The organism is Roseovarius sp. YIN77 (assembly GCF_057219155.1).
On the sequence record NZ_JBXVVI010000021.1, the window covers coordinates 1 to 49,059 of the forward strand.

Annotated in this window: 49 protein-coding genes, 1 tRNA gene, 1 pseudogene and 1 riboswitch; of the genes and pseudogenes, 26 read left to right on the plus strand and 25 right to left on the minus strand. The window is 56.1% G+C overall.

The features are described from left to right. Positions 1-163 precede the first annotated feature (163 nt). Positions 164-760 carry a TetR/AcrR family transcriptional regulator gene (locus AC2D8P_RS14415; protein WP_484703500.1) on the minus strand — a complete coding sequence of 199 codons (597 nt, stop codon included), beginning with the start codon at positions 758-760 and terminating at the stop codon, positions 164-166. Positions 761-854: 94 nt separating this feature from the next. Between AC2D8P_RS14415 and AC2D8P_RS14420 the strand changes: the two genes are divergently transcribed. Both AC2D8P_RS14420 and AC2D8P_RS14425 read left to right on the plus strand, forming a co-directional pair. Continuing rightward, a complete protein-coding gene (locus AC2D8P_RS14420; protein WP_484703501.1) occupies positions 855-1,523 on the plus strand; it encodes a hypothetical protein in 669 nt (222 codons plus the stop codon). Positions 1,524-1,537: 14 nt separating this feature from the next. Continuing rightward, positions 1,538-3,037 (plus strand): M20/M25/M40 family metallo-hydrolase, encoded by a 1,500-nt coding sequence (locus AC2D8P_RS14425; protein WP_484703502.1) that lies wholly within the window; start codon positions 1,538-1,540, stop codon positions 3,035-3,037. A 2,056-nt stretch (positions 3,038-5,093) separates the two neighbouring features. On the opposite strand, the gene AC2D8P_RS14430 is transcribed toward AC2D8P_RS14425, so the two are convergent. The 7 genes from AC2D8P_RS14430 to trxA form a co-directional block, all read right to left on the minus strand. After that, positions 5,094-5,170: transfer RNA gene (locus tag AC2D8P_RS14430), tRNA-Pro, on the minus strand. 46 nt (positions 5,171-5,216) lie between these two features. Then, positions 5,217-6,182, minus strand: coding sequence for a DMT family transporter (locus tag AC2D8P_RS14435; protein ID WP_484703503.1), 966 nt, complete (start codon positions 6,180-6,182; stop codon positions 5,217-5,219). A gap of 106 nt (positions 6,183-6,288) precedes the next feature. Beyond that, the gene (leuB, locus tag AC2D8P_RS14440; RefSeq protein WP_484703504.1) at positions 6,289-7,395 is read right to left on the minus strand and encodes a 3-isopropylmalate dehydrogenase; all 1,107 of its coding nucleotides are present in this window, start codon (positions 7,393-7,395) and stop codon (positions 6,289-6,291) included. A gap of 86 nt (positions 7,396-7,481) precedes the next feature. After that, positions 7,482-8,522 (minus strand): endonuclease/exonuclease/phosphatase family protein, encoded by a 1,041-nt coding sequence (locus AC2D8P_RS14445; protein WP_484703505.1) that lies wholly within the window; start codon positions 8,520-8,522, stop codon positions 7,482-7,484. 134 nt (positions 8,523-8,656) lie between these two features. After that, positions 8,657-8,842, minus strand: a complete 186-nt coding sequence (locus AC2D8P_RS14450; protein ID WP_484703506.1) for a Trm112 family protein — start codon at positions 8,840-8,842, stop codon at positions 8,657-8,659. Continuing rightward, complete coding sequence (locus AC2D8P_RS14455; RefSeq protein WP_484703507.1) at positions 8,839-9,474, minus strand: LON peptidase substrate-binding domain-containing protein; 636 nt, start codon at positions 9,472-9,474, stop codon at positions 8,839-8,841. Before AC2D8P_RS14455 ends, AC2D8P_RS14450 begins: the two co-directional genes overlap by 4 nt. Before the next feature lie 26 nt (positions 9,475-9,500). After that, entirely contained in the window at positions 9,501-10,409 is a 909-nt protein-coding gene (trxA, locus tag AC2D8P_RS14460; protein WP_484703508.1) for a thioredoxin, read from the minus strand. A 170-nt stretch (positions 10,410-10,579) separates the two neighbouring features. Here trxA and AC2D8P_RS14465 point away from each other — a divergent pair, with 170 nt between their 5' ends. Together AC2D8P_RS14465 and AC2D8P_RS14470 are read left to right on the plus strand one after the other, a co-directional pair. Continuing rightward, on the plus strand, positions 10,580-11,374 hold the full coding sequence (locus AC2D8P_RS14465; protein WP_484703509.1) for a DUF2793 domain-containing protein: 795 nt from the start codon (positions 10,580-10,582) through the stop codon (positions 11,372-11,374). 118 nt (positions 11,375-11,492) lie between these two features. Next, entirely contained in the window at positions 11,493-11,858 is a 366-nt protein-coding gene (locus AC2D8P_RS14470; RefSeq protein ID WP_484703510.1) for a DUF3775 domain-containing protein, read from the plus strand. Positions 11,859-11,973: 115 nt separating this feature from the next. Here AC2D8P_RS14470 and AC2D8P_RS14475 read toward each other — a convergent pair whose 3' ends face one another. From AC2D8P_RS14475 to AC2D8P_RS14495, 5 genes are all read right to left on the minus strand, one after another. Then, positions 11,974-12,204, minus strand: coding sequence for a WGR domain-containing protein (locus AC2D8P_RS14475; protein ID WP_484703511.1), 231 nt, complete (start codon positions 12,202-12,204; stop codon positions 11,974-11,976). Between the two features lie 94 nt (positions 12,205-12,298). Continuing rightward, positions 12,299-12,595 (minus strand): hypothetical protein, encoded by a 297-nt coding sequence (locus tag AC2D8P_RS14480; protein ID WP_484703512.1) that lies wholly within the window; start codon positions 12,593-12,595, stop codon positions 12,299-12,301. A gap of 112 nt (positions 12,596-12,707) precedes the next feature. Beyond that, on the minus strand, positions 12,708-13,061 hold the full coding sequence (locus AC2D8P_RS14485) for a YigZ family protein (RefSeq protein WP_484703513.1): 354 nt from the start codon (positions 13,059-13,061) through the stop codon (positions 12,708-12,710). Between the two features lie 23 nt (positions 13,062-13,084). Continuing rightward, a complete protein-coding gene (locus AC2D8P_RS14490) occupies positions 13,085-13,336 on the minus strand; it encodes a DUF6455 family protein (protein WP_484703514.1) in 252 nt (83 codons plus the stop codon). Between the two features lie 71 nt (positions 13,337-13,407). Next, the gene (locus AC2D8P_RS14495) at positions 13,408-14,115 is read right to left on the minus strand and encodes a M48 family metallopeptidase (protein ID WP_484703515.1); all 708 of its coding nucleotides are present in this window, start codon (positions 14,113-14,115) and stop codon (positions 13,408-13,410) included. Positions 14,116-14,210: 95 nt separating this feature from the next. On the opposite strand from AC2D8P_RS14495, the gene AC2D8P_RS14500 reads away from it, so the two are divergent. From AC2D8P_RS14500 to cueR, 3 genes are all read left to right on the plus strand, one after another. Continuing rightward, positions 14,211-14,450 carry a hypothetical protein gene (locus AC2D8P_RS14500; protein ID WP_484703516.1) on the plus strand — a complete coding sequence of 80 codons (240 nt, stop codon included), beginning with the start codon at positions 14,211-14,213 and terminating at the stop codon, positions 14,448-14,450. Positions 14,451-14,611: 161 nt separating this feature from the next. Further along, positions 14,612-16,852, plus strand: a complete 2,241-nt coding sequence (locus AC2D8P_RS14505) for a heavy metal translocating P-type ATPase (protein ID WP_484703517.1) — start codon at positions 14,612-14,614, stop codon at positions 16,850-16,852. Next, positions 16,849-17,238, plus strand: coding sequence for a Cu(I)-responsive transcriptional regulator (gene cueR / locus AC2D8P_RS14510; RefSeq protein ID WP_484703518.1), 390 nt, complete (start codon positions 16,849-16,851; stop codon positions 17,236-17,238). Before AC2D8P_RS14505 ends, cueR begins: the two co-directional genes overlap by 4 nt. Before the next feature lie 60 nt (positions 17,239-17,298). On the opposite strand, the gene AC2D8P_RS14515 is transcribed toward cueR, so the two are convergent. After that, on the minus strand, positions 17,299-18,165 hold the full coding sequence (locus AC2D8P_RS14515) for a branched-chain amino acid aminotransferase (protein ID WP_484703519.1): 867 nt from the start codon (positions 18,163-18,165) through the stop codon (positions 17,299-17,301). Between the two features lie 176 nt (positions 18,166-18,341). Between AC2D8P_RS14515 and AC2D8P_RS14520 the strand changes: the two genes are divergently transcribed. From AC2D8P_RS14520 to AC2D8P_RS14540, 5 genes are all read left to right on the plus strand, one after another. Further along, a complete protein-coding gene (locus AC2D8P_RS14520) occupies positions 18,342-18,842 on the plus strand; it encodes a MarR family winged helix-turn-helix transcriptional regulator (RefSeq protein WP_484703520.1) in 501 nt (166 codons plus the stop codon). Beyond that, complete coding sequence (locus tag AC2D8P_RS14525; protein WP_484703521.1) at positions 18,839-19,558, plus strand: response regulator; 720 nt, start codon at positions 18,839-18,841, stop codon at positions 19,556-19,558. The genes AC2D8P_RS14520 and AC2D8P_RS14525 overlap by 4 nt, the downstream gene beginning before the upstream one ends. Before the next feature lie 62 nt (positions 19,559-19,620). Continuing rightward, positions 19,621-19,817, plus strand: a riboswitch (cobalamin riboswitch). A gap of 40 nt (positions 19,818-19,857) precedes the next feature. Further along, a complete protein-coding gene (locus AC2D8P_RS14530; RefSeq protein ID WP_484703522.1) occupies positions 19,858-20,028 on the plus strand; it encodes a CbtB domain-containing protein in 171 nt (56 codons plus the stop codon). A 3-nt stretch (positions 20,029-20,031) separates the two neighbouring features. After that, positions 20,032-20,715 (plus strand): CbtA family protein, encoded by a 684-nt coding sequence (locus tag AC2D8P_RS14535; RefSeq protein ID WP_484703523.1) that lies wholly within the window; start codon positions 20,032-20,034, stop codon positions 20,713-20,715. A 58-nt stretch (positions 20,716-20,773) separates the two neighbouring features. Next, entirely contained in the window at positions 20,774-21,301 is a 528-nt protein-coding gene (locus tag AC2D8P_RS14540) for a hypothetical protein (RefSeq protein WP_484703524.1), read from the plus strand. On the opposite strand, the gene AC2D8P_RS14545 is transcribed toward AC2D8P_RS14540, so the two are convergent. Beyond that, positions 21,295-21,612 carry a hypothetical protein gene (locus AC2D8P_RS14545; protein ID WP_484703525.1) on the minus strand — a complete coding sequence of 106 codons (318 nt, stop codon included), beginning with the start codon at positions 21,610-21,612 and terminating at the stop codon, positions 21,295-21,297. The two genes, AC2D8P_RS14540 and AC2D8P_RS14545, sit on opposite strands and share 7 nt — an antisense overlap. A 156-nt stretch (positions 21,613-21,768) precedes the next feature. Here AC2D8P_RS14545 and AC2D8P_RS14550 point away from each other — a divergent pair, with 156 nt between their 5' ends. Both AC2D8P_RS14550 and AC2D8P_RS14555 read left to right on the plus strand, forming a co-directional pair. Beyond that, positions 21,769-22,311 (plus strand): NADPH-dependent FMN reductase, encoded by a 543-nt coding sequence (locus AC2D8P_RS14550; protein WP_484703526.1) that lies wholly within the window; start codon positions 21,769-21,771, stop codon positions 22,309-22,311. Further along, positions 22,308-23,144, plus strand: coding sequence for an HTD2 family dehydratase (locus AC2D8P_RS14555; RefSeq protein WP_484703527.1), 837 nt, complete (start codon positions 22,308-22,310; stop codon positions 23,142-23,144). Before AC2D8P_RS14550 ends, AC2D8P_RS14555 begins: the two co-directional genes overlap by 4 nt. On the opposite strand, the gene AC2D8P_RS14560 is transcribed toward AC2D8P_RS14555, so the two are convergent. Next, a complete protein-coding gene (locus AC2D8P_RS14560) occupies positions 23,139-24,179 on the minus strand; it encodes an NAD(P)/FAD-dependent oxidoreductase (RefSeq protein WP_484703528.1) in 1,041 nt (346 codons plus the stop codon). The two genes, AC2D8P_RS14555 and AC2D8P_RS14560, sit on opposite strands and share 6 nt — an antisense overlap. Before the next feature lie 52 nt (positions 24,180-24,231). Between AC2D8P_RS14560 and mnmC2 the strand changes: the two genes are divergently transcribed. Together mnmC2 and AC2D8P_RS14570 are read left to right on the plus strand one after the other, a co-directional pair. Then, positions 24,232-24,915 (plus strand): tRNA (5-methylaminomethyl-2-thiouridine)(34)-methyltransferase MnmC2, encoded by a 684-nt coding sequence (gene mnmC2 / locus AC2D8P_RS14565; protein ID WP_484703529.1) that lies wholly within the window; start codon positions 24,232-24,234, stop codon positions 24,913-24,915. After that, positions 24,912-25,805 (plus strand): DMT family transporter, encoded by an 894-nt coding sequence (locus tag AC2D8P_RS14570; RefSeq protein WP_484703530.1) that lies wholly within the window; start codon positions 24,912-24,914, stop codon positions 25,803-25,805. The genes mnmC2 and AC2D8P_RS14570 overlap by 4 nt, the downstream gene beginning before the upstream one ends. Here AC2D8P_RS14570 and AC2D8P_RS14575 read toward each other — a convergent pair. Then, on the minus strand, positions 25,785-27,725 hold the full coding sequence (locus tag AC2D8P_RS14575; protein ID WP_484703531.1) for a lytic transglycosylase domain-containing protein: 1,941 nt from the start codon (positions 27,723-27,725) through the stop codon (positions 25,785-25,787). The two genes, AC2D8P_RS14570 and AC2D8P_RS14575, sit on opposite strands and share 21 nt — an antisense overlap. Before the next feature lie 167 nt (positions 27,726-27,892). Between AC2D8P_RS14575 and dapA the strand changes: the two genes are divergently transcribed. The 5 genes from dapA (at position 27,893) to AC2D8P_RS14600 (ending at position 33,216) form a co-directional block, all read left to right on the plus strand. Further along, positions 27,893-28,768 carry a 4-hydroxy-tetrahydrodipicolinate synthase gene (gene dapA, locus AC2D8P_RS14580; RefSeq protein ID WP_484703532.1) on the plus strand — a complete coding sequence of 292 codons (876 nt, stop codon included), beginning with the start codon at positions 27,893-27,895 and terminating at the stop codon, positions 28,766-28,768. Positions 28,769-28,910: 142 nt separating this feature from the next. Then, a complete protein-coding gene (locus tag AC2D8P_RS14585) occupies positions 28,911-29,573 on the plus strand; it encodes a CDP-alcohol phosphatidyltransferase family protein (protein WP_484703533.1) in 663 nt (220 codons plus the stop codon). Further along, a complete protein-coding gene (locus tag AC2D8P_RS14590) occupies positions 29,573-30,778 on the plus strand; it encodes an ABC transporter substrate-binding protein (RefSeq protein WP_484703534.1) in 1,206 nt (401 codons plus the stop codon). The genes AC2D8P_RS14585 and AC2D8P_RS14590 overlap by 1 nt, the downstream gene beginning before the upstream one ends. Before the next feature lie 82 nt (positions 30,779-30,860). After that, on the plus strand, positions 30,861-32,576 hold the full coding sequence (locus AC2D8P_RS14595; protein WP_484703535.1) for an ABC transporter permease: 1,716 nt from the start codon (positions 30,861-30,863) through the stop codon (positions 32,574-32,576). Beyond that, positions 32,569-33,216: an ATP-binding cassette domain-containing protein gene (locus AC2D8P_RS14600; protein WP_484703536.1), complete on the plus strand. Its 648-nt coding sequence runs from the start codon at positions 32,569-32,571 to the stop codon at positions 33,214-33,216. Before AC2D8P_RS14595 ends, AC2D8P_RS14600 begins: the two co-directional genes overlap by 8 nt. Position 33,217: 1 nt before the next feature. On the opposite strand, the gene AC2D8P_RS14605 is transcribed toward AC2D8P_RS14600, so the two are convergent. The 3 genes and pseudogenes from AC2D8P_RS14605 to AC2D8P_RS14615 all read right to left on the minus strand — a co-directional run bounded on the left by AC2D8P_RS14605 (position 33,218) and on the right by AC2D8P_RS14615 (position 37,515). Continuing rightward, positions 33,218-35,110, minus strand: a complete 1,893-nt coding sequence (locus AC2D8P_RS14605) for a monovalent cation:proton antiporter-2 (CPA2) family protein (protein ID WP_484703537.1) — start codon at positions 35,108-35,110, stop codon at positions 33,218-33,220. Between the two features lie 7 nt (positions 35,111-35,117). Continuing rightward, a pseudogene (locus AC2D8P_RS14610) lies at positions 35,118-35,300 on the minus strand (Lrp/AsnC ligand binding domain-containing protein); the annotation flags it as partial. Between the two features lie 214 nt (positions 35,301-35,514). Next, positions 35,515-37,515 carry a hypothetical protein gene (locus AC2D8P_RS14615; RefSeq protein WP_484703538.1) on the minus strand — a complete coding sequence of 667 codons (2,001 nt, stop codon included), beginning with the start codon at positions 37,513-37,515 and terminating at the stop codon, positions 35,515-35,517. Between the two features lie 150 nt (positions 37,516-37,665). On the opposite strand from AC2D8P_RS14615, the gene AC2D8P_RS14620 reads away from it, so the two are divergent. Continuing rightward, the gene (locus tag AC2D8P_RS14620; RefSeq protein ID WP_484703539.1) at positions 37,666-38,370 is read left to right on the plus strand and encodes an SIMPL domain-containing protein; all 705 of its coding nucleotides are present in this window, start codon (positions 37,666-37,668) and stop codon (positions 38,368-38,370) included. 28 nt (positions 38,371-38,398) lie between these two features. Here AC2D8P_RS14620 and AC2D8P_RS14625 read toward each other — a convergent pair whose 3' ends face one another. Next, positions 38,399-39,328, minus strand: coding sequence for an ornithine cyclodeaminase family protein (locus AC2D8P_RS14625; RefSeq protein ID WP_484703540.1), 930 nt, complete (start codon positions 39,326-39,328; stop codon positions 38,399-38,401). A gap of 151 nt (positions 39,329-39,479) precedes the next feature. After that, entirely contained in the window at positions 39,480-40,745 is a 1,266-nt protein-coding gene (glyA, locus tag AC2D8P_RS14630) for a serine hydroxymethyltransferase (RefSeq protein WP_484703541.1), read from the minus strand. A gap of 106 nt (positions 40,746-40,851) precedes the next feature. On the opposite strand from glyA, the gene AC2D8P_RS14635 reads away from it, so the two are divergent. Both AC2D8P_RS14635 and AC2D8P_RS14640 read left to right on the plus strand, forming a co-directional pair. Beyond that, complete coding sequence (locus tag AC2D8P_RS14635; protein ID WP_484703542.1) at positions 40,852-41,745, plus strand: LysR family transcriptional regulator; 894 nt, start codon at positions 40,852-40,854, stop codon at positions 41,743-41,745. Positions 41,746-41,848: 103 nt separating this feature from the next. Beyond that, complete coding sequence (locus AC2D8P_RS14640; protein WP_484703543.1) at positions 41,849-42,829, plus strand: hypothetical protein; 981 nt, start codon at positions 41,849-41,851, stop codon at positions 42,827-42,829. A gap of 4 nt (positions 42,830-42,833) precedes the next feature. Here the strand turns inward: AC2D8P_RS14640 and AC2D8P_RS14645 are convergent, their stop codons facing one another. Continuing rightward, on the minus strand, positions 42,834-43,178 hold the full coding sequence (locus AC2D8P_RS14645) for a hypothetical protein (RefSeq protein ID WP_484703544.1): 345 nt from the start codon (positions 43,176-43,178) through the stop codon (positions 42,834-42,836). Positions 43,179-43,262: 84 nt separating this feature from the next. Between AC2D8P_RS14645 and AC2D8P_RS14650 the strand changes: the two genes are divergently transcribed. Then, positions 43,263-44,555 (plus strand): O-acetylhomoserine aminocarboxypropyltransferase/cysteine synthase family protein, encoded by a 1,293-nt coding sequence (locus tag AC2D8P_RS14650; RefSeq protein WP_484703545.1) that lies wholly within the window; start codon positions 43,263-43,265, stop codon positions 44,553-44,555. 284 nt (positions 44,556-44,839) lie between these two features. Here AC2D8P_RS14650 and AC2D8P_RS14655 read toward each other — a convergent pair whose 3' ends face one another. Then, on the minus strand, positions 44,840-46,672 hold the full coding sequence (locus tag AC2D8P_RS14655) for a BCCT family transporter (RefSeq protein WP_484703548.1): 1,833 nt from the start codon (positions 46,670-46,672) through the stop codon (positions 44,840-44,842). Between AC2D8P_RS14655 and AC2D8P_RS14660 the strand changes: the two genes are divergently transcribed. Beyond that, entirely contained in the window at positions 46,635-47,597 is a 963-nt protein-coding gene (locus AC2D8P_RS14660; RefSeq protein WP_484703546.1) for a helix-turn-helix transcriptional regulator, read from the plus strand. The two genes, AC2D8P_RS14655 and AC2D8P_RS14660, sit on opposite strands and share 38 nt — an antisense overlap. Positions 47,598-48,000: 403 nt before the next feature. Here AC2D8P_RS14660 and AC2D8P_RS14665 read toward each other — a convergent pair whose 3' ends face one another. Next, positions 48,001-48,852, minus strand: a complete 852-nt coding sequence (locus AC2D8P_RS14665; RefSeq protein ID WP_484703547.1) for a Rossmann-like and DUF2520 domain-containing protein — start codon at positions 48,850-48,852, stop codon at positions 48,001-48,003. Positions 48,853-49,059 lie beyond the last annotated feature (207 nt).

A 49,059-nucleotide genomic window follows, 5' to 3' on the forward strand; every position in this document is an offset into this window, starting at 1 on the left:
AACTCAGCGCCGTCGCACGGCAGCTTAACGAGCGGCCACGAAAAACCTTGCAATACAAGACGCCGGCAGAGAAGTTCGAGCAGTGTGTTGCGGCGATCCGTTGAATCCGCACCCGCAAAGCAGACATTGGCACCCTTCGCAGCGAATGGCTGTTTCACTTCCTTCACACAGCATTCTTACGCATTGCGAGATACATATCGACAACCGTTGAGACCATCCCTGCCACTGTGGTTCCAGCCGGATAGCGACTGGCATCACCGAGAGCATGCACTCCATACAGGCATGACCACAGCACCCGTGCGTCGTGCGCTTGTTGCGCCTTATCTTCTGGGCGGTAAAGCGGTTCAGTAGCGTCACAGATTAATTGAAAGACCTTCTGAATCTCGGCTAGGTAGACCTCACTAGGTTGATGGCCAACAGGAAATGGATAAGCAACCACTGCTCGCCATAGTTCGGTGTTTTCCTCCACAAATTGGCAATACCGTTCTGCCAGAGCCAACAATGCCTCTCCCGGTTCGTCTGGGATTGGCTCACTGACACAGGTTTCGTAAAGCCGTCGTGCTGTGTCTGTATTGATATGCTCGACGATGTCATTGAGATCATTAAAGGCATTGTAGAGTGTGCCGACGGCGTAACCGATACGGGAAGCAACAGGTCGAGCCCGGATTCCACCAATCCCTTCTTCACGAATCAGATTACGACCCGCTTCAAGGATCATCGCCTTGATTTGCTCGGCGCTGTGATCATTTCTTCTCGGCAAATCAACCTCCTAGATGGTTAGTTACACACTTATATTGAACATTGTTCAGTTTCAATATATATTTAATTGAACAATGTTCATTATGGAGATTGATATGCCAATTGCTGGTACAGGTCTCGCCTTCATCATTCTCGCGGGGATATCTTTTGCAGTATCTGTCAGGGCTGAACTGAAGAAGTGCGAACGGCCAAATCTATTATTTAGCCGACCATCAAACTGGTCTCCCTACTCCGGTGAACCTACGAGCGGCACAGTAGCTTCCGAATATGCTTATGAGGGAGAACCTTGGATTACCCAGGCAAATGTGCACGCCTTTCTGTTAAACGGAGTTACCCTCTGCGGCCTATTCTTCCTTCTCTTTCCCGGCGGTCTTTGGGGCCACCCTCTTGAGGCTTGGACATCAACCCACCCCGCCGTGGCTGGAGTAATTGCCTTTTGCTTGTTCCTGTTTGCACTTGCTCTTGGCGCAAAGCGGCAGGTGTTCATCGCGCTGATGAATAATGTTCTTGCCATTCAGGCGACTCGAGAGGACGGAGAACAGTTCCTGTTGTTCGTCGGCGATGTCCCGAACGAACGCTGGAAGTACTCGGGAATCTATCGTGCTGGCACTTGGGCTCTCGTTGCAGTTGCGACGGTGGTTTCCGCAACGTTGATTTCAATGCTTCTAGCACCTCATGTCGGCTTGGACAGCAAGTACATATTTTGGCTCGCTCTTGGGCTCAGGTGGGGCGTTTCCTCGCTACCAGCTCGCATTTGGATATAGGTAGGGAGGCTGACATGAGGTCGTTTTCAATAGTTTTAGGTCTTATAATCGCTGCAAGTGTCGCGCTGTCAGTATTCAATGCGTTTACGTTTGGTCGGCCACAGCCAATCAACGAAAACACCGGCTCTTTGATTAAAGTCGACAATAATCAGGCAGCAGTCCTACTCGCAGAGGCAATCGCCATTCCCACGGTGTCCTACTCGGTTGATACGAAGCCAGAGCGGGATGTTTTCCTGAAGTCCCACGAGTTTCTCCGGCAGAACTTTCCGCTCGTCCATGAACACATGGAGGTCGAAACCGTTGGAGAGCTCAGCCTTTTGTTCACATGGAAAGGTAGCACTGAGCTTGAAAAGCCAATCTTGTTCTCGGCCCATATGGACGTCGTTCCCGTTGAAGAGGGCACACTGGCTGACTGGCAGTATCCGCCCTTCGCCGGTACGATTACGGATGGGTTCGTCTGGGGGCGCGGTGCGCTAGACATGAAGAACTCGCTCGTCGCCTACATGTCCGCGGCGGAAACTCTCCTTGGGAACGACTTCAAGCCATCCCGCCCCATCTACTTCGCTTTCACACATGATGAGGAGATCGGAGCTCAGGCGGCAAAAGCTATAGCAGCTGTGCTTGGCGACCGAGGCGTGGAACTGGAGTTCACGCTCGATGAAGGCCTTGTTATTACAAACGGGATGGTCCCAGGGATCGCGCAGCCTGTTGCCCTCATAGGAACGGCGGAGAAGGGCTGTGTTACACTTGAAATCGTCGGGCGAGACAAAGGCGGACATAGCTCAGCACCGCATAGAAACACATTGAATGAACGTCTGGCACGGGCGCTGACAGCTGTAATGGATGCGCCCTTTGAGGCTGACCTGAACGCGCCGTCTGAACAGCTCTTTGAGTATGTTGGCCAAGAGCTTTCCTTCACGAACCGTTTGGTGCTGGCAAACCGCTGGTTCACCGAGCCACTTCTTCTCAGCCGACTAGAGCGGTCGGCCACAACCAACGCGCTGATCCGAACAACTGTGGCACCGACAATTATGGAATCGGGCTTTAAGACAAATGCCTTACCCCAGACCGGCCGCGTGGTTCTGAACATCCGGATATTGCCGGGCGAGACCTATGAAGGTGTTCGCCAACGCATCATTAATATTGTTGAGGACGCAACCCTAGAGGTTCGGATAACGGCGAATGAGCCCTCTGATCCCTCCCCTGTATCGGATGCACACTCAAGGTCATTTGAACAGGTGCGGACGGCACTTCACGAGGTAATTCCGGACGTTCTTTCGGCGCCTGCATTGCTCATTGGGCGGACGGACAGCCGCCGATATGCCGAAATCGCTGATCAGAGTTACCGCTTTCTGCCTAGCAGGCTCGAGACAGACGACCTAGCGCGGATTCACGGCACCAACGAGCGTATCGCCATCACTAACTTCGTCGAGATCATCCAGTTCTACGCAAGGCTCATCAAGATTGCGGCACCGCATGACCAACGTAAGCTGAGGAGATCTCGACCGTTATAACCTCGGAGACCATGCTTACTTCTCTCCTAGTTTTTGGCGAAGTTCCGAATTCGCTTGGGGATGCACGTCTTCACTTTCCAAAAATCGCTCAACAGTGAAATTTTTCTCTCCGCTGTCGCTGCTCAAGTTGGGAGCAACGTGCGATCATGAATGTGTTACCTCCAATCGGCCATCTTCATACGTTGTCAAGCAATACCAATCTTCGTAGTTATTCATTGGTCCTTTAATTCTCTCGTAAAACTGCTCGGTGGTCATGATTGAAGTCCTTTTAGTTATCTCGACACATCAAATAGGTTAACTGCCGATCAACCACCAGATGTACTTGCAATATTTTTTCAACGAAGAAATTTTGCGCTAAGCATGGGTCGTGGCGTTGGGGATAGGCGAGCTTTGTGGTTTAGGTGCCATCTGCCGAAAGTCGGTATTTTCCACGCATTTAGAGTTGGTCTCGAAGTCTCATCGTGGCTGCCAGAAATTTTCAGCATTATTTTTACACCAGGATTGATTTGAAGTGTTTCTGAGCTACTAAAAATACATGGATAAGTAGCAAGCTAAGTTCATGATAAGCTCTTGACCACATTACTCATGTCCCAATGAAAACGAAGAACAGCAAAGGACATTCAAGCTCATAGAGCAAGCATAAGTTGATAACTTCGCGAGTTGAATATTCTGGCCAGATTGGAGGGGTATTTTGGCTTGGGTGATTTAGGTGTGTTTAGGTAGATTGAATCGGCTTGATAGTGTTTAGGCCGGGAGACAAGCTGAAGAAGAGCTTGCTCAGGGTTTCAACCGTATTCTTGTAGATCGGTTGAAAGACGTCTGGGACCGTGATCGTAAAGATGGTCTCACAGATGAATTCGTGAATTGGAGTTCCCCCGGTTTGATGGACACTTTTTCATCGATGAAGGAGAATGTTTTTCATGCCGAGAACGAGGAACCCGTACCCTGCGGAATTCAGGGATGGAGAGACTCGGTTATCGACCGGGGCAATCCGCCGCGAAGAAGCTGAGGCAGCTCTCGCAGAATACCTGAATGAAAAGCTGAGACCACGAGGCCGAATCGATCCCCAAGATCTGAGCATCTCGACGGTCTTGGCGATTTACGCTGAAGAGCACGCTGCTCACGTCACTGATCCAGTAAGAATCTCGTACGCAATTGAGGCTCTTGATCGTTTTTGGCAAGATCAGCCTGTTTCATCGGTTAGTGGACAGAGCTGTCGGTCCTATGCGGCTTCTCGGTATACGAAGGCTGGGCAATTGGCGGGCGATGGCACCATACGTCGCGAGCTTGGCGTTCTGCAGAGTGCTCTTAACTATTGTCACGCTGAGGGTTATCTAACTTTAGCGCCTCGGGTGACTTTGCCCGCAAAGCCTGCCCCAAAAGAACGCTGGTTGACCCGAATAGAGGCCGCCTGGCTTCTTAAGGCTGCAAGGGCACTTGATGCGAGAGGGCGTCATCTGCAGGATTTTATTTTGCACGCTCTCTATACGGGATCGAGACGCGAAACCATCCTTGCCATGCACATCGATACACCGTCAATTTCGGGGGGTCATGTTGATATGTCCACGGGCGTTCTGTATCGAAATCCACAAGGCAGGGCGGCAACCAAAAAACGTCAAAACCCGACCCGTCTGCCCCAGCGTTACCTGTCGCATCTCCGAAGACAAGCGAGAAACGGGCGGCGATATGTAGTGGAGGATTACCAAGGTCGAAGAGTTGGCTCGATAAAACGATCCTGGGCTACGGCAAGAACTCTCGCGTCTGAATTGGCTGCAAAAAAGGGGATCGTTATCGACCTCTCAGATGTAACACCCCACACTCTCAAGCACACAGCTATCACTTGGGCTCTACAGAAAGGGTCTACGACGTGGGATGTCGCGGGATACTTCTCGACCACAATCGATACCATCGAGAAGGCTTACGGGCACCATTCTCCCGACCATCAAAAAACTGCGGTGGATGCGATGAATCGGAGCAAATAAGCCTGAAACGGAAGCGAAAAAGGAGCGAGAATAGTTATTTCAAGAAAACGTTTCGGCTAACTACTTGAAAATATTGGTCGGAGTGAGAGGATTCGAACCTCCGGCCCCTGCCTCCCGAAGACAGTGCTCTACCAGGCTGAGCTACACTCCGACCGATGGGCGCGGGGTACTATTTTGTGTGCGCTTTGGCAAGACCCTCATGTGTCGGGATCATCGCGTTTCAGGGCGGCGCCGACGCGCCATCCGGTGGCCAGACCGATCCGGGTGCGGGTTTGAAGAACGGGCTTGTTTTCCGATGTGACACCAGAGGATTCACGCCTGAGGATGTAAAGGCCGCTCAGCACAATGATTGCGGTGCCGACATAGGTGTTGGTGGTCGGATATTCCCCAAACAGCGCGACGCCAAACAGGGTCGCCCAGATGATCTGTGAATATTGCATCGGCGCCACCAGGATCGCATCGGCGCGTCGATAGGCTGCTATTAGGCAGGACATGGCCAGCAGCACCAGAAAGGCCACGACAATCAGGGCGCCAAAATCCTTCAGCGGTAGGGGTTGATACACAAAGGGCAAAACCGCCCCCATCAACACGAAATTGGTGATCATCGGATAGAGGATCATCACCACGCTGCGTTCCTCATGCCCGATTTTGCGTACCACGATAGAGTTTAGGGCACCGGCTATGGCGCTGCACAGCGCGGCGGCATGGCCAAGGCCAAACTCCACCGATCCCGGTTGCAGGACCACGAGCACTCCGATCAATCCGACCACCACGGCCAGACCGCGGCGCAATCTGACGGTTTCCCCTAAGATGGGAACAGCAAGGATGGTGATCAGCAACGGGGCGGCGAATAGTATGGCGTAAACATCGGCCAGGGGCAGTACGGAGAACGCATAAAACGCGCCCAGTGCCGCCAGGGCCCCAGAGACACTGCGCAGCAAAACCCACCACGGATGTTTTGGGCGCAACGTCCCCGGTTCCTGATCGCCGATCATGATCACGCTGATCAGGGGGAAGCTGAACAGCGCACTGAAAAACACGATCTGAAAGGCCGAATAGGTGCCGCCCAGCGATTTGATGATCACATCATGGGTCGAAAAGATCGCAAAAGCCAAAAGCCCAAAGGCAGCGCCTTGTAGATTTGACGGGTTTGCGCGTGACATGGGTAAAATCCGTTATCGCTAACGTTTCCATAATCCGGCGACAGGGAATGGGCAATATAAAAGCGCCGGGAAGTTTCGCCCTGCGCTTTTTCGAATGTTGTGTGAATTACAGGCTTGCGTTCAACGCAGCGATGATCGCATCGCCCATTTCTGATGTGGATGCCACTTTGCCACCATCTGCCTGCATCAAGTCGGCAGTGCGGATGCCCTGGGCCAGAACGGCCTCTACCGCGGCTTCCAGACGATCGGCCTCTGCGCCCTGGTCAAAGGAATAGCGCAGCGCCATGGCAAAGCTCAGGACACAGGCACTGGGGTTGGCCTTGCCTTGCCCGGCGATGTCCGGGGCAGAGCCATGGACAGGTTCATACAGCGCCTTGGGCCGGCCATTGTCCATCGGGGCACCCAGGCTGGCCGATGGCAACATGCCAAGGCTGCCAGTCAGCATGGCGGCGCAATCGGACAACAGATCGCCAAACAGGTTGTCGGTCAGGATCACGTCAAACTGTTTAGGGGCACGCACCAGCTGCATGGCGCCGTTATCGGCATACATGTGGGACAGTTCGACATCGGGGTATTCGGCGGCGTGAATCTCGCACACGACCTCGCGCCACAACACGCCTGATTCCATCACATTGGCTTTTTCCATCGAACAGACCTTGTTCGAACGGCGCCGCGCCAGTTCAAAGGCCGAACGGGCCACGCGCGCAATCTCGCTTTCGGTGTAGCGCTGGGTGTTGATGCCGACGCGCTCATTGCCCTCGCTGAAAATCCCGCGCGGCTCCCCGAAATAGGAACCGGACGTCAGCTCGCGCACGATCATGATGTCCAGACCAGACACGATTTCATGTTTGAGAGAGGAGAAATCCGCCAGCGCGTCAAAACACTGGGCCGGGCGCAGGTTGGCGTACAGGTCCATTTCCTTGCGGATACGCAACAGGCCACGTTCCGGTTTCAGGCTGAAATCCAGATTGTCATAGGCGGGTCCGCCAACAGCGCCCAGCAACACGGCATCGACGGCTTGCGCCTTTTCCATGGTGCTGTCGGCCAATGGCACGCCATATTCGTCATAGGCAGCGCCACCGATCAGGTCTTCCTCGATATCGAAGTTCAGGCCGCGTTTGTCGCCGAACCAACCAATGATCTTGCGTACTTCGGCCATGACCTCGCGGCCAATGCCATCACCGGGAAGGATAAGAAGGGAGGGGTTCGCCATGGGTCTGTGTTCCTTGTCTCTCGGACCATATCTGTCAGGTTTGAGACCGCCTAACGGGTTCCGCGACGGGGGTCAAGAAACAGGGCTTAATCCGGGGCGGGAAGTGTCACATCAACCCAGACCAGCCGGTGACGAGAGGCTGTTTCCATCGTCTGTGCCAGTGCACCGCTTGTGGGCCAGAAAACACCGGCATCAGTTACGCTGAGGGTTCTGTCAGGCAGGATATAGCTGACGCGCAAATTTCCCGGATCCCCGGGGGTATCCGGCCAATCGGCCGTGTCCAGCGCTGGGTTGCCGGAATGCCCCGAATTCACCCCCCCCTGAACCTGTGTTGCCGCGGTCCCCCCGTCGCTTTGGGGTTTTGGGTCTTGCAGGCGGGGATGGTCCAACAGCGCCTGAACCGCGCCATTCCATCCGTCGCCGTCAACCAGATCGATATTTGCCGTGCCAATCACGATGACAGGGGCGGCAGGTGGTGTGGCGGGCAAGAGGCCATCCAGATAATCGGCCCAGAATAGTGCCTCCAACCCACCACGCTGGCCATTGCGATCCTCGGGCCCGTCAAAGGCCGGTGTCGATCCATGCCATGCCAGCAGGTGCAGAACTGCACCGCCGGGCAGGTGAACCGGCACATCCCAATGGGCGACTGACGCAAGGCGCCAAAAATCATACCGACGCAATACCGACGCTGCACCGACGTGTCGCAGCGTCGGAATTTCGGCGATCAGCAGGTCCGAAAAGTCGCGAACCTGATCCGCAACAAACGGCAGTTTCGACACGATCGCCATGCCGTTCTGGCCCGAAAATTCGCCGTAACCCTGCGCATCCTGCGCGTCCCCCAACCAGCCATTTCCGTTCAGATCGTAACCTGTTTGCAGGCCCGTATTTGGCCGCAGGGCAAAGCGGTGCGGGTAGGGGGCGCCTCGGTCTGACAAAAGCTGCGCCAGCGCGCCAAGAGCATGCAATTCATGATCAAAATCAATGCGCTGCAAAACGATGATATCCGGGGCGACATGCGCAATCACATCCGCCACTGCCGCCGCCTGTTCATCTCCGCGACGGATGTCGCGCAACAGCAGGCCCGGGCCGTCCCGGTTCAATTCGGTGTTGTAGGTGGCGACACGCAATGTCTGCGCTAATACCTGTGATGGTAGTGCGAAAAAAACTAATGTAAAACAAATAGATATAAGGATTCTGATGTGGGGCGCATTCATCCCGGCAGGGTGCGCCATGCATGGTTAACAGATGGTTAAAGACAGCGTTAGTCTTCGATTTTGCGCGCCTCATCCGGCAACATCACCGGGATACCGCCCCGGATCGGAAAGGCCAGTTTCGCCCTGTCGGATATAAGTTCCTGTTTTTCAGCATCATAGCGTAACCCGGTATGCGTTACAGGGCAGATCAGTGCCTCTAACATTTTGGGGTCAAAGGGTTTTTCGGTCGTCATTGCATCACATCCCCATTGCTGCCGCTGTGCAGGGCATATTCCATCAACGTCACCAACGTTTCGCGCCGGTCGGCCAATGTCGGCGCTTCCAGCAAGGCTTGCTTGTCCTCAAACTGAAACGGGCACATCATTGATAGCGAGTTGATCAAAATCTCATCGCCAGCCTCTTTCAGGCTGTCCCAATCCGTCGACAGTTCATTGGCACTTAAATAGCGGCGTAGCAAAGCCAAGAATTTTTGGCGCTGAAACTTGGTGTCCTGTACACTGCGCGCCAGATCAGAATGAAAGTCAGTCCAGGAAACGCGTGCCCGGCGATAAGCTGTAAACCCATCAATTTCCTCGATAATTTTGAACCTGGATATCCCTGTCAGGGTGATCATATAGCGCCCGTCATCGGTTTCCGCGAATGAACTGACGCGCCCTGCGCTGCCGATTGCATGCAGGTTGCGCTCATCCTGCCCCAATGGCTGAATCATGCCGATAAAACGATGCGGAGTCTTCAGCGCATCTTCCAACATGGCCAGGTATCGGGGTTCAAATATTTGCAAGGGCAGATGCCCACGCGGCAGCACAATAGCCCCGGGCAACGGGAATAACGGCACGATATCCGGCAGATCAGCGGCGGAAAACATGGGCGCAGTCTAACGCGGAATACAATTTAGGCAAAGATCATCGACGACAGCTTGCGACGGCCATTCAGCACCACTGGATCATTGGGTTTCAGTGCGTCAAATATCGTGAATAGCTGGGCCTTGGCAGCACCGTCATTCCATTCCCTGTCGCGGCGGAACAGTTCCAGCAATTCATCGACAGCCTCTTCGATATTCCCGTTTGCATGCAGGGCTTTGGCAAGTTCCAGACGGGTGTCATGATCATCCGGGTTCGCCTCGATCTGGGTGCGGAGTTCCGCCACAGGGCCAGCGTCTGCGGCCTGACGTGCCAGTTCCAGCTGGGCACGGGCGGCCTCCAGTTCCGGGGTATCGCTAATCTCTGCCGGGGCGCCATTCAGGATCGCCTCTGCCTGATCGGTGTCGCCTGTCGCAAGGTGGGCACGCACTAGGCCGCCATAGGCCGCTGCATTATTGGGGTCTTCGCCAAGGATTGCGGCAAAGGTTTGGGCGGCATCCGCAGCAGCGCCCTGTTCCAGCATTTCTTCAGCGGCAGCAATCGCATCAGTCAGTCCACCGTCTCCGGCCAGATCCGCGACACGCTCCACAAATGCCGTGATTTCAGAGGGCGGCAGGGCGCCCTGAAACCCATCAACGGGTTGACCCTGATAAAAGGCATAGACCGTCGGGATCGACTGAATGCGCATCTGTGTGGCAATCGCCTGATTTTGATCGATGTCGACCTTGACCATGCGAACCTTGCCGCCTGCTGCGGTGACTGCAGCCTCCAGCGCTGGGCCCAGCGTTTTGCATGGGCCGCACCAAGGTGCCCAGAAATCGACGATCACCGGAACCTCCTGGCTGGCCTCGACCACATCCTGCATGAATGTCGCCTCTGATCCGTCCTTGATCAGATCAGCGCCGGTCGGGGCCGCCTGAGTGCTGCCAAACTCTAGCATGTATCGTTTCCTTCGGGTCGGTTCGTTTGCACCGTAGATGGCGTATCGGATGCTCTGGTGCAAGGGGGAGAGGGTGAACGAATGCTTAAAAAGACGAACGCTGTAAAAAAGAAATCTGAACCAATCCTATTCCTACTGCGTGGGATTTTACCGATTTGACGGATGACCCAATGACCCAAACAACGATCCATTCATTGCCTTACATCGCGGCCTCCCAAGCGCAGAAACACGTGACCCATAACGAGGCGCTGCGCCTGCTGGATATCCTTGTCCATCTGGGGATTCAGGGCCAACAAGCCACCCCACCGACCAGTCCGGCGATTGGGGATCGGTACATCATCGCCACAGGCGGCGCAGGGGAATGGGCCGGGCAGGATAGCAAGGTTGCCGCCTTTGAAGGGCCTGCATGGACTTATGTTGTGCCTGTTGCAGGCATGTTGGCATTTGACGTGAGCCTGCAGCAACTTATCGTTTTTGATGGGGCATCGTGGGGGGCTGTTTCTGCCAATCTGACAGGTGCGGATTTTGAGAACCTGGCCGGGCTGGGGGTGAACGCAACCTCTGATACCACGAACCGGCTGTCAGTCTCTTCGCCCGCCACATTGCTGAATCACGCAGGCGCTGGCCATCAGTTGAAGATCAACAAAGCCGCCAGCGGTGATACAGGATCGCTGCTTTTTCAATCCAACTGGAGCGGCCGGGCGGAGATGGGCCTAGCCGGAACGGATGACTGGTCGATCAAGGTCAGCGCCGATGGCAGCAGGTGGGTGACAGGATTGCAGGTGGCCGCTGCAACGGGTGACGTTGCCGTCCACGGGGCTGTGCGGGTTGGTCAATATGCAACTGCGTCTCGGCCCACTGCGGGTGCGGCAGGTGCCGGTGCGATGATTTATGACACAGACCTTGCGCAACCGATCTGGAGCGATGGGGCAGATTGGCGGGACGCCTCTGGAACAGTGGTTTAAGGTATATTTGCCCCAGATATACAGCAAGCGGTGCGGCTCGGGTCAGAAAACGTGATTTGCGTTGGATCAAAGCCGGGCGCATACTTGGCATTAGAGTGTCTTCGAGAAGGAGACAAACATGTTGGATATCAGCCCCGGAAAAATCGCTCAGGTTATATTCCTGTCGCGCGAACTTTATGACCGCGGCGGGTTGGGCGATGGTGGTGCACATCGTGGCAACGCTGTCCCGGCAGAGGCCGAATTGCGTGCCTATATTGAAAACCTGAATGAGGATGAGCTTGTCAGTCTGGTTGCGGTGATGTGGATCGGGCGTGACAGTTTCGACGCTGCAGAGATCAGAGAGGCGATGCAGACTGCACGCGATGAGGCCACAACCCCGACGGCAGATTATCTAATCGGGACACCACATTTGTCTGATCATCTGGAAAATGGGCTGGAGGCGCTGGGCTTTTCCGTCGAGGAAGTTGAGGACGGGATATTTTAATCTCAAACACCGGCATTGATTAGATATGTCGGCAAAACCCTCTGAGGTTAACTAGGGTAAAAGCGATGGCCATGATGCTGAGTACGGGGTCAGAATATCGCTGCGCTGTAAGGCTTTATGCCCGGTTGTATCCCCGGCTGAGCATGCGTTCACGCACCTGATCAGCAATCCGGGAGGCGGTGCGCAAATCGTTGAAGAGCGCTATGCGCTGCTGGCCATACGTGCCGCGTGGCCCCCAGTTGAACACAACCGACCATTCGCCGAAAAGGTTCAGCGTGATTTCAATGCGATAATAGGTTGGCACCCCTTTGGCAGCGGGCGTGCGCGTCAGAAAGCAGACAGCCATGTCAGGACGTTAGCAGGGCGCGAATCCCGCTTCAAGTCATGGATTTGGTCGGCTGCGGCCAAGTGAAATTCTGAGGGGTGGATAAAGCCACCAGTTATTTTGTGCGCGTCGGGCGCAAGGCCATTCCGCACAGAATAAAGATCGCAGCGCAGACAACGGCATGGGCAGGGCGCACATTCAGCCACAACATTGCAGGAAGTGCGAATGTCACGGAAAGGGCAACCATCCAGACCGCTTCGGACAGCATGGGGCGTATTTCAGTGTTTAACGCCTCTATGAACCCGGGTTTGTGCCTTTCTGGTGGTGTCGGCGATTGCACGGGGGCCGGTTGCGGTTTGATCAGTTCGCTTTTGGTGCGGACTCGGTCGATGAAGTTTGTTTGGTGCATCATAGCTCTATTCGCGTGAATGTGTGGTAGCGTAAAATCACAACTCAAAGTGGCAACAACAAGGCATGAAATAGGTTTAAGTTAACCATGATCATGCAGTTGAACAGGCGTGAATTCAGTGATTTCTGTTGTCCAGATAGTATCGCACAGCATCCTGAACGCGGCGGAACCGGTCCCCGCCAAGTTTGGTTCCCCCATACCATCGCGTGACCACGACAATATGGTTTTGCAAGCCCTCGCGTTCCAGCATGCGCAGGATCACCATACCTGCGCCGCTTTCCCCATCATCGTTTTTTAAGGGGCTATCGTTCAGCAACACGGCCCATGTGTTATGTGTCGCCTTGGCGAATTTCTTCTGCCGACATAAAGACCTGATAAAGTCCTGAGCTTCTGCCCGGTTGTGCACCGACCCGCCAGACACCGCGTATTTCGAGCCACGATCGCTGAGAATGCCGTCAAATATCTCCATGCCCTGACATAGCGGGCGTCAGATCAGCTGAGCAACCTGAAAAACTCGATGTTTCGGCAGTAAGAGGGCGGTGTGTCGGCCTCATCAGTGTTTGACGTCAGCCATTCGCGACAATTACTGGGATCACTGCACCCTTGGCATCTGCCAATGGCCCCATCCAGCGCTTCTGGTGCCAGTTCAGAGCGCATCGTCTTTTCCTCAATATCGATACCCAGTGCATCGGCCATCTGACCCACCAAGCGCGCGTGGCGGGTATAGTTTCGGGGATAATCCATGTGGTCCTCCTCTCCACTTTATGGATGGAGGCGATCATGAGGGGAGGGTGCAAGGTGCGCCTTGATGTAAATCAAAGCCTCTCGGCTGTGCGAAGTACGATCGCCTGACGATCATTATTCGGCGGGTGCGTGCCCAGAAACTTGTCGCCGGGATCTGGAATGCGCTGAAAATAGGCAGAGCCACGCACCGGATTATATCCGGCCAAATGGGTTAGGATGGTACCAAGTTCATCGGCCTGCAATTCGAAATCTTTGGAAAAACGCCGCGCCCCGATCGTGGCGCCGATATCTTGTACCGGCTGCGCCTCAACCCCCAGTCCGGCGGCGATGATCGTGCCGATCAACGCACCGGTAACGGCGTTTTGCTGCGTCTTGGGGATATGTCCACGAATGTGATGTGCGGCTTCATGCCCGACGACAAAGGCCACTTCGTCCCGATTTTGCATATTGGCGATTAGTTTTTGTGTGAAGCCGATCACGGGCCGACCATTTTTGTCCAATGTCTGAAACGCATTCGGCGGCAGGTCAGCATCTGGATGAACGACGATGTTGAAATCGCAGTTTATCCCGCGCCGGCGATTGCGGCATTCACGCTCGATCACCGGCTCCATGCGGGCAACGACCACGTCAAAATTTCTGACGGCGATCGAAGCAGGCAACGGCGAAACCTGTGGTGCCGGTTTTCGTTCAACCGGGGCAGAGGACGTGGTTTCAACGCAGGCTGTTAAAGCGAGCGCTGCAAGAAGGCTGGCAAAGGCGGTCACGAGATACGTTTTCATAACGAATGTTTAGCACAGGGCGCAGGTGTTGCCAGAGGGAAGACCAAGATTTTTGCCCGCTTGCAATCCCCCGCCGACGACGTAATCTTTGCCCCATGTTTACCATCGAGCACGATTTTGACGCGACCGTCATCACCCTTGTGGATGAGCCCGGGGCCCATCTGCAGGAAGATATCACCATTCAGGCTTTTGAGGATTGTGTCAGTCTGGAGCAACTGGATCCCCGTACCGACCAGGTGCAGAAGATTGTCTTGTCGATTTCCCAGTTAAACGACCTTGCTGCTGCTCTGGACCTGCCCGAAGGGGTGTATCGCCTCGTACGCGAGGGATCTTAGAATCTAAAGCATGTTATCCTGGCGACTTCTTTTGATCAGCGGATGCCGCGATCATGGATGAGGATATTCTTTGCCAATAATTTGTGCACAAAGACTTGACCTTCCAGTTACTGGAAGCCCTATATGATCGATTGAAGATCACTTTTCAATTGGATCAAGCCATGTCGCAGACCGCTACATTTCATCTATCCGGCCTTTCCTGCGCGTCGTGTGCCGCCCGCGCTGAACGAGCGTTGTTGGGGGTTGATGGCGTTTCGGAGGCCAAGGTCAATTTCGCCACCGAAACCGCCGAGGTGACCTATGACACTCCAACGGTGCGCGCACAGATGGCAAATGCGCTCGATCATGCGGGTTACCCTATTCAGGACAGTGTTGATGACGGCGTCGGGACCGCGTCTGATCCTCATCAGCAAGACACTCTCAATTTGCAGAAGAACTTTGTTCTGGCTCTTGTGCTGGCATTTCCTGTTTTTGTCCTGTCGATGGGGGGGCATCACGTGCCTGCGATCAAAGATCTGATCATGCAGACGATTGGGATGAAAGCAAATCTGATCATTCAATTTGCGTTGACGAGTGCTGTCATGGTGGGGCCGGGCCGGGTGTTTGTGGTAAAAGGAATACCAGCGTTAATGCGCGGAGCGCCGGAAATGAATTCTCTGGTTGCGGTGGGAACATTGGCGGCCTGGGTCTATTCCACGGTGGTGACCTTTGCGCCGCATCTGGTGCCAGAACAATCGCGCGCGGTCTATTTTGAGGCAGCCGTTATGATCGTTGCGCTGATTCTGTTGGGCCGATTTCTGGAGGCCCGGGCAAAGGGGCGCACATCGGAAGCCATCCGGCGCCTGATCGGGTTGCAGCCAAAAGTTGCGCTGGTGGAGCAAGATGGCACACCCTCCGAAATGCCTATTGCCCAGGTTCGTATCGGGGATGTGATCCTGGCGCGACCCGGAGAGCAGATCGCCGTGGATGGGGAGGTGATTTCAGGGGCCTCTCATGTGGATGAGAGCATGCTGACGGGCGAGCCTATTCCCGTTGCAAAGGATATCGGCGCCAAGGTGCATAGCGGTACGGTGAACACAACAGGTGCCCTGCGCTATCGCGCCACGGCGGTTGGTGCGGATACGGTTCTGGCGCAGATCGTCAAGATGGTCGAGCGGGCGCAGAATACAAAGCTGCCCGTGCAGGATTTGGTTGATCGGATTACGCTTTGGTTCGTCCCGGCGGTGTTGGGCGTTGCGATCCTGACGGTGGTGGTCTGGCTGTTTCTTGGCCCAGAGCCGGTTCTGACTCATGCCCTTGTTGCGGGGGTATCGGTGCTGATCATCGCTTGCCCCTGTGCCATGGGGCTTGCGACGCCGACATCAATCGTTGTCGGCACCGGAAGGGCCGCGCAATTGGGTGTTCTGTTCAACACGGGCGACGCGTTGCACCGGTTGACGGAGTCGGACACAGTCGCTTTTGATAAGACGGGCACTCTGACTTTGGGCAAGCCCCGCATGGTTGATTTCAAGACAGCGAACGGTTTTGACAATGCGCAGGCCTTGCGCCTGATTGCGTCTGTAGAGGCGCAATCCGAACACCCGATTTCAACCGCAATCCTTGAGGCATATGAAGGTGAGCCTGCAGCGGTGTCATCGTTTCAGGCGCATCCCGGATATGGGCTGGAAGCAGTGGTAGAGGGGCACATGGTGATGGTTGGCGCGGATCGGCTGTTTGCCCGGGAGGGCATCGATATATCGGAATTGATCACCATCGGGCAGGGTTGGGCCACGCAGGGGAAAACGCCATTTTATGCAACTATAGACGATCAACCGGCTGCCGTTCTGGCCGTGTCCGACACAATTCGTCCTGACGCCCAAAGTGTGATCACTGCCTTGCAGGGCAGGGGCGTGCAAATCGTCATGATGACTGGTGATAACACCGTCGCCGCGCGCGCGATTGCCGGTGAACTGGGTATAGATGTTGTCCATTCTGAACTGCTGCCAGATCAGAAGGTCGATGCATTGAACGGTCTAAAGGCCGAAGGCAGAAAGGTCGCATTTGTCGGTGACGGTATCAATGATGCGCCGGTTCTGGCGACGGCCGATGTTGGGATCGCAATTGGCACAGGCACGGATATCGCCATCGAAGCGGCCGATGTTGTTTTGATGGCGGGGGATTTGCAAGGTGTCGAGCAGGCCATTGACGTCTCCAACCGTATCATGCGCAACATCCGTCAGAACCTGTTCTGGGCCTTTGGGTACAATATTGCCCTGATCCCGGTCGCGGCTGGTGTTCTGTTCCCGGTCTTTGGTATCCTTCTGTCGCCGGCTTTGGCGGCGGGGGCGATGGCGCTCTCATCAGTCTTTGTGCTGTCCAATGCATTACGACTGCGGAATGTCAGGGGTAAGGAGGCAAGATGAATATCGGAGATGTGGCCGCAAAGGCCAAGCTGCCTGCAAAAACGATCCGTTATTACGAGGATATCGGGCTGATCAATCCGGCCCGTGACCAGAACGGGTATCGCAGTTTTTCCCCGGGTGATCTGCACAAGCTTGCCTTTTTGGGACGGGCACGGTCGCTTGGATTTTCGATTGAGGATTGTCGCACTTTGATGGCGCTGTATGAGGATCAGTCCCGGGCAAGTTCAGATGTAAAAAGATTAGCACAAAGCCATCTGGAACAGATCGACATGAAGTTGCTGGAACTGTCCCAAATGCGGGACACCTTGGCGCATTTGGTCGATTGTTGTGCCGGAGATGACCGACCGGATTGCCCGATCCTGAAAGATTTGGCCGTCGAGGTTTAAGGCAAAGAATAAGGCAGGAGAAGCCTCCTGCCTTGTACATGTTCGGGCAATTGTTTCCGGCTATTCACGAACCAGTTTTTCGTACCCTTCGGCAATATCGCGGGTGATGCTGCCGACTTCGAAATTGTAATCCCCGATCTTGCCGACGGGGGTAACCTCTGCCGCGGTGCCGGTCAGCCAGCATTGTTCAAACCCTTCCAGTTCGCCAGGCATGATGTGGCGTTCATGAACCTTGATCTGGCGATCTTTCAGCATGCCGATAACGGTCTGACGGGTCAGGCCGTTCAGGAAGCAATCGGCCAGCGGGGTGTGCACCTCGCCATCCTTGACAAAGAACATATTGGCGCCGGTCGCTTCGGCCACATAACCGCGATAGTCGAACATCATGGCGTCGGAACAGCCTTTGGCCTCTGCCGCGTGTTTGGACAGCGTGCAGATCATGTAAAGGCCTGCTGCTTTGGCATGGCTGGGAATGGTTTCCGGGCTGGGCCGCTTCCATTTGGAAATGTCGAGCTTTGCGCCCTTCATCTTGGCGTCACCGTAATAGGCGCCCCATTCCCAAGCGGCGATGGCCACGCGAACCGGATTGCGGGCAGAGGCGACACCCATATCTTCACCCGCGCCGCGCCAGGCAACCGCACGTACATAAGCATCGGTAAAGCCGTTGGCAGTCAGGATTTCCTGTTTGGCGGCCTCAAGCTCATCGACGGTGAAAGGGATCTGAAAATCAAGCTGACCGGCAGAGAAATGCAGGCGTTCCGAATGTTCGCGGCTTTTGAAGATCTTGCCATTATAGGCACGCTCTCCCTCAAACACCGAAGACGCATAATGCATTGCGTGGCTCAGGATGTGCACATTGGCATCACGCCAGTCGATCAGCTTGCCATCCATCCAGATTTTGCCATCGCGGTCGTCATAAGAGGCCATCTCTAAATCCCTTTGCAGTGCGCCCCAGCGGGGTGATTTTACGATTGTTGCGCAAATATGTCCGCATCGGACGTAAAATTGCGCGAAAACTGACAGTTGTTACGAATTGATTCTTGGAAAGTCAATAACACTGACATAAAATCGCGCCAGATGACAAAAAAAGTGAGAGGGGCGTTATGTCGGACGGGTCTTCCGGAGGTGAAGGGCTGCTGTATCTAACCGATGAGCAGTTACGCAAGGGGATCGAGGCGATGTTTTTCGCCTATCGTGGGTTCACGGCGGACCCTGACCGTATCCTGGAAAACCATTCCTACGGGCGCGCCCATCACAGGGCCTTGCATTTCATCAACCGACAGCCGGGGACCACGGTGAACAATCTGCTGTCCATTCTGGGCGTGACCAAGCAATCCTTAAACCGGGTGCTGCGGGCGCTGATCGAGGATGGCCTGGTCGAAAGCCGCGTGGGCACTCAGGACAAACGCGAACGTCATCTTCGCCTGACTGAAAAGGGAACCGAATTGGAACGAGAATTGTCAGAAGCGCAACGCAGCCGGATGCGCGCCGCCTATCGTGCCGCTGGCCCCGATGCAGTGCGTGGGTTCAGGCAGGTGTTAGAGGCGATGATGGACCCGGCCTTGCGCCGACACTTCAACACATTGCGGGAGGTGCGATCATGACGGCGGAATTTGACGCGCATCTGATGATTGTCGATGATGATGAACGCATCCGCACGTTGCTGAAACAGTTTCTCGTGCGTCATGGGTTCTGGGTGACGATTGCGCGCGATGCTGCCCATGCCCGGCGTATCCTGTCGGGGCTGGAATTCGATTTGATCGTCATGGATGTGATGATGCCAGGCGAAGATGGTGTGAGCCTGACGGAGGCCTTGCGCGCCGAGGGTGTAGGTACCCCGATTATGTTGCTGACAGCAAAAGGAGAAACCGAAGATCGGATCAGGGGCTTGCAGGCCGGCGCTGATGACTATCTGGCCAAGCCGTTTGAGCCCAAGGAATTGCTGCTGAGGATAAACGCCATTCTCAGGCGGGTGCCACAACCGGCGATCGCAGACCAGGGGCCGAAGATGCTGGTTCTGGGAATAGTGCGCTATGACGTGGAACGGGGTGAGCTGTGGCAAGGGGAGGAACAAATTCGTCTGACCGCAACAGAAGCGCAGTTGATGAAGATATTTTCGGCAAAACCCGGGGAGCCGTTCAGCCGTGGGCAACTGGTTGAGGAACTGGGCCGCAATAGCGGACGGGACGGTGGGCAGGCACAGGAACGGGCGGTGGATGTGCAAATCACCCGTCTGCGCCGCAAGTTGGAAACCGACCCAAAACAGCCGCGATACCTACAGACCGTACGGGGTGCCGGATATATGTTGGCGTCGGATTAATATAAGTCGGAAAATCTATCTACGCTGCCGCGAATCTACTTGACCGGAAACGCTCTGCGGAGGCACAAGGGGGGATGCACGGTTCCTTTGGCGCGATGCGTCAGGGTGAAATGGGAATGGGGTGAGGATATCCAAAGCCCCGGCCGCCCCCGCGACTGTAAGCGGAAAGCGTGCGCCACATGCCACTGGGGCAACCCGGGAAGGCGGCGCAGGCATCTGATCCGCGAGCCAGGAGACCGGCCGAGCATAAAACAGAAAACCCCACCCTGTCGGGTGTGACAGGGAATAGGAGAACGAAAATGGCAACTCTGGTTAAAACCACCGCCTCCGTCCGCAGCTCGGCCTTTGCTGTACTCAGCGCCGCTGTTTTGGGCCTCGGCATCATCACTCTGGCTGGCCACGTACAGGCGGCAACTTTGCATGACGCGGCACATGACATGCGTCACGCAACTGGCTTCCCCTGCCACTAAACCATGTTCCAGAAAATTTTGACCAGCGCGTTGTTCGCTGGGTTTGCAGCAGGGCTGATTGCCGCCGTGCTGCAACTGTCATTCGTGCAACCCGTATTGCTGCATTCAGAGCTGTACGAGGGCGGCGATCTTGTGCATTTCGGCGCCGCGACCGGGGCCAATGCGCATGATTTGTTAGCCGCGCAAGGCGTCAATATCATGCGGGATGGGCTGAGTGTTCTGTTCACGGCCCTGATTTATGTCGGCTATGGTTTGCTCTTGGTGGCCGGTATGTCTTTGGCCGCTGAACGCGGGGCGAAGATCGACGCCCGCACCGGGATGATCTGGGGTGTCGCCGGATGGATCGCGGTACAGCTTGCCCCTGCATTTGGCCTGCCACCGGAACTGCCGGGATCGGCCGCCGCTGATGTTGGTGAGCGTCAGGTTTGGTGGTTCGGCACGGTTACAGCGACGGCTGTCGCATTGTGGCTGATCGCCTTTGGTCGCGGCTGGGCGATGTGGGGTGTGGGTATCATTCTGCTTTTGGCGCCGCATGTGATCGGCGCGCCGCATCCAGATGAATTTGCAGGCCCCGTTCCGCCGGAACTGGCGGGCGAATTTGCCGCCCGCGCGCTTGGCGTTGGTCTTGCTGCCTGGGCGATGCTGGGTACCTTTGCGGGCCATTTCTGGTCACGTGAATCTGCTTAAGCAGCTGATTGGATAGTCGGGCCGCAATAGTGGCCCGACGTATCTGAAAGATATTATCATGCAGAAAACACTTGCGTTTATTGTAATCGCTCTCTTTTTCGGCACCGGTTTCGGGTTTCTGTTGGCTGTGTCCACCGGCGCAACGCTCGACGGCCATGATCATGGTTCGCACGATCATGGGGCAGAGGAAGCCGTTCGTGAGGGTCATGCGGCATCCCATAGTCACGATGCCATGATTGATTTTTCTGCGGATTTGCTCGCTCCAAGTTTGGATATGGTCCTGCATTCCGAACCCGGTGGCTGGAACCTTGAACTTAAGACGCAGAACTTCCGCTTTGCACCGGACAATGTGAACGGCCCTCACGTCGCGGGTGAGGGTCACGCTCATGTCTATGTGGATGGCGTAAAGATTGCGCGCATTTATGGACCTTGGTTCCATATCGGCGCTGTGCCAGAGGATGCCGAAACCCTGACCGTAACGTTAAACAGCAATAATCACAGCCAGCTTGCCGTCGGGGGCGTACCGCTGATCATTTCGTGCGCCTTGCCTGAGTGCCGGGAAACATTCGCCACCGCAGGTCAGTAAACCTGTTTCCGCGCCTCTGGGCAGTTTAAATCCGCCTTGATATGCGCGGCATCCCCGGTCATCGAGGCGATATGGGGCGGGCACCCGGTGGCGTGTTCTATCGCGATTGCGGCCTTTGGAAAGATATGGCGGACGGTTGCAGGAAATTCGAAACTGGTGCGTATGGCTTCGGCCTGAATTCCGCGGCGATAGACCAGAAATCGACTGCCTTCGACCTCCACCTCTTCACCCTCTGACCCGCGCAGGGCAGGGCTCGGACCATTGCAGGCCGTAACAAGAAGGATCGCAAAGATCAGAAACTGGGATCGCATGTCGGCTCTGTTTTAGTCGAGCTTCGGGCAACATGGTTAACAATTGGTTACACATGCTGGGTTGTGCATTGGTTCATCTCAACTGTGCGTGTGTTGGGGTTGCTTCGGCGGGACAATATGGTCAGGGTCCAATCAGTCGCCAAGGCAGGGAAAATAATGACCGTACCAACGTTGTTAACGATATCCGGGTCGCTTCGCACCGGTTCCGTCAATCGGAAACTGGTGGCAGAATCCGCCAGACTGTTCGGGGTGGAGCCGACCGTCGCCGATCTGAATTTGCAACTTTACAATGGAGATGTGGAGGACGCTCAGGGCATACCCAGCGCCGTTCAAACTTTGGCGGATCAGATTGCTGCTGCTGATGCCGTGGCGATTTCGACCCCGGAATACAATCAGGCCATGTCGGGCGTTCTGAAAAACGCTTTGGATTGGGTCAGTCGGACCAAGGGAAAGCCATGGCTGGACAAACCCGTGGCGATCATGTCGGCAGCGGCAGGTCGGGCGGGCGGCGCGCGGGCGCAATATTCCCTGCGCCTTGCATTGACGCCCTTTCAGCCCCGATTGCTGACCGGGCCAGAGGTCATGATTGCCGGTGCTGCGAGAGAGTTCGATGACGATGGTACGCTGACAAATGAGCGCTATCTCACGACCCTTCAGACCTTGATGGACAGGTTGAGAGCGGAGGCAGAGCGGGATTGAGCCAGCAAGGCGATCGCGATTTGGTATTGGGTGCTGTTGGGCGACAGCAAGTGGCAAGCTGCCAGATCGATCCGGCACGCGCCTCAGCACTATCAGCCGCGCTAGGGTTGGCTGATCGGTTTAGTTATGGCGATCCACTGCCCGCCTTCTTTCATCAGATTTATTTCTGGGATGTTCAGCCGCCTACTGAATTGGGGTGGGATGGTCATACGCGGATCGGGAGTTTCGTGCCTGATTTGGGCCTTCACCGGCGTATGTGGGCGGGGGGGCGACTTCAGTTCAACGCACCGATTTTAGCGGGCATTCACGCGGAAAAACGCTCGACCGTTGTCAGGGTGGATCAAAAGAGCGGGCGGACCGGCCCGTTGGCGATGGTCACGATCCGGCATGAGATTTGGCAACAGGATCAGCTATGTACGATCGAAGATCAGGACCTGATCTACCGGGCGGAACATGATCCGGAGGCACCGACCCCGATCGCGCCTAAGGCCCGCAATGATGAGAAAAGCTGTGAAAGAATGCAGTTTTCCACCACGCTTCTGTTCAGATATTCCGCCCTGACCCTAAATGGGCATCGCATCCATTATGATCAGGATTACGCACAGAATGACGAAGGTTACAGCGGCCTGGTGGTTCACGGCCCGATTTTAGCTCAGATGTTGATGTTGAAAGCGGAACGGGAATTGGGGCCGCTGACAACGTTTTCATTTCGATCAACCTCCCCCTTGATGCAAGGCGAAGAGGCAGATTTTTGTCGGGCCGGACAAAATCTGTGGATACGTGGGGCGGATGGGCGTCAGATTATACGCGCCAGCGGTAAATGGGCATCATAGGTTTGCCTCGACTCTGAACGTCTCTGGAATGCTGTCCTGACCATTCAGAACCAGATCAGCCATCATCCGGGCAATAACGGGGGCCATGCCAAATCCGATTTTGAAACCGCCATTGGCGATGAAATGATCCGTGCGACCGGGCCATGATCCTAACATAGGGGCCCGACTTTTCGCGCGGGGCCGCACCCCGGCCCACCGCTCCAAGACCGGGGCGTCGCGCAAAGAGGGGCAGGTGTCACGGGCTTTGGCGATAATGTCTTCGAGGTCTTGGTCCGTTGACTTCGGATCATCAAAGTCCCGCTCACTGGTGGACCCGATGGCAGTGGTGCCATCGGCATGGGGAATGATGTGCAAACCATCGACAAACAGTTGTGGCATGCCACGGGCGTCATACTCCAACAACGCGGCTTGACCCTTCACACCGTTTCCGACGGGTTGTCGCAATGCCTCTGATAGGTCCAACAGGCCCTGATACCCGGTTGCCCAAACAACGGGCCCAATGTCTGGACTCTCCGCCAATATCTGACCGCCAGATTCTTGAATGGCGGCGGCAAGGCTGGTGCATGCCTGTCGGGGATGCATGCGGGCGCTAAGCGTGTCATGGATTAGCCAACTCGTTGGGGATGAGGGTGCCCAGTCTTCTGCCTGATCTGCGGCAATGACCTGCCACGTTGCTTGGCCCTGCCACAGCGTTTCGGCCTCTGTCGCGCGGGCACGGGCCAATTCAAGCCCGCGCTCATCAGCAATGGGTTGAAGCCGTCCGACGCGACCATAACCGGAAGACTGCCCTGATGCTGCGTCCACCTCGGCCCAGAACACCTCTGCCGTGATCAGGCTGTCGAACTGAACCTGTTTCTTATCATTCCAGTTTTCAGGTGTGTGGGGGGATAGCGCGCCCACCAAACCTCCGCTAGAACCCGCGCCAACCCCGTTTGGATCAATCACACGCACCCGGGCGCCGCGTCGCAGACATTCCCAGGCAATTGACAAGCCAAAAATCCCCGCCCCCCTGATCGTGACATCCGCCATTGCCAAACCTGCGATCCCTGTTAATGCTCACTCCGTTGACCGGGTATTAAGGCATCCCATGAGCAAGGACCAGCAGGCACAGATCGAATGGCGGGATGGGCAGGTGCCGGTCTCTTGTCATTTTGATGACCCCTATTTCTCTATCTCCGATGGTTTGGCCGAAACACGCCACGTGTTTCTGGAGGGAAATGATCTGCCCGCCCGGTTCAAGCCCGACTTTCACATCGCCGAACTTGGCTTTGGTACTGGGTTGAACATGTTGGCGGTGTTAGAGGCATGGCGCGGCTCTGGCCAGTCGGGCACGCTCTATTTCACCTCTTTTGAGGCCTACCCAATGTCAGCAGAGGATATTGAGCGGGCCCTTGTGGCCTTCCCGCGGATCAAGGAAATCGCCCGCCCTTTTGTGGATCAATGGCGGGACGGACATCGCGTGTTTGAAATGCACGGCATGGTGGCCGAGGTTATCGTGGGCGATGCCCGCGAAACCTTGCCCAGCTGGACCGGGCACGCGGATGCGTGGTTTCTGGACGGGTTTGCGCCTTCGAAGAACCCAGAGCTTTGGGACGCGGGTCTGATGCAGGCGGTGGCTGATCACACGTCCCCCGATGGCAGTTTTGCCACCTATACCGCTGCGGGTTTCGTGCGCCGGACGCTGTCTGAGGCTGGATTTGAGGTGACGCGTCGCCCGGGCTATGGTCGCAAACGCCATATGTCTGTCGGGTGGTTGGAGGGGCGGGAATGAACAATTCCAATACCCGACTTGGCATCTGGCTGATGATCCTGACCACATTTGTTTTTGCCACCCAAGATGCGTTGTCGCGCCATCTGGCCAGCAGCTACAATGTCTTTCTGGTGGTGATGATCCGTTATTGGTTTTTTGCTGCCTTCGTCATTGCCATTTCCGCCAGAAAACCCGGCGGCGTCCGCGCGGCAGCGGCAACAAAACAACCCTTTCTGCAAGCTTTTCGCGGTTTGCTGTTGGCGGCAGAGATATGTGTGATGGTGTTAGCCTTCACCTATCTTGGGCTTATTGAAAGCCACGCGGTGTTTATCTGCTATCCGCTGCTGATCGCGGCCCTGTCAGGCCCGGTGCTGGGGGAGGCTGTGGGCTGGCGGCGATGGATGGCGATTGTCGTGGGCTTCGTCGGAATCCTGATCATTTTGCAGCCCGGTTTTGGGGTGTTCTCGCCCCTGGCTCTGATCCCTCTATTGTCGGCCTTCATGTTTGCGCTCTACGGGCTACTGACGCGAAAAGCGGCCCTGAAAGACAGCACAGCGGTTAGTTTCTTTTGGACGGGGACAGTGGGTGCTGTCGGGATGACAGCAGTGGGCGTGTGGTTCTGGGAACCGATGAGCTTGCCGGACTATGGCTGGATGGCGATCCTGTGCCTGACCGGGGCCGGGGGGCATTGGCTCTTGATCAAATGCTATGAGGTGGCGGAGGCCAGCGCGGTGCAACCTTTTGCCTATTTCCAGTTGGTATTCGGTGCAATGATCGGAATGCTGGTGTTTGGCGAAACTCTGAAATGGAATGTGACGATCGGGGCTGCCCTGATCATCGGCGCAGGTATATTTGCCCTTTTGCGCGAACATCGACGTCAGCGTCTGAAGTTACAAACCAGCCGGCGTTGATCGCAATTCCTGTGATAGCCTGATCCGGTCGGCCTCTCCGGACAGTCGGACCCGATAGACGGGAAGCGATTCCATCACGCGCATCACGTAGTTTCGCGTCTCTTTGAACGGAATATGTTCGATCCAGTCGACCGGGTCGATGTCATCCTGCCTTGGATCGCCAAACCGTTCGATCCAACTGTGCACCCGGCTTGGCCCCGCATTATAGGCCGCTGCGACCAGAACATAGCTGCGGCCGAATTCTTCGGTCAGCTCCTCCAGATACGCTGTGCCCAGTTGCGCGTTGTAGCGCCAATCGGTCAACAGCGCTGCTGGTTTGTAGTCAACACCAAGATTTCGGGCGACGCCCCGCGCGGTGGCGGGCATCAACTGCATCAGGCCCCGGGCCCCGGCCGGGCTGGTGACGCCGGTGTCAAACTCGCTTTCGCGCCGTGCGATCGCCAGGGCGAGTTCGGGAACGGTGGACAGCTCTTCGTCGATCAACGGATGTTCAGGGAAGTAAGAGCCGATCAGAACATGGCCCTGCTGCGCGGCGTGTTTTCCGATGCGCACAGCCAAATGTGGCTCTTCCAGATCAAGGGCCATGGTCCCAAGCTGGCCCAGTTCGGTTCGGCTCAACCCTTCGGCCACATGCAGTAGGAACCATTCAGCAAGGTTCAGTTCATCCGCCTGCTGAAACAACAGCGCCGCCTGTGTGACGGGATTTTGTAGGAAACTAGCCTGTTTCCAATCCGGGAAAGTTTCATTGTCCACCAGCTCGTTGTCAAAGGACATTCCGGATCGTTCTGCGGCAAGCAGGCCGTAAAAGCTGGTCTGGTATTCAGCAGCGAAAGCAAATGCGATCTGAGCTTCGTCATAATTGCCGAGCGCCTCTTGAGCCAAGCCCTCCCAATATCCTGCGCGTCCCAGGCTGATCGGGGTGAAAACCGCCGCCCGGACCCTGCGAAAATGTCTGAGCGCGGTCTCAGGATCATTGAGCTTGCGCAACGCCAAATACCCAGACAGCCACTCAAGATCAGAATAGGCGCTGCCGCTGGTCAAATGATGTGATGATGCAAGCGCATAAGCGTCGCGGGGGTGGCCATCGCGCATAAGAGCGCGCGCAAACTGACGCCTGTGACCGGCCCATCGGGATGGCTGGCCAAGGGTGTCGGCGCTCTGACTGCGATCGCGCAGCAGCTCCAGCGCTGTTGCCTCTTTTCCTTTGCGGATGCGCCACAGGAACCGCTCATAAGCCAGTCCGGGATGATCGGATAATGATGCAGGAACCGCACCAATCAAATCATCAACCCCGCGGCGCGTCTTGCGCAAACCGATCCGCGCGGATGCAAGCTTTTGCCAATCTGCACCGACATGGGGCAAAAATGCCTTGGCACTGTCCGTGTCACCCGACCACAACAGCATATCCATGCGCTCAACGTTATGAGGCCGCAACACTTCGTCATATTCCGCCAGAAGATGCGTGACCTCGCCATTTGTCATGGCCATGGATTGCCAGGCATCAACAAGCAGTTGGTCGGCGTGTTCGTCTTGGCCGGATTGACGCAAGGCGCGTGACAGATGATAGGCTCCATTTGCGGTTTGCGGGGACGCATCGCGAAACAAAGCCAAAACATCGTTTGCAGAGCTATTATGCGTCAGAGTTGCCTCGCCTTGGCGTCGAACCTTGTCCAGACCAGGCCAATTTGCATTCCGACCTAGAAAGTTCAGATAGTCGGCTAGCTCGCCTTCGCCGGCGCGCAATTGCCGCCAGGATACGATATCGCGTGCCACAGGGCTGATCCGGCGGGCCGCGACATAGGCGGCATCCCATTCATCGGCCCGAACATGTTCCATGACCGGGACAAGCGGCGCTTGCTGTGCAAGTGACACAGAGCAGCCAAAAAAGCAGAAAATCAGGGCAGTCAGCAGTCTGCGCACGTCAATGACCTTTCACATCCCGCCCCCTTAGGCATCAGATTTTAGCGCACCCCCCCTTTCCTTCAATGCAAAATCTTGGCAAGGGAGCCGAAGCTGGCTAGGTTCCGCCGAGTTTTACCCCTGTGCGACTCAGTTTGCACGTCACACTTACGAGAAGGATGCGTATCATGTTCAAAGGGTCTTTTCCCGCTCTGATCACGCCGTTCAAAGACGGCCAGCTGGATATTGATACGCTCAAGAAACTGGTTGAATGGCACATTGCCGAAGGATCCCATGGTTTGGTGCCTGTGGGAACCACAGGTGAGAGCCCAACATTGAGCCATCGTGAGCATGAAACCGTTATAGAAGAAGTGGTTAAGGCCGCTGCGGGCCGTATTCCGGTGATTGCCGGGGCCGGGTCAAACAACACCGCCGAAGGCATTCGTCTGATCCAGCATGCTGAAAAAGTCGGCGCCGATGCGGCACTGGTTGTGACCCCGTATTACAACAAACCAACTCAACGTGGCCTGATTGCCCATTTCACCGCGCTGCATGACGCCTGTAATCTGCCCATCGTGATCTACAACATTCCAGGCCGGTCTGTTGTCGATATGTCACCATCAACCATGGGCGAATTGGCAAAATTGCCGCGAATCATCGGGGTCAAAGACGCCACAGGTGATATTGCGCGCGTGTCGCAGCAACGTGCCACTTGTGGTGCGGATTTTGTCCAAGTGTCTGGCGAGGACGCGACCGCGCTGGGTTTCAACGCCCATGGTGGTGTGGGCTGTATCTCGGTCACGGCCAATGTTGCACCGCGTCTGTGTGCAGAGTTTCAGGAGGCCACGCTAGCCGGAGATTTTGCCAAAGCGCTGGAATATCAGGATCGGTTGATGCCACTGCACGAGGCGATTTTCGTCGAACCGGGACTTGTTGGGGCAAAATACTGCCTGTCGCAGCTGGGCCATTGTTCGGACGAGGTGCGCTTGCCTTTGAGTGGGTTGCTGGATAGCACCAAATCCCAATTGGATGCCGCCATGCGCCATGCTGGTTTGATCAACTGATCATCGGACATATCTGAAGTGTTGTGAACCGGGTCAAAGTTTGACCCGGTTTCTTTTTCAACCTTTGTGGTCACAAAATCGTTGGGCCGGTTGCAAAACACCCCTGATCCTTTCAGAAGAAAGGAAAAGCAGGGAACCCATAATGCTGGATGGTGTCGCCAGAAAAGTCATTGATCCGATCCTGAATCTGGCAGGCCCGGTATTGGCGCGCCGGGGGGTTACTGCAAATCAAGTTACGCTGATAGGTCTTGGTCTGGGATTGCTCGCCGCTGCGATGATTGCACTAGGTGTGGTTGGTGCGGCGCTGATCCCCTTGCTGGCCAGCCGTGTTGCGGACGGTTTAGATGGAGCGGTCGCGCGCGCCACGCAGAAAACCGATTTTGGCGGCTATCTGGATATTGCGGCTGACTTCCTGTTTTACGGGGCAATCCCAATGGCATTCGTCTGGCTGGACCCCGCCGCCAACGGCATGGCCGGGGCGTTTCTGTTGGTCAGCTTTTACTTTAACGGCACAAGTTTTCTGGGCTTCGCCATCCTTGCCGAAAAGCGCAAAATGGAAACCAGCGCGCGCGGGGTGAAATCGCTATATTTCACCGGCGGTTTGCTGGAAGGGACGGAAACCATCGCGTTTTTCGCAGCGCTTTGCGTGTGGCCAGACCATTTCGCCCCCATGGCGTGGGCGTTTGGGACATTGTGTTTTGTGACCGGGTTTTCCCGGATCGCGCTGGCGCAAAAGGTCTTTCCCGCAACGAACTCTCTACCTGACAAAAATGATGCCACACCCGGCAAATCGGAGGATATTTGATGAAAAACTGGATTGCCGCGGCCCTAACAGTCGCGACAACATCTGTCGCGGCCGCAGAACCCGATCCTGCGGATTGGCCCGCCGTGTTAGAAGAGGCGCGCGGCCAGACCGTCTATTGGAATGCCTGGGGTGGGTCACAGCAGATCAATGAATTCATAAATTGGCTCGGCGATCAGGTTGAGGAACGCCACGGCGTCACGGTCGAACATGTCAAGCTGACAGATACGGCAGATGCGGTCAGCCGGGTTGTGGCGGAACAGGCGGCCGGGCAGGATCAGGGTGGCGCGGTCGATCTGATCTGGATCAACGGTGAAAACTTTGCATCGATGAAACGCCAGGGGCTGCTATTTGGGCCATGGGCCGAACACATCCCCAGTTGGCAATATGTGGATGTGGATGGCAAAGCCGCGGTCATCAATGATTTCACCACCCCGACAGAGGGGTTAGAGGCGCCATGGGGCATGGCGCAAGTGGTGTTTATCTATGACAGCGCGCGCCTGACTGAAACGCCATCCTCCATCCCTGCGCTGATTGATTGGGCGATCGCCAATCCCGGACGGTTCACCTATCCTCAGCCACCGGATTTCTTGGGGTCCACCTTCCTGAAACAGGCGTTGATCGAATTGACTGCAGATCCTGCGATCCTGCAAACACCTGTGGATGAAGCCGATTATGATGCGGTCACGGCCCCATTGTGGACGGCGCTGGATCGGTTGACACCCGCCTTGTGGAGAGAGGGGCGCGCTTATCCGCAGAACGGATCGCGCCAGACGCAATTGATCGCGGATGGAGAGATTGACATTGCGATCACCTTCAACCCGAACGAGGCTTCCAGCGCGATTGCTAATTTCGAGTTACCCGAAACCGCGCGGACCTTTGTCTTGAAAGGTGGCACATTGGGGAACGCGAGCTTTGTTGCCATCCCTTACAATGCCAATGCCAAGGCCGGTGCGATGGTGCTGGCCAATTTCATCATGTCACCTGAGGCGCAAGCACAGATGCAGGACCCGGATGTCTGGGGCCTGAGCACGGTACTGGATTTGGACAAATTGCCGGCCGAGGATCGCGCACGGTTTGATGCGCTGGAACTGGGCATCGCGACCCTGTCCCCGGATGAATTGGGGCCAGCCCTGCCAGAACCGCATGCCAGTTGGATGGTGCGGTTGGAGCAGGATTGGGTGGCGCGTTACGGCGTTACAGAATGATGACAACGGCTTTGCCATGCCGGGAAACAGCGCATGATTGCGTGAGGTATAAGGCTTGGCAAGTCAACTGGGAACTCTGGCCATGAGCCCGCCAAAGACAAGAAAACGCGGCCTGCATTTGTTGCCGAGTTTAACCGTTCTGGTGATGCTGGGCCCGGTTTTGGCGGGCCTTGCCGGGACAATTGGCCCGGCGCTTGGGTGGATGGATCTTGGCGGCGCACGTGGGTCGATCACCAGCGCTGCACTCAATAATCTGTTCGATTGGCCGGGGCTTGTTCCCTCTGTCCGGCTGAGCATTTCCACGGGATTTTTGGCCACGGTATTGTCGCTGTCGATCGTGATTTTGATTGTGGCCGGGTGGCAAGGGAGCCTTGTTTTTAAGGCTTTGGAGCGGCTTTTGTCACCATTATTGTCGGTTCCGCATGCAGCTGCGGCCTTTGGGATAGCCTTTCTAATCGCGCCTTCGGGCTGGATCAGCCGGGCGATTTCCCCGTGGCTGACCGGATGGGATCGCCCGCCAGATCTGTTGATCGTTCAAGACCCGTTGGGCCTGTCGATGGTCGCGGGATTGGTTGCCAAAGAGGTGCCATTCCTTTTGCTGATGACGCTGGCCGCGCTGGGGCAGGGACGGACCGCGCAATCCAGACTGGTGGCAACCACCATGGGCTATTGTCGGATAACCGGTTGGTTGAAAACAATATTTCCAGGTGTTTATGCCCAAATCAGGCTGCCGGTTTATGTGGTTCTGACCTATTCGATGTCGGTTGTGGATGTGGCAATGATCCTGGGGCCGAACACGCCGCCGATGTTGTCGGTGCAGATCGTGCGCTGGATGTCTGATCCTGATTTGGCGCTTCGTTCGACGGCGGCGGCAGCCGCATTGCTGCAATTGGGGTTAGTCATTTCAGCGCTGATCCTGTGGAGGCTGGGCGAAATCCTGGTGGCATATTGGGGTCAGATCTGGATCTGGCAAGGCGGTCGGGGGGCAAAAATTGCCGAGGCTGCATTGCGGCGGTCCAGCGTCGGTATTGCGTCGGTGTTGGCTTTGGCCATCATTCTGGGGTTGATCGGGCTTGGCGTGTGGTCTGTGGCCGGGTTCTGGGCCTTTCCGGATGTGCTGCCCGATCAACTTTCCCTGCGTAGTTGGACACGGTTGGGCGTCGGCCTGTGGGGACCGGTGGGGGAAACCGCGCTGATTGCCGGTGTCGCAACTCTGTGTGCGCTTATCCTGACCATCGGCTGTCTGGAGGCTGAATATCGCTATGATCTGCATCTCAGCCAGCGTGGGCTGTGGTTGATCTATCTGCCATTGCTGATCCCTCAGATCGCCTTTCTGCCGGGATTGCAGATCTTGATGTTGCAGATCGGGGCCAGTGGCGGGCGAATTGCGGTGATCATGGCCCATGTGGTGTTTGTCTTGCCGTATGTGTTTTTGTCGTTGTCAGCCCCCTTTCGGGCCTGGGATGCGCGGATGGGGCAGGTGGCCAAAGGACTTGGTGCCGGGCCGGACAGGGTGTTGTGGGCTGTCCGGATGCCGATGTTACTGGCCCCGGTTTTGACCGCCGTGGCGGTGGGGCTGTCGGTTTCGGTTGGTCAATATTTGCCAACGCTTTTGATCGGTGGCGGGCGCGTGCAGACATTGACGACAGAGGCATTGGCCCTGGCATCGGGTGGGGATCGGCGTGCGATTGGGGTGCTGGGCCTCATGCAAACTGCCGCGGCTTTGTTACCCTTTACCGTTGCGATATATATGCCGCGCCTCATTTGGCGGCACCGAAGAGGAGTGTTGCATGGCTAATTCGGGATTGCATCTGGCCGGTTTGCGGGTCGCCCTGAACGGGGCGGTATTGGCGGAGATCGAGGCGCATGTCGCACCGGGTGAGGTGCTGACGATCATGGGGCCCTCTGGCTCTGGCAAATCGACCATTCTGTCGGTGATCACCGGTATGGTTGATCCTGCTTTTGAGATCAGCGGTCAGGTTCTGCTGAATGGCACCGATCTTGCGGGCCAGCCGACAGAGGCCCGGCGGATCGGTATTCTGTTTCAGGATGATCTGTTGTTTCCGCATATGTCTGTGGGCGGCAATCTGGCCTTTGGTCTGCATCCATCGCTGAAAGGGCGCGAGGCCCGGCGGGCACGAATTGACGATGCGCTAACTGAGATCGGGATGGACGGCTTTGCTGATCGTGACCCAGCCACCTTGTCCGGCGGGCAGCGAGCGCGGGTTGCCCTGATGCGGGTGTTGTTGTCAGAACCTCAGCTCTTGTTGCTGGATGAGCCGTTTTCCAAACTAGATACGGAACGGCGCGATAAAATCCGGCAACTGGTTTTCGGCCATGCCAAACGGCGCGGGTTGCCTGTTGTTTTGGTGACCCATGACAAGGCGGATGCACTGGCAGCTGGCGGGCGGGTTGTGACGTTGGCTGGCGAAGTGTGAGTCAATCCGTATCTTCAGCTTGTGTGCTGCCTAGGCGTGATACGATTGCCAGTTCCAGTTCTGCATTCAACTCTTTGGCGCGATCGATATAGGGCTGATTCTGACCCACAGGAATGGCCGGATCCCACACTTGTGCCAATTCTTTCAACGAATAGCGATCAAGATCATAAAACGCCTTTTGATGTTCGGCGGCCTCAAATTCCGACAAGCCGGAATTTTCCAGAACATAGCGACCGGCGCGCATTGAACTGTCGAACATTTCGCGCACGATATCGTCAGCCCCGGCGCGATAGAGTTCAAATGTGTGCAGGCGGTCATAGGCGCGGGCGACGATGTGCAGATCTGGCCGCATACGCTTTGCATAGCTGACCAATTGAACGGAAGCCTCGCGATTGTCTACAGCAACAACGAAAACCCGGGCATGATCAAGGCCCGCCGCGTGCAACAGATCGGGGCGGGTGGGATCACCAAAGAAGCCCTTGAATCCGAAACTGCGCATCAGCTGAATGGTTTTCAGATCATGGTCCAGAACCGTTGTTTTGTGCCCCGCCAATTGCACCATGCGGTTGACCACCTGACCAAACCGGCCGACACCGGCAATAATGATCGAGGTTTGTTCATCAATCTCGTCATGCTCGGGGTCTTCGTCTGTGTCTTTGATCCGAGAGGACAAATATTCATACAGAATGAAGAAAAGCGGCGTCAGCATCATCGACAGGGCAATGATCAAGAGCAGCTTTTGCCCCAAATCCGTGGGGATGACATTGCGTTGCAAGGCAAAGCTGGACAGGACGAATCCAAATTCACCCGCCTGCGCCAGACCCAGGGTAAAGAGCCAGCGATCGCGCGACTCCATCTTAAAGAACCCGCCGAGGGAATAGAGGACCAGCCCTTTCAGGATCATCAAAAGGATCGCCAGCCCCAGGATATCGCCGAGATCGCTCCACAGTGCGGTGACATTCATGCCTGCCCCGACCGTGATGAAAAAGAGCCCCAACAAAAGCCCCTTGAACGGTGCAATGTCAGATTCAAGTTCGTGCCGGAATTCAGAGTTGGCCAGCATTACACCGGCCATAAAGGTTCCAAGCGCGGGCGACAGGCCGACAAGGCTCATCAAAAAGGCAATACTGATCACGATCAACAGCGCCAGCGCCGTGTACATTTCCCGCAGGCGCGCGTGATGTATAAAGCGAAAGATCGGGTTGACCAGATAGATGCCCGCCAGAATGATCGCAGCGACGGCCCCCAGCGTGACCAGCGTCACACCCCAGCCAGGCAAGCTTTCGATAAAGCTGCGGGCCGCTTCTGCCGGGCCATCTGCCCCGTGGCCGGCGCCATGGCCGCCACTGTCCCCATGCCCGCCAAAGGTGTTGTGGATGCCACTGATGGCCAGAAGTGGAATGAAGGCCAACATCGGGATGACCGCGATATCCTGGGTCAGCAGGACGGAAAAGACAGACCGGCCACCCTGGGTGCGCATCAGACCCTTTTCAGACAGGGTCTGCAGCACGATCGCGGTAGAGGACAGCGACATGATCAGCCCGATGGCCAGCGCAACGGGCCAGGGCTGGCCCAACAACACGCTGACCCAGGTGACAAGCAATGTGGTGCAGATGATCTGCAATCCGCCCATACCGATCAGCCGGTCGCGCATATCCCATAATGCCCGCGGTTCCAGTTCCAGCCCGACCAGAAACAGCATCATCACCACGCCAAATTCAGCGAAATGCTGCAGATCTTGTGTCTCGCTGCCGACCAGCCCGAAGACCGGACCAATCACCACCCCGGCCAGCAGGTAACCCAGCACCGATCCCAACCCCATGCGAGAGGCGAGCGGAACCGCGATCACTGCGGCGAGGAGATAGATCGTGGCCTGAAACAGAAAGCTTTCCATTAAATCCTCATGTTGGTCGCGGAGCGCCCGCTTTGCATTGGTCCATCACATTCTGTCTTTGTACACGTGCAACGGGTCCATGCGGCAGCAATAGTTTGTGAATCAATGTGTTGAGCGCGGGTAAATCCCGGCAATAGACACGTAACAGATAATCAGATTCACCGGTCATCGTCCATGCGCTGATACTTTCCCGGCGTTGCTGTTCCAATCGCGGCAAACTTTGCGATGTATTTTCATGGGTTCACCATAAATCGCGAACGCCCCGCGGTTCAACAAATTAAAGTGACTTAATCGTTTAATATCAGCATCATTCAAGCGCCGATGTTTTCCCGGTTCTGAGGGGGAACAACCAAGCGGCTGATCGCGATGCGCCCCATTTCCCTGTAATGCGTGATGCTGTCTGATCAGCCATCGGGCATTTGCAGGATCACACTGCGGCTGCCCTTGGTGTATTCCAGCCTGTCAGCGCTGATTGCGGCGACCACGCCGCCATCCAGTTTATCCCCGACACTGACCCGGTGATACCGGCCATTGCGCATACGCACCAACGCACGGCGGTTGCCCGGTGCACCATAGACCCCAATCAGGGCTGTGCGGCGCAGGTTCAGCGCCCCTTCGAATGTGGCCTGTCGGGCGACAGAAGCAGAAGTGGGAATCTGTGGCTGCCGGTTTGCCGTTGTCGTTGCCACCGCAGTTGCGGCAGCGCTGGCGGCGGCATTGGCGGCACGATTTTGTTCGGCTTCGGTGATCTTGGCCCGCGTTGCTGTGACAAGGGCAGCAAAGTTGTTAGGCCGATGTAGCGGGCGGAGAGACCTGGCCAGTACGATGGCATCCAATGCCTCTGTCTGGGCAGATTGGGGCGAGTCGGGCCGTGGGGCCGGTCGGCGCTGTGCGATCTCTGTCCGGGAGAGGCCCGCGAAACGTTCGCGTTCAACCAGTTCGGTCAGATTGTCAGGGCGCGTGGCCGGGCGGAAACCGGCAAGGCGTTGCAGTTCCTCGGACAAAGCTGCGGGCTCCGCGACCTCTGCCGTCTCTTCCGGCGCCGACGGTTCAATGGTTTCCGGTGCCTCAGCGGTTTCGATTTGATCGTCTGCTTGTGGTTCTGGCTCTGGGTCGGAGCTGACAAAGGGTGCGGGGTTGGCCAGCCGTAGCGGCTGATCCTGATCCGGGTCCGGATCGGTTGCGGGCAGTGCCACCGCATCATGGCCGATAGTGCGGCGATCGGGGGGCTGCACATAGACCTGCGGCGGGAAGTTGTCACCCGGATAGATCAAATCTTCGGGGGGTGTTTCGTCCGGTTGCGTCAACGCATAGTCGATGGCGGGGACTTCCGGTGTGACTGGATCCTCTTCAATCGCGTCGGTTTGGCCTTGTTCCTCGTTCGGGATTTCAGGGGCCGGATCTGCCGTTTCGGGTTCCGTATCCGCAATGCTGTCTGAGTCAACCTCTGGAATCGATCCAACCGGCCCATCGGGGATATTGGGCAGATATTCGGGATCGCTGGCAGGCCATAGCAACAATGCCGCCAAAAGGCAGACGGCAACGGCGCCTGCGACCCCAGCGTTTCTGCGGGTGGTCGGATTGGCCCATGCCCGCTTAAGCGTGTCCATCACCGCGATCGGCGGGGCGAATTCATCATTCTGGTCGGCGCTATCCGTGTTCAGGCTGGCATTGGCGTCAGACAGGATTGGGGCCAGTTGCGGGTTGTCATTTGAAGAGGCGATAACCTTGTCAGCCTCGGTATCCTGCGGAGGCGGGGCGGGTGCCGTATGCGAGCTTGCCCTTACAAAGACGGGTTGGCTGGCGGTTTTCGGCGCTGCTACCGCTTGATTTTGCGTGCTGCCCTTTGCCGGTTTTGCCGCAAGATCCGGGGTCAACTCAAAGGCGGAGACCGGTTCAGCAAATCCATCGAACCAGCTGGCCTCTGCCCCGGCGGTCTGGCCAAAGGACACCTCGCCGGGAAATCCGCCAATCGTCCCATTAGCGGCGAAGGAGACGGGGTTGAACCCGTATTCCTTTGCAAAGGTTTCGGCCTCTTTCAGCGTAACAAGCGCCACCGCAGCCACTAGCGCCTGATCGCCGGTTTCGCACCAGTCAAATCGCAGCTCATCCAGGGCGTAAGGCGTGCGCCCTTCCAATGCGGCCCGGATCTGCGCGATGCGCGCCAGTTTGCCGGGGCCTGGGGCATGTGCCGTGATGAACAGAACCTGCGACGCCGGGATGATCAGTTTCGTAGCCAGCCCGCGCGGATCCAGCTGCACAGCGGTCTGGCGCATGTAGCTGAGATTCTGCGGCAAATTCGGGCTGTCGGTGCGCGTTTTGCCCACCTCTTGCCAGCCGGTCTGCGCCTGATGCAGCAGGACAATGTATTCCGGTGAAAGGTCTAGGGCGAAATTCAGCTTCATCTTGGGCTTTTGCGGCAGTGTTGTTGCCCGCGAATATCGGACGTGCCAGAGTCCTATCGTAGCAGAGCCAACAAGAAAAGAAAAACGCCAAGGTTTCTGGCTTGGGCCGCGTCTAACTTGCGTAGTGATGATCAGGATAAAGGGTAAGTCATGCGATTTCTGATGGTTGTATTGTCGATAGCACTGGTGGGAACCCCCACCTATGCGCAAATGTCAGCCGACACGGTGCGGCAGATCACGGTGACAGGGCAGGGCCGGTCAGAGGCCGCACCAGATCTGGCCACTATCACGCTGGGTGTGGTCACGGAGCGGCCAGAGGCCGCAGACGCCATGCGCGCGAATTCCGAACAGGTGGCCGATATGCTGACCCTGTTGGCAAAAGAAGGGATCGACGCGCGCGATATGCAGACCAACAACTTGTCCCTGCACCCCCGGTATCTGCACCGCAACAACGAGGCGCCGCAAATCACCGGCTTTATCGCCAACAATACGGTGATGATCCGTGTGCGGGAACTGGACAATCTGGGTGGGATTTTAGACCGGGTTCTGACGAGCGGTGTCAATCAGTTGCATGGGCTCAGCTTTGGCTTTGCCGATCCTCAGGCGCAACAGGATGCCGCACGACGGTCCGCCATTTCAGAGGCGCGGCGCAAGGCGGACCTTTATGCAGAGGCTGCTGGCGTTGTCGCCGTGCGGGTGGTCTCGATCACTGAAACCGGGGCCGCCTCCCCGCGTCCGGTGATGATGATGGAGGCGCAGGCGATGTCGCGCGCCGCTGACGTCCCGATTGCCCAGGGCGAGGTGACAACACAGGCACAGGTGACGGTGGTCTACGAATTGATTGATCTGGAATGACACAGCGCCCAATAACCCGCGCCCCGGATTACTGGGGCGCACGAGCTTCAAATCGACGCAAGGCCAGAACTGCGGCGGCGTAATCGCCTATCGATAGTCCGCGAAAGGCAAAGGCCACGGGTTGGCACAGGCCAGATGCACCAATCTGACCCGCGACCAGTTCTGTCAGATCACCGGTGACCTGATCATAAGGCACCATGGGCTTTTCGCTTTCACGCTCCTGCACACGGTCATCGACGATGATGGTGTTGAAGGCTGTCATGCTGTCGTCAATCCAGGGGATGCATACATCTGTAATCGCGGCAAAGGCCGTGGGTTTGAGCCATCTGGCATCCAAGAAGGGCTGAATGGAGTAATCCAGCGTTACCGATGTCACGATCAGATCAGCATCATTGAGCGCCTCATTGGCTGTCGCGCTTGCCTCTGCCTCTAGACCGATATCGCGGACATATTGGCAAAGTTTGTCGATGTTGGATTGTCCGCGACCAAAGACACGTATGCGTTTCAAGGGAAACAGTTCTGCAAAGGCATCCAAATGCGCATGGGCCTGCACGCCTGTACCGACAAAGGCGACCGTTTCTGCCCGCGGATCGGCCAGACGCCGGGCGGCCACCACCGACAGTGCGGCGGTTCTGATCGCGGTGATCCAGTTGGCCCCCAATACCGCACGCAACAACCCGGTATGTGCATCCAGAACCATGATCGCCCCGTTGATCGCTGGAAGCCCTCTGGCCGGATTTTCAGGGCAGACGGTGACTTGTTTGACAACAATATATCCGTCATCACCAATCGCCAGGGTGGACATGGCATAACGGCCGTCCCCCGGCAGGATCGCCGATTTGGGGGAGGTGTGCAGGCGCCCCTCTGCCTTGGCGATCAGGGCTGTTTCAATCGCATCGGCCACCTCGGATGGCCGGATGCTGAGCGCGTCCAAGTCCGCGTCTGAAATATACGTCATCGCGCCATTTGGCATTTTTGAACCACTTCTGAGAATGCGATCAGATTTTCCGGCACACCTGATCGTGGTGTGCCGTGTGGTTCTATCTGTAGCTTTTTAGGCTGATGCAAAACAATCGAAACTTTGGCCCCCGGCTAACCGGGGGGCCGGATCAGTTGTTATATGTGGGGAAGGCTTTGCACAGGTCCGCAGTTTTTGCCTTGCACGCAGCGACGGTTGCATCCGTGTCGCCCTGCGCTTCGGCATCCAGAAGATCAGCGATCATATGTGCGAGTGTTTCAAACTCTGCCTCTTTCATCCCACGCGTGGTGGCTGCACCTGTACCCAACCGCAGGCCGACCCACTCTGGTGGGCGGGGGCTGTCATTTGGGATCGGGTTTTTGTTGGCGGTGATATTGGCACGTTCAAGAACGGTTTCGGCCTGCCTGCCGGTGATGTTCTTGGCGCTAAGGTCGACCAGCACGATATGCGTGTCAGTGCCGCCAGAAACGATGCGCAATCCGCGGGATTGCAGCGTTTCTGCGAGCTTCACGGCATTGGCTTTGACCTGGGCACCGTAGGCTTTGAACTCATCGGTGAGCGCTTCGGCCAGACAGACAGCCTTTGCCGCCAAGACCTGGCTGTGAAGCGATCCCTGAACACCGGGGAAGACCGCAGATTGCAGTTTCTTAAACCAATCTTCGTTATTGGTCAGGATCAGGCCGCCACGTGGTCCGCGCAGTGTCTTGGTGGTGGTGCAGGTGACGATATCTGCATGTGGAATGGGCGACGGATGCACGCCTGCGGCAACCAGACCCGCGAAATGCGCCATGTCTACATGCAAGTACGCGCCGACTTTCCGTGCGATCCGACCCATGCGTTCAAAGTCGATTTCGCGTGGATAGGCAGACCCACCTGCAATCAGCAGCTTTGGTTTTATCTGTTCGGCCAGTTCTTCCATCGCATCGTAATCAATGACTTCGGTGACGGGATCGACGCTATAGTGCGAAGCGTCAAACCAACGCCCTGACAGGTTTGCTTTCAACCCGTGGCTAAGATGCCCGCCCGCCGCAAGATCAAGCGACAAGACCCGGTCGCCGGGTTTCAGCAGCAGAAAGAACACCGCCAGGTTTGCCTGACTGCCCGAATGGGGCTGAACATTGGCATAGTCACAGCCGAACAGCGCCTTAACGCGGTCGATCGCGGCTTGTTCCACGACATCGACGAATTGCCCGCCGCCGTGAAATCGTTGGCCTGGATATCCTTCCAGCGTTTTGTTGGTCATCTCGTGACCCAAGGCATCCAACACCGCACGGCTGACGATGTTTTCAGACGCGATCAGTTCAATCTGATCTTGCTGACGCTGCTTTTCATTTTTCAGGGCTTCGGCAACGACCGGGTCGATTGCTGATACGGGTTGTGTGAAATGAGACGACATCCTGAGTTCTCCGATCTCTGTGTGATGCCGGGAAAATCAAGCTATTTCCTGTTCAAAGCAAATGAGTATTGCTATAAAATAGGCGCAGAAAAACTGAGTCTTAGACATGGCCCTTTCCCCACGTCGACCAAAAGGTCCGCATTTGAATGCGCTTCGTGCCTTTGAGGCGGCTGCCCGGTTGGGCAGTTTCACCGCCGCGGCAGAGGAGCTATCGGTCACGCCGGGTGCGGTGACCCAACATATTAAGGCCCTGGAAGCATGGGCAGAAACCAGGCTTTTCGTGCGCAACGCTCGCGGTGTTCAACTGACGCCACTGGCAGAGGGCCTGTTACCCGGCTTTGTCAAAGCGTTCGATGAATTGGGAATGGCGGTGCATGCGTTGCGCAGTCAGGCCACACCAAGCAAGATCAAAATCGCAGCGCTGCCTGCCATCGCTCAGCTTTGGTTGACCCCCCGATTGGGCAAATTGCGTGACGTCGCACCAGACATTTCGGTTTCAGTGATTGCGATGGAAATGCCCCCAAACCTGGCGCGTGAACCTTTTGACATGACGTTGTTTTTTGCGGATGAGGCACGCGGTGCAGGGGAGTTGGAAATCGCTCCGGATCGAATTTACCCGGTGTGTACGCCGACGATTGCCGCGCGGCTCAACACCGTTGCTGACCTTGTTCATGAAACATTGCTGTTTGACAGCACGTGGACTTCGGACTGGGATACATGGCTGGACACCCAGCCCGACGGCGACATTGTCCCGCGTTTGGGAAATGTGCATTCGCTCTATTCCATCGCGGTGGAGGAGGCACGCCACGGCGCGGGCGTTCTGATGGCCCATGAGCTGTTGGTCGGGGCCTATCTGGCGACGGGTGAATTGGTCCGGCCGTTTTCCGGGACTGTCGAACTGCCACGCAAGATGATCGCCACAATGACACCTGCGTTTTCGCGTTCGGTTGTGTTCGGGCAGATCAAATCTGTTTTGCTCGGCACGCCCGCATTTCCCTGATCTTTGCGCCTGACGGGGATTGGCCTCATCAATTGGTTTCCCTTTGGCGTTTTGATGTGTACCCCTAGGACGGGCAGGTGAGGACAGGGAATTCTGTGTGGGGATGACAGATTTCAATATCATGATCGTCGGGCAGGCCGGACGGCTACAATATGAGGCGACGATTTTTGCGGCGTCCCTGCGGGCCAGTGATCCGGGATTTTCCGGCCGTCTGATTGTGGTTGAACCACAGCCCGGACCCCTTTGGACCACCGATCCGCGGATCACGGACGCGCCACGCGCTTTGCTGGAACATTTGGGGGCAGAGATCGTGTCCTTTGACAGCCACCATTTCGGGCAGGCCTATCCCTATGGAAACAAGATCGAGGGGCTGAGGGCGTTGCCAGAGGGCGCGCCGTTTATCTTTTTCGACAGCGATACCCTGATCACCGGACCGCTCTCTGAGTTGGATTTTGATTTCAACCGCCCAGCGGCGTCGATGCGGCGCGAAGGGACATGGCCCAAGATTGAACTTTATGGGCCCGGATATACCGAGATTTGGAAGTCGCTCTATGATCGGTTTGGGCTGGAATTTGAAACATCGCTCGATCCCGATCAGCCGGACGGGTATTGGCAACGGTATCTCTACTTCAACGCGGGTTGGTTTTTTGGTCCCTGTCCACATGTGTTTGCCGACCGGTTTATCGAATATGCCACGGCTATCCGGGACACACCGCCCAAAGCCTTGGAATGCCAATCGCTGGATCCGTGGCTGGATCAGGTGGCGTTGCCATTGGTTATTCATGCCTTGGGGGGTGGCCGGCCCGGGCCTGCGTTGGAGGCGCTGGATGGGGAAGTCAGTTGCCACTACCGGCTGCTGCCCCTGCTATACGCCCGCGAAAGTGATCATGTTGTCGAATGTCTGGAAACGATAACTGCCCCCAACCGGATCAAGAAGGTGTTGAAAGAACACGACCCCATAAAACGCATGATCTATCAGGGCCGGGGTCATAAGGTGCGTGCCCTGTTTGACCGGGAAAATCTGCCACGAAAAGAACAGGCCATTCGCAACAAGATCAAGCGCGAGGGGTTTTGGATGCGTTGATCTGTCAGCCTGTGGATCGGGTCAGGAGGATAAATTCAGCGGCATATATGCCTAAGACACAGAGCAGAATGATGAGGCCTAAAATGGTAAGAACCCATCTGTTGTCCGGGATAAAAGGGCGTCGGCCAAGAATATTTCGCAACATCGCCACCAAAAGCGCGGCCCCGGAAAAGGCATAGATACAGATCACTGCCAGCAGCACGAGCGCCAGAATATTCAGGAGCATATGAAGCCCGGTTAGGTGCCAGCACAACGCGGCAAGACACACCAAGGCCGCGACGCGCAAATACAGGATTGCGGCGGCCCATAACTCCCCACGTTCGGATATGACTTGCTTTTCTTGGCTCATCGCGCCAGTCCTTGCACTGTTGGTTTTTAAAAATCGGGGCGACCGACCCCGTAGAGATATCAAATTGCTCATCAGGAGGACAGTATGACCGATAGCCCGACATATGGCTTTGACACGATGCAAATTCACGCCGGGACAGCGCCCGATGCCTCAACCGGCGCGCGGCAGGTTCCGATCTACCAAACGACGGCTTACGTGTTTCGCGATTCCGAACACGCGGCCGCGCTCTTTAACCTGCAAGAGGTGGGCTATATCTATTCGCGCCTGACCAACCCGACCGTTGCGGCCCTGGCCAACCGGATTACGGCATTGGAAGGTGGCGCTGGCGGTATCTGTTGTTCGTCGGGCCACGCCGCGCAGATCATGGCGCTGTTTCCGCTGATGGGGCCGGGGTGCAATATCATCGCCTCGACCCGGCTTTATGGTGGCACGGTGACCCAGTTCAGCCAGACCATCAAACGCTTTGGCTGGTCGGCCAAGTTCGTCGATACCGATGATCTGGATGCGGTGCGGGACGCGGTTGATGACAACACCCGCGCAATTTTCTGTGAATCCATCGCCAACCCCGGTGGCTATGTCACCGATATCCGGTCGCTGGCCGATATTGGCGATGCCGCAGGTGTGCCAGTGATTGTCGATAATACCTCGGCCACGCCGTACCTGTGTCGCCCGATTGAACATGGCGCAACGCTGGTTGTGCATTCCACCACCAAATACCTGACAGGCAATGGCACCGTCACCGGTGGGGCCGTCGTTGACAGCGGAAAATTTGACTGGTCGCAATCGGATAAGTTTCCATCGCTCACTGCGCCTGAACCCGCCTATCACGGGCTAAAGTTTCACGAGGCGCTGGGCCCGATGGCCTACACCTTTCATTCCATCGCAGTGGGGCTGCGCGATCTGGGCATGACCATGAACCCGCAAGGGGCGCATTATACATTGATGGGGATTGAAACGCTAAGCCTGCGTATGCAGCGCCATGTAGAAAACGCCGTGAAGGTCGCCACCTGGTTGGAAAATGATCCGCGCGTTGACTATGTGACCTATGCCGGATTGCCGTCGTCGCCCTATTATGAACGGGCCAAGCAGATGTACCCCAAAGGAGCCGGGGCATTGTTCACTTTTGCTGTCAAAGGCGGCTATGATGCCTGCGTAAAGCTGGTGGATAATGTGCAGTTGTTCAGCCATGTGGCGAACCTTGGTGATGCGCGGTCGCTGATCATCCATTCGGCATCAACCACGCACCGCCAGCTGACCCCCGAACAACAAGAGGCCGCCGGTGCTGCACCAAATGTCGTGCGCTTGTCGATCGGGATCGAGGATGCAGATGATATCATCGCTGATCTCGATCAGGCCTTGGCCAAGGCGATGGCGTAAGATCAATCCTGTCAATGAATTCAAAAGGCGCGGCATCCTCCCGCACCTTTTTCATTTCCAGCATTGTTCACACCGTTCTTCCAAAAAAAGGGGCCGGGATCATATAGATCCCGGCCCAAATTCGCTGCCGATGTGCATGTCCTGAGTGTTCAGAACTGACGCCTCTTTAGGGAAGAGATAGGAAAAGGTATCAGCAGCTACATCCTTGATTCTATGATCCAGGACGATTTCGGCAGAGGGCGGGCAGGTGAGGCGCCGCCCTCTGTAGGTTCAGGTCGAGAAAGTCACTCTGCAGGTTCTGTCTGAGCCGCAGGAGGATTGCTTTTCTCGCGAAGGTGGTCGCGATACATTGCCTTGATCATTGCGATCATCATCAAGCCGAGGATGACAGCAAATGGCAGGGCCCCGATAATCATCGCGTTTCGGATCGCCTCCATCGGGTTGGTTTCGCCAGCGGCCAGCAACAGCGTGCCCAACACGGCGGTCAGAATGACACCCCAGACGATACGGTGTTTGATGCCTGTTTCCTGATCCCCGCCCGACATGATGGTGTTCATCACCAGGATGCCGGAGTCTGCGGATGTGACCAGGAAGGTCAGAACCAGAACAACGCACATCACATACAGCACTTCCAACAGGCCGCCGCTCAGGATGTAGGACAAGGTCACGAACAGTTTGTTGGTGTTGGATGCACCGATAATCGCCCCTTCGGCTACGCCGCTGAGTTCCAGATCAATCGCTGTTGCCCCCAGGATGGTCATCCAGGCAAAGCAGACCAGCGACGGTGCCACAACGCAACCGATGACAAACTCGCGGATTGTGCGACCCTTGGAAATACGTGCCAAGAACAGGCCAACAAATGGTGCATAGGCGACCATCCAAGCCCAATAGAAGGTTGTCCAACCTGCTTGCCAGGTGAATTGGCGACCGTCATTGCCGGCTTCATAAACTGCGGCGAGTGTTGCATCGTCCAGTTCTGCAGCGGCACCTGTCAGGCCGGAGACAAAGCCATCATAGCTGCCCCAGGCATTGGTTGCGCCAGAGAAGAGATCGGCAGCAAGCGGCTGTGCGGTTGCAGGCAGCAGGCTGGCAAACTCGGCTTCGCTCATCGGAGAGTAGGCGTTGAATGACAAAAAGAGGAATTGCAGGATGTAGTCGACCAGTGCGATCCCGTAGGTTGTCATTGCAAAGAAGAATGAACCGAAGATGACAAAGGTCAACAGCAGGATCATCGACAATACCAGGTTCAGGTTCGACAGGTATTTAACACCTTTGCCCACACCGGATACCGCAGACAGGATTGACAGGGTCATGATCAAAATCAGACCTGCAATCAGCCCGGCACGGCTTGGAACCGGTGCATCACCGCTGAGATTCATGATCCATTCCACCCCGGTGATTGCGTAGACACCGTTGATCAACTGGCTGACGCCAAAGCCGATGGTCACAGACACGGCCAGAATTGTTGCCACAACGCCCAGCGTATCAATCACATGGCCCAGAAAGCCGTTCGCGAATCGCCCGATCAGCGGTGTCAGCGCACTGCGCAGCGTCAAAGGCAGGCCGCGCGTATAAGAGCAATATGCCATGGCCAGACCCGCGATCACGAAGACACCCCAAGTGTGGAAGCCGTAATGCGCAAACGTAAAGACGTAAGTTGACCGCAGAGCCTCTTTGGAGTTTGCTTCGACGTTTTGTGCCAGCACTTCCGGGTTTGATCCCCAAAGCCCCAGTGGTTCTGCCGTGGCAAAGACCATCAGGCCGACGCCCAGACCTGCACCAAACATCATTGCAAACCACGAAAAGTTTGAAAACTCAGGCTTTTCCCCTGGAAGGCCCATGACGCGTTTCCCGGTTGAGGGAATAACTGCGATCGCGATCAGAAAGATCGCAAAGAACCCGAAGAGGATGATGTAGAAAGCGTTGAAGCTTTCGAGAAGTTGCCATTTGAAGCTGTTTAGGAAGCTGTTGGCCGAACCAGGCCAAAGCAGAGCCCACAGCACCAAGGCAACCATGATGCATTTGCTGCCGATCGCAATCGGCAAACTGTAGTTTTCATAAAATCCAGACGGTGATTTTTTGATCACCACATCTGTAAACGGCGGCTTAATCATAATTGACCCCATTAGCGCTTGCATGTTCCGTGCTGCCTTTCATCACAAAATTGTAAAGAACCACATTTCGCAGGGGTATACGCTTGTAATCATTTGTAATCAGTATACTGTAAACCAGCGAATGGGAGCGGGCATGGTACAGAATTTTTCCAACAACTTGCGGCAGCTATGTGCGGAACGTGTCAGCATCGCCCAGGTCTGTCGTGAGATTGGCTTTAATCGCCAGCAATTCAACCGTTATCTGAATGGCGGGGGGATGCCATCCGCGCATAATTTGCGCCGGATTGCAGAATATTTCGGGATGAGCACCGATAGCCTGCTGCTGGACGAAGACAAGTTTGCCGCACTTTTGTCATCTCTGAACCGGAGAAGCGAACAAAGATCGCAGCATTCATTGGATTTCATTTTTGAAAATCAAGCACGAGACTTGCGTCGTTACCTTGGAGTCTATCACGGGCACTTTCAATCACCGACTTGGGATGGAGACATCATCCGCACCGTGGTCTGGTTGCGAGAGGAAAAGGGCAAGGTTGTCAGCCATACATTTGAGCGTGCCTACAGCAGTGATGGATCGGTGCGTCAGCGCACCCGGCATCTGGGCTTGGTCGCCTACAAAGGAAACCGAATTTACCTGATTGAAAACGCAAATAGCGAAGATGGCTTTATCTCCAACACGATCATGTTTCCTGCGCATCGACAGCGGATTAATCTGATTCAAGGGCTGACAATGGGCGTTGCAACCCGCCCGCGGCTGATGCCCTATGCCACACCGATCGTGTGGAAACGCATTCCAGAGCGGGTTTCGGCGCGCGAATGCCTCGAACAAACCGGGATATTCCCCCAAAACAGCGCAGCAATCGATCCCGCAATCCGTAAACGTCTGGTCGAGATCTCATATCCGCATGAATTTGTATCTCAAATTGGTTGAAAGGAGATCGGTGGGGTCTTGGAGCGAAGTTATCTGAGGCCTAAAGGTGCTCGCTGGCAAAGTTACGATCAAGAATGCGTAGAAAGTCACGCGATTATTAGATGTGAGCAGCCCTGACTGACGGAGCCGCCCCATCTAAGCGATCCAGTTTGAACGTTAGTGCATGATCGGCCTGAGTTCCATCGGGACGATGGTTTCGGGGGCCGGAGGGCGGTAGCCCAGAGCACTGTGTGGTCGATTGGTATTGTGGTGTTTCCGAACGCGCGGCAATCATTGAATACGAGGGGAAGTATCCAAGAGAGATGGCAGAGTATTTGGCGTTCAAATGCATTCGACATGCGGCCGGGTAAATCCAGGTGGTGTTTTGGGTTCAAAACCCAAAAGCTAGCACACCTAAGCAAAGCTAATCCAACTGAGTTGAACCGCTCGTTTTTAGCCGGTGCGCCAGGACACTCATCACTTTGTAAATGTCACCCGCCTCGGGATGCCACTGCGCCACATCCTTACCTTGTTCAGTGACAACAATGTCGTCGCCACGTGCTGCGGGACCTGTAAGAGCGGCTCGGGGCCCGTTGGCGACGACATTCTCGAACGTTGCTTGTAGCAGCTTTTTGTTCAGCTCCTGAGAAACTTCGGCGGGCACGCCAGCCGCACTCCAAGTTTCTCGTGCGATAGCTTGTAAAACCGTTGCGAAGTTGTTCGAGAACACAGCTGCCGCGTGATAAAGGCTCTTATTCTCTGAATGGATCGGAAAGGGGCGGCCGCCAATTTGCTGGAAAAGCGGTGTGACAATATCCAGTGCTTCGGTATCACCTTCCACACCGCAATAGGTACCATCAAATTGTCCAATCGCAGATTTGGGATCAGCGAAGGTGAGCATCGGATGCACGCTGGCAACATGCCATCCTATGTCTCGAAGTGGGCTGAGTTCATCTGCGGAATAGAACCCGCTACAATGAATTGCGGCTGGCGCTGAACCACCAAATCCACGCTGTGCAAAGGCTTCTGCGATCTCGGAGGCAATACTCGATATCTGAGTGTCAGGCACAGTGAGCACCCATAGATCAGCGGACCGGAGCTCTTTGATATGTTCTACGACGCGTCCTGCTCCGGCAAACTGAACCGCTTCTTGAGCCGACGAAACCCGCGCACTCAATACGTCTTGAATGTTTATTGTAGGGAGCGCTTTCAGCAGTCCGAGGAGTGTCTGGCCCACACGGCCTGCTCCTATTAGATTTACAGTCGTTTCCGCCATCGTCCCTCTCCTAAGCGCGTAATAGCAGGCTAACGAGGATTGGCGCCATGATCAGTAAGTTTCTTGTCGCAGGTCACTGTAGCTAGGGCCTGTTAACACTACCGTCTGATGCCCGCTTCTGCTAAACCATTGTTATGAATGAGATAACAGAAAAGCAGTACGCGTTGATTGAGCCTTATCTTCCGGTTCAGCGCGGGAATGTACGGG

What these genes read in the sequence shown, in the direction of transcription:
- AC2D8P_RS14420 (WP_484703501.1), top strand. Translation starts at nt 855, where the DNA reads ATGCCAATTGCTGGTACAGGTCTCGCCTTCATCATTCTCGCGGGGATA.
- AC2D8P_RS14425 (WP_484703502.1), top strand. Translation starts at nt 1,538, where the DNA reads ATGAGGTCGTTTTCAATAGTTTTAGGTCTTATAATCGCTGCAAGTGTC.
- AC2D8P_RS14435 (WP_484703503.1), bottom strand. Translation starts at nt 6,182, where the DNA reads ATGTCACGCGCAAACCCGTCAAATCTACAAGGCGCTGCCTTTGGGCTT.
- leuB (WP_484703504.1), bottom strand. Translation starts at nt 7,395, where the DNA reads ATGGCGAACCCCTCCCTTCTTATCCTTCCCGGTGATGGCATTGGCCGC.
- AC2D8P_RS14450 (WP_484703506.1), bottom strand. Translation starts at nt 8,842, where the DNA reads ATGACGACCGAAAAACCCTTTGACCCCAAAATGTTAGAGGCACTGATC.
- AC2D8P_RS14455 (WP_484703507.1), bottom strand. Translation starts at nt 9,474, where the DNA reads ATGTTTTCCGCCGCTGATCTGCCGGATATCGTGCCGTTATTCCCGTTG.
- trxA (WP_484703508.1), bottom strand. Translation starts at nt 10,409, where the DNA reads ATGCTAGAGTTTGGCAGCACTCAGGCGGCCCCGACCGGCGCTGATCTG.
- AC2D8P_RS14465 (WP_484703509.1), top strand. Translation starts at nt 10,580, where the DNA reads ATGACCCAAACAACGATCCATTCATTGCCTTACATCGCGGCCTCCCAA.
- AC2D8P_RS14470 (WP_484703510.1), top strand. Translation starts at nt 11,493, where the DNA reads ATGTTGGATATCAGCCCCGGAAAAATCGCTCAGGTTATATTCCTGTCG.
- AC2D8P_RS14475 (WP_484703511.1), bottom strand. Translation starts at nt 12,204, where the DNA reads ATGGCTGTCTGCTTTCTGACGCGCACGCCCGCTGCCAAAGGGGTGCCA.
- AC2D8P_RS14480 (WP_484703512.1), bottom strand. Translation starts at nt 12,595, where the DNA reads ATGATGCACCAAACAAACTTCATCGACCGAGTCCGCACCAAAAGCGAA.
- AC2D8P_RS14485 (WP_484703513.1), bottom strand. Translation starts at nt 13,061, where the DNA reads ATGGAGATATTTGACGGCATTCTCAGCGATCGTGGCTCGAAATACGCG.
- AC2D8P_RS14490 (WP_484703514.1), bottom strand. Translation starts at nt 13,336, where the DNA reads ATGGATTATCCCCGAAACTATACCCGCCACGCGCGCTTGGTGGGTCAG.
- AC2D8P_RS14495 (WP_484703515.1), bottom strand. Translation starts at nt 14,115, where the DNA reads ATGAAAACGTATCTCGTGACCGCCTTTGCCAGCCTTCTTGCAGCGCTC.
- AC2D8P_RS14500 (WP_484703516.1), top strand. Translation starts at nt 14,211, where the DNA reads ATGTTTACCATCGAGCACGATTTTGACGCGACCGTCATCACCCTTGTG.
- AC2D8P_RS14505 (WP_484703517.1), top strand. Translation starts at nt 14,612, where the DNA reads ATGTCGCAGACCGCTACATTTCATCTATCCGGCCTTTCCTGCGCGTCG.
- cueR (WP_484703518.1), top strand. Translation starts at nt 16,849, where the DNA reads ATGAATATCGGAGATGTGGCCGCAAAGGCCAAGCTGCCTGCAAAAACG.
- AC2D8P_RS14515 (WP_484703519.1), bottom strand. Translation starts at nt 18,165, where the DNA reads ATGGCCTCTTATGACGACCGCGATGGCAAAATCTGGATGGATGGCAAG.
- AC2D8P_RS14520 (WP_484703520.1), top strand. Translation starts at nt 18,342, where the DNA reads ATGTCGGACGGGTCTTCCGGAGGTGAAGGGCTGCTGTATCTAACCGAT.
- AC2D8P_RS14525 (WP_484703521.1), top strand. Translation starts at nt 18,839, where the DNA reads ATGACGGCGGAATTTGACGCGCATCTGATGATTGTCGATGATGATGAA.
- AC2D8P_RS14530 (WP_484703522.1), top strand. Translation starts at nt 19,858, where the DNA reads ATGGCAACTCTGGTTAAAACCACCGCCTCCGTCCGCAGCTCGGCCTTT.
- AC2D8P_RS14535 (WP_484703523.1), top strand. Translation starts at nt 20,032, where the DNA reads ATGTTCCAGAAAATTTTGACCAGCGCGTTGTTCGCTGGGTTTGCAGCA.
- AC2D8P_RS14540 (WP_484703524.1), top strand. Translation starts at nt 20,774, where the DNA reads ATGCAGAAAACACTTGCGTTTATTGTAATCGCTCTCTTTTTCGGCACC.
- AC2D8P_RS14545 (WP_484703525.1), bottom strand. Translation starts at nt 21,612, where the DNA reads ATGCGATCCCAGTTTCTGATCTTTGCGATCCTTCTTGTTACGGCCTGC.
- AC2D8P_RS14550 (WP_484703526.1), top strand. Translation starts at nt 21,769, where the DNA reads ATGACCGTACCAACGTTGTTAACGATATCCGGGTCGCTTCGCACCGGT.
- mnmC2 (WP_484703529.1), top strand. Translation starts at nt 24,232, where the DNA reads ATGAGCAAGGACCAGCAGGCACAGATCGAATGGCGGGATGGGCAGGTG.
- AC2D8P_RS14570 (WP_484703530.1), top strand. Translation starts at nt 24,912, where the DNA reads ATGAACAATTCCAATACCCGACTTGGCATCTGGCTGATGATCCTGACC.
- dapA (WP_484703532.1), top strand. Translation starts at nt 27,893, where the DNA reads ATGTTCAAAGGGTCTTTTCCCGCTCTGATCACGCCGTTCAAAGACGGC.
- AC2D8P_RS14585 (WP_484703533.1), top strand. Translation starts at nt 28,911, where the DNA reads ATGCTGGATGGTGTCGCCAGAAAAGTCATTGATCCGATCCTGAATCTG.
- AC2D8P_RS14590 (WP_484703534.1), top strand. Translation starts at nt 29,573, where the DNA reads ATGAAAAACTGGATTGCCGCGGCCCTAACAGTCGCGACAACATCTGTC.
- AC2D8P_RS14595 (WP_484703535.1), top strand. Translation starts at nt 30,861, where the DNA reads ATGAGCCCGCCAAAGACAAGAAAACGCGGCCTGCATTTGTTGCCGAGT.
- AC2D8P_RS14600 (WP_484703536.1), top strand. Translation starts at nt 32,569, where the DNA reads ATGGCTAATTCGGGATTGCATCTGGCCGGTTTGCGGGTCGCCCTGAAC.
- AC2D8P_RS14605 (WP_484703537.1), bottom strand. Translation starts at nt 35,110, where the DNA reads ATGGAAAGCTTTCTGTTTCAGGCCACGATCTATCTCCTCGCCGCAGTG.
- AC2D8P_RS14615 (WP_484703538.1), bottom strand. Translation starts at nt 37,515, where the DNA reads ATGAAGCTGAATTTCGCCCTAGACCTTTCACCGGAATACATTGTCCTG.
- AC2D8P_RS14620 (WP_484703539.1), top strand. Translation starts at nt 37,666, where the DNA reads ATGCGATTTCTGATGGTTGTATTGTCGATAGCACTGGTGGGAACCCCC.
- AC2D8P_RS14625 (WP_484703540.1), bottom strand. Translation starts at nt 39,328, where the DNA reads ATGACGTATATTTCAGACGCGGACTTGGACGCGCTCAGCATCCGGCCA.
- glyA (WP_484703541.1), bottom strand. Translation starts at nt 40,745, where the DNA reads ATGTCGTCTCATTTCACACAACCCGTATCAGCAATCGACCCGGTCGTT.
- AC2D8P_RS14635 (WP_484703542.1), top strand. Translation starts at nt 40,852, where the DNA reads ATGGCCCTTTCCCCACGTCGACCAAAAGGTCCGCATTTGAATGCGCTT.
- AC2D8P_RS14640 (WP_484703543.1), top strand. Translation starts at nt 41,849, where the DNA reads ATGACAGATTTCAATATCATGATCGTCGGGCAGGCCGGACGGCTACAA.
- AC2D8P_RS14645 (WP_484703544.1), bottom strand. Translation starts at nt 43,178, where the DNA reads ATGAGCCAAGAAAAGCAAGTCATATCCGAACGTGGGGAGTTATGGGCC.
- AC2D8P_RS14650 (WP_484703545.1), top strand. Translation starts at nt 43,263, where the DNA reads ATGACCGATAGCCCGACATATGGCTTTGACACGATGCAAATTCACGCC.
- AC2D8P_RS14665 (WP_484703547.1), bottom strand. Translation starts at nt 48,852, where the DNA reads ATGGCGGAAACGACTGTAAATCTAATAGGAGCAGGCCGTGTGGGCCAG.